At 63.1% G+C, this 57,671-nt stretch carries 47 protein-coding genes, 1 tRNA gene and 1 pseudogene (1 of these 49 running past the window's edge); 19 read left to right on the top strand and 30 right to left on the bottom strand.

Features of this window, described 5'->3' with window-relative positions; genetic code table 11:
* The 3 genes from FF124_RS20475 to dgcA form a co-directional block, all read left to right on the top strand.
* Positions 1–696, top strand: partial view of a mannose-1-phosphate guanylyltransferase/mannose-6-phosphate isomerase gene (locus FF124_RS20475; RefSeq protein ID WP_187326753.1) — the 3' end only. It extends 738 nt beyond the left edge of the window; only the last 696 of its 1,434 coding nucleotides appear in the window; its start codon lies off the left edge, out of view; it ends in the stop codon at positions 694–696.
* Between the two features lie 243 nt (positions 697–939).
* Positions 940–1,941, top strand: coding sequence for an N-acetyltransferase DgcN (dgcN, locus tag FF124_RS00240; RefSeq protein ID WP_138746478.1), 1,002 nt, complete (start codon positions 940–942; stop codon positions 1,939–1,941).
* Positions 1,938–2,924 (top strand): N-acetyl-D-Glu racemase DgcA, encoded by a 987-nt coding sequence (dgcA, locus tag FF124_RS00235; RefSeq protein ID WP_138746477.1) that lies wholly within the window; start codon positions 1,938–1,940, stop codon positions 2,922–2,924. The genes dgcN and dgcA overlap by 4 nt, the downstream gene beginning before the upstream one ends.
* Positions 2,925–2,933: 9 nt before the next feature.
* Here dgcA and FF124_RS00230 read toward each other — a convergent pair whose 3' ends face one another.
* The 4 genes from FF124_RS00230 to FF124_RS00215 form a co-directional block, all read right to left on the bottom strand.
* Complete coding sequence (locus tag FF124_RS00230) at positions 2,934–4,145, bottom strand: GTP-binding protein (protein WP_138746476.1); 1,212 nt, start codon at positions 4,143–4,145, stop codon at positions 2,934–2,936.
* Between the two features lie 473 nt (positions 4,146–4,618).
* Positions 4,619–5,287, bottom strand: a complete 669-nt coding sequence (locus FF124_RS00225) for a GntR family transcriptional regulator (protein WP_138746475.1) — start codon at positions 5,285–5,287, stop codon at positions 4,619–4,621.
* Positions 5,284–6,441, bottom strand: a complete 1,158-nt coding sequence (gene argE / locus FF124_RS00220) for an acetylornithine deacetylase (protein ID WP_138746474.1) — start codon at positions 6,439–6,441, stop codon at positions 5,284–5,286. The genes FF124_RS00225 and argE overlap by 4 nt, the downstream gene beginning before the upstream one ends.
* Before the next feature lie 8 nt (positions 6,442–6,449).
* Positions 6,450–7,628: a M24 family metallopeptidase gene (locus tag FF124_RS00215; protein WP_138746473.1), complete on the bottom strand. Its 1,179-nt coding sequence runs from the start codon at positions 7,626–7,628 to the stop codon at positions 6,450–6,452.
* Positions 7,629–7,847: 219 nt separating this feature from the next.
* Here FF124_RS00215 and FF124_RS00210 point away from each other — a divergent pair, with 219 nt between their 5' ends.
* Entirely contained in the window at positions 7,848–9,218 is a 1,371-nt protein-coding gene (locus FF124_RS00210; protein WP_138746951.1) for an aspartate aminotransferase family protein, read from the top strand.
* Positions 9,219–9,749: 531 nt separating this feature from the next.
* Positions 9,750–10,313, top strand: a complete 564-nt coding sequence (locus FF124_RS00205; protein WP_138746472.1) for a DUF6101 family protein — start codon at positions 9,750–9,752, stop codon at positions 10,311–10,313.
* 8 nt (positions 10,314–10,321) lie between these two features.
* On the opposite strand, the gene ubiA is transcribed toward FF124_RS00205, so the two are convergent.
* Both ubiA and FF124_RS00195 read right to left on the bottom strand, forming a co-directional pair.
* Entirely contained in the window at positions 10,322–11,275 is a 954-nt protein-coding gene (ubiA, locus tag FF124_RS00200; RefSeq protein ID WP_138746471.1) for a 4-hydroxybenzoate octaprenyltransferase, read from the bottom strand.
* Positions 11,276–11,357: 82 nt separating this feature from the next.
* The gene (locus FF124_RS00195) at positions 11,358–12,620 is read right to left on the bottom strand and encodes a cyclopropane fatty acid synthase (RefSeq protein WP_138746470.1); all 1,263 of its coding nucleotides are present in this window, start codon (positions 12,618–12,620) and stop codon (positions 11,358–11,360) included.
* A 226-nt stretch (positions 12,621–12,846) separates the two neighbouring features.
* On the opposite strand from FF124_RS00195, the gene FF124_RS00190 reads away from it, so the two are divergent.
* Positions 12,847–13,710, top strand: a complete 864-nt coding sequence (locus FF124_RS00190; protein ID WP_138746469.1) for a hypothetical protein — start codon at positions 12,847–12,849, stop codon at positions 13,708–13,710.
* Between the two features lie 3 nt (positions 13,711–13,713).
* On the opposite strand, the gene FF124_RS00185 is transcribed toward FF124_RS00190, so the two are convergent.
* From FF124_RS00185 to rplU, 5 genes are all read right to left on the bottom strand, one after another.
* Entirely contained in the window at positions 13,714–16,011 is a 2,298-nt protein-coding gene (locus FF124_RS00185) for a Tex family protein (RefSeq protein WP_138746468.1), read from the bottom strand.
* Positions 16,012–16,173: 162 nt separating this feature from the next.
* A complete protein-coding gene (locus FF124_RS00180; RefSeq protein WP_187326752.1) occupies positions 16,174–16,740 on the bottom strand; it encodes a GNAT family N-acetyltransferase in 567 nt (188 codons plus the stop codon).
* Positions 16,737–17,375, bottom strand: a complete 639-nt coding sequence (locus FF124_RS00175) for a GNAT family N-acetyltransferase (protein ID WP_138746466.1) — start codon at positions 17,373–17,375, stop codon at positions 16,737–16,739. Before FF124_RS00175 ends, FF124_RS00180 begins: the two co-directional genes overlap by 4 nt.
* Positions 17,376–17,520: 145 nt before the next feature.
* The gene (gene rpmA / locus FF124_RS00170; RefSeq protein ID WP_138746465.1) at positions 17,521–17,793 is read right to left on the bottom strand and encodes a 50S ribosomal protein L27; all 273 of its coding nucleotides are present in this window, start codon (positions 17,791–17,793) and stop codon (positions 17,521–17,523) included.
* 40 nt (positions 17,794–17,833) lie between these two features.
* Complete coding sequence (gene rplU, locus FF124_RS00165; RefSeq protein WP_138746464.1) at positions 17,834–18,148, bottom strand: 50S ribosomal protein L21; 315 nt, start codon at positions 18,146–18,148, stop codon at positions 17,834–17,836.
* A gap of 308 nt (positions 18,149–18,456) precedes the next feature.
* Between rplU and FF124_RS00160 the strand changes: the two genes are divergently transcribed.
* A tRNA-Ser gene (locus tag FF124_RS00160) sits at positions 18,457–18,546 on the top strand.
* A gap of 222 nt (positions 18,547–18,768) precedes the next feature.
* On the opposite strand, the pseudogene FF124_RS00155 reads toward FF124_RS00160, so the two are convergent.
* The 10 genes and pseudogenes from FF124_RS00155 to FF124_RS00110 all read right to left on the bottom strand — a co-directional run.
* Positions 18,769–19,113 (bottom strand): annotated as a pseudogene (locus tag FF124_RS00155) (tyrosine-type recombinase/integrase); the annotation flags it as partial.
* 55 nt (positions 19,114–19,168) lie between these two features.
* On the bottom strand, positions 19,169–21,478 hold the full coding sequence (locus FF124_RS00150; protein ID WP_138746463.1) for a DUF3604 domain-containing protein: 2,310 nt from the start codon (positions 21,476–21,478) through the stop codon (positions 19,169–19,171).
* An 18-nt stretch (positions 21,479–21,496) separates the two neighbouring features.
* On the bottom strand, positions 21,497–22,768 hold the full coding sequence (locus FF124_RS00145) for a TRAP transporter large permease (protein WP_138746462.1): 1,272 nt from the start codon (positions 22,766–22,768) through the stop codon (positions 21,497–21,499).
* Between the two features lie 37 nt (positions 22,769–22,805).
* Positions 22,806–23,306 carry a TRAP transporter small permease gene (locus FF124_RS00140; protein WP_138746461.1) on the bottom strand — a complete coding sequence of 167 codons (501 nt, stop codon included), beginning with the start codon at positions 23,304–23,306 and terminating at the stop codon, positions 22,806–22,808.
* Positions 23,307–23,334: 28 nt separating this feature from the next.
* Positions 23,335–24,378, bottom strand: coding sequence for a TRAP transporter substrate-binding protein (locus FF124_RS00135; RefSeq protein ID WP_138746460.1), 1,044 nt, complete (start codon positions 24,376–24,378; stop codon positions 23,335–23,337).
* Between the two features lie 72 nt (positions 24,379–24,450).
* Positions 24,451–25,224 carry a GntR family transcriptional regulator gene (locus FF124_RS00130; RefSeq protein ID WP_138746459.1) on the bottom strand — a complete coding sequence of 258 codons (774 nt, stop codon included), beginning with the start codon at positions 25,222–25,224 and terminating at the stop codon, positions 24,451–24,453.
* A 240-nt stretch (positions 25,225–25,464) separates the two neighbouring features.
* Positions 25,465–26,487, bottom strand: a complete 1,023-nt coding sequence (locus tag FF124_RS00125) for an AbrB family transcriptional regulator (RefSeq protein WP_187326751.1) — start codon at positions 26,485–26,487, stop codon at positions 25,465–25,467.
* Between the two features lie 32 nt (positions 26,488–26,519).
* Positions 26,520–27,911 carry an amidase gene (locus FF124_RS00120; protein WP_138746457.1) on the bottom strand — a complete coding sequence of 464 codons (1,392 nt, stop codon included), beginning with the start codon at positions 27,909–27,911 and terminating at the stop codon, positions 26,520–26,522.
* Complete coding sequence (locus FF124_RS00115) at positions 27,898–28,092, bottom strand: hypothetical protein (protein WP_138746456.1); 195 nt, start codon at positions 28,090–28,092, stop codon at positions 27,898–27,900. Before FF124_RS00115 ends, FF124_RS00120 begins: the two co-directional genes overlap by 14 nt.
* 5 nt (positions 28,093–28,097) lie before the next feature.
* A complete protein-coding gene (locus FF124_RS00110) occupies positions 28,098–28,994 on the bottom strand; it encodes a polysaccharide deacetylase family protein (protein ID WP_138746455.1) in 897 nt (298 codons plus the stop codon).
* Positions 28,995–29,221: 227 nt separating this feature from the next.
* On the opposite strand from FF124_RS00110, the gene FF124_RS00105 reads away from it, so the two are divergent.
* The 5 genes from FF124_RS00105 (at position 29,222) to FF124_RS00085 (ending at position 33,961) form a co-directional block, all read left to right on the top strand.
* The gene (locus tag FF124_RS00105) at positions 29,222–30,166 is read left to right on the top strand and encodes a LysR family transcriptional regulator (protein ID WP_138746454.1); all 945 of its coding nucleotides are present in this window, start codon (positions 29,222–29,224) and stop codon (positions 30,164–30,166) included.
* Positions 30,167–30,429: 263 nt separating this feature from the next.
* The gene (locus FF124_RS00100; protein WP_138746453.1) at positions 30,430–31,422 is read left to right on the top strand and encodes an ABC transporter substrate-binding protein; all 993 of its coding nucleotides are present in this window, start codon (positions 30,430–30,432) and stop codon (positions 31,420–31,422) included.
* A gap of 92 nt (positions 31,423–31,514) precedes the next feature.
* A complete protein-coding gene (locus FF124_RS00095) occupies positions 31,515–32,393 on the top strand; it encodes an ABC transporter permease (RefSeq protein ID WP_246072129.1) in 879 nt (292 codons plus the stop codon).
* Positions 32,394–32,404: 11 nt separating this feature from the next.
* A complete protein-coding gene (locus FF124_RS00090; protein ID WP_138746452.1) occupies positions 32,405–33,196 on the top strand; it encodes an ABC transporter ATP-binding protein in 792 nt (263 codons plus the stop codon).
* Complete coding sequence (locus FF124_RS00085; protein ID WP_138746451.1) at positions 33,197–33,961, top strand: short-chain dehydrogenase/reductase; 765 nt, start codon at positions 33,197–33,199, stop codon at positions 33,959–33,961.
* 15 nt (positions 33,962–33,976) lie between these two features.
* Here FF124_RS00085 and FF124_RS00080 read toward each other — a convergent pair whose 3' ends face one another.
* Genes FF124_RS00080 through wecB form a run of 5 tightly spaced genes read right to left on the bottom strand, consistent with a single transcriptional unit; the run spans position 33,977 to position 43,450 of the window.
* Positions 33,977–34,858 carry an alpha-amylase family protein gene (locus tag FF124_RS00080; RefSeq protein ID WP_138746450.1) on the bottom strand — a complete coding sequence of 294 codons (882 nt, stop codon included), beginning with the start codon at positions 34,856–34,858 and terminating at the stop codon, positions 33,977–33,979.
* Positions 34,855–37,821, bottom strand: coding sequence for an NfrA family protein (locus tag FF124_RS00075; protein WP_138746449.1), 2,967 nt, complete (start codon positions 37,819–37,821; stop codon positions 34,855–34,857). Before FF124_RS00075 ends, FF124_RS00080 begins: the two co-directional genes overlap by 4 nt.
* Positions 37,818–40,001, bottom strand: a complete 2,184-nt coding sequence (locus tag FF124_RS00070; RefSeq protein WP_138746448.1) for a glycosyl transferase family protein — start codon at positions 39,999–40,001, stop codon at positions 37,818–37,820. Before FF124_RS00070 ends, FF124_RS00075 begins: the two co-directional genes overlap by 4 nt.
* 17 nt (positions 40,002–40,018) lie before the next feature.
* Positions 40,019–42,265, bottom strand: coding sequence for a hypothetical protein (locus FF124_RS00065; protein ID WP_138746447.1), 2,247 nt, complete (start codon positions 42,263–42,265; stop codon positions 40,019–40,021).
* A 39-nt stretch (positions 42,266–42,304) separates the two neighbouring features.
* Entirely contained in the window at positions 42,305–43,450 is a 1,146-nt protein-coding gene (wecB, locus tag FF124_RS00060) for a non-hydrolyzing UDP-N-acetylglucosamine 2-epimerase (protein WP_138746446.1), read from the bottom strand.
* A 443-nt stretch (positions 43,451–43,893) separates the two neighbouring features.
* On the opposite strand from wecB, the gene FF124_RS00055 reads away from it, so the two are divergent.
* On the top strand, positions 43,894–44,712 hold the full coding sequence (locus FF124_RS00055; RefSeq protein ID WP_187326750.1) for a phosphatase PAP2 family protein: 819 nt from the start codon (positions 43,894–43,896) through the stop codon (positions 44,710–44,712).
* 266 nt (positions 44,713–44,978) lie between these two features.
* Entirely contained in the window at positions 44,979–46,010 is a 1,032-nt protein-coding gene (locus tag FF124_RS00050; protein ID WP_138746444.1) for an aspartate-semialdehyde dehydrogenase, read from the top strand.
* A gap of 63 nt (positions 46,011–46,073) precedes the next feature.
* Here FF124_RS00050 and FF124_RS00045 read toward each other — a convergent pair whose 3' ends face one another.
* Positions 46,074–47,102, bottom strand: coding sequence for an Ldh family oxidoreductase (locus tag FF124_RS00045; protein WP_138746949.1), 1,029 nt, complete (start codon positions 47,100–47,102; stop codon positions 46,074–46,076).
* 418 nt (positions 47,103–47,520) lie between these two features.
* Between FF124_RS00045 and FF124_RS00040 the strand changes: the two genes are divergently transcribed.
* Positions 47,521–48,048, top strand: coding sequence for an RNHCP domain-containing protein (locus FF124_RS00040; RefSeq protein ID WP_138746443.1), 528 nt, complete (start codon positions 47,521–47,523; stop codon positions 48,046–48,048).
* Between the two features lie 195 nt (positions 48,049–48,243).
* On the opposite strand, the gene FF124_RS00035 is transcribed toward FF124_RS00040, so the two are convergent.
* The 3 genes from FF124_RS00035 to FF124_RS00025 are packed head-to-tail and all read right to left on the bottom strand — an operon-like array spanning position 48,244 to position 51,878.
* Positions 48,244–50,307, bottom strand: coding sequence for a 3-hydroxyacyl-CoA dehydrogenase NAD-binding domain-containing protein (locus tag FF124_RS00035; RefSeq protein ID WP_138746442.1), 2,064 nt, complete (start codon positions 50,305–50,307; stop codon positions 48,244–48,246).
* Positions 50,308–50,322: 15 nt separating this feature from the next.
* Positions 50,323–51,474, bottom strand: a complete 1,152-nt coding sequence (locus tag FF124_RS00030; RefSeq protein ID WP_138746441.1) for an acetyl-CoA acetyltransferase — start codon at positions 51,472–51,474, stop codon at positions 50,323–50,325.
* Positions 51,471–51,878 carry a Zn-ribbon domain-containing OB-fold protein gene (locus tag FF124_RS00025; protein ID WP_138746440.1) on the bottom strand — a complete coding sequence of 136 codons (408 nt, stop codon included), beginning with the start codon at positions 51,876–51,878 and terminating at the stop codon, positions 51,471–51,473. The genes FF124_RS00030 and FF124_RS00025 overlap by 4 nt, the downstream gene beginning before the upstream one ends.
* Before the next feature lie 203 nt (positions 51,879–52,081).
* On the opposite strand from FF124_RS00025, the gene FF124_RS00020 reads away from it, so the two are divergent.
* The 4 genes from FF124_RS00020 to FF124_RS00005 all read left to right on the top strand — a co-directional run bounded on the left by FF124_RS00020 (position 52,082) and on the right by FF124_RS00005 (position 57,431).
* Entirely contained in the window at positions 52,082–52,885 is an 804-nt protein-coding gene (locus FF124_RS00020; protein WP_138746439.1) for an IclR family transcriptional regulator, read from the top strand.
* 103 nt (positions 52,886–52,988) lie between these two features.
* Positions 52,989–55,178: an acetate--CoA ligase family protein gene (locus FF124_RS00015; RefSeq protein WP_138746438.1), complete on the top strand. Its 2,190-nt coding sequence runs from the start codon at positions 52,989–52,991 to the stop codon at positions 55,176–55,178.
* On the top strand, positions 55,175–56,332 hold the full coding sequence (locus FF124_RS00010) for an acyl-CoA dehydrogenase family protein (protein ID WP_138746437.1): 1,158 nt from the start codon (positions 55,175–55,177) through the stop codon (positions 56,330–56,332). Before FF124_RS00015 ends, FF124_RS00010 begins: the two co-directional genes overlap by 4 nt.
* 13 nt (positions 56,333–56,345) lie before the next feature.
* Positions 56,346–57,431 (top strand): acyl-CoA dehydrogenase family protein, encoded by a 1,086-nt coding sequence (locus tag FF124_RS00005; RefSeq protein ID WP_187326749.1) that lies wholly within the window; start codon positions 56,346–56,348, stop codon positions 57,429–57,431.
* The last annotated feature ends 240 nt before the right edge of the window (positions 57,432–57,671 follow it).

Below are 57,671 nucleotides of genomic sequence, written 5' to 3'. Positions count from 1 at the left end.
GAAAAATGCCCGGATATCTCCATCGACTATGCGGTGATGGAAAAGACCGATGCCGCTGCCGTGGTCCCTTCGGCCTTCTCCTGGTCCGATCTCGGTTCGTGGGATGCGGTCTGGAAGGATGGCGAGCAGGACGCGGACGGCAATGTGATCGCCGCCGACGCGACGCTGGTCGACACGACGAATTCGCTGGTGATCTCGCGCGATCTGCATGTGGCCATGCAGGGGCTTGACGGCATGGCCGTGATCGCCTCGGAAGACGCCGTTTACGTCGGCAAGCTTTCCGACAGCCAGAATGTTGGCAATATCGTCAAGATGCTGAAGGCGAGCGCGGAGACCAGGGCGCTGGCCGAGGAGCATCCGACCTCCTACCGTCCGTGGGGCGGCTATACCTCCATCATCAAGGGCGAGCGCTTCCAGGCCAAGCGCATCTTCGTCACGCCCGGCAAGAAGCTGTCGTTGCAGAAGCACCATCACCGCGCCGAACACTGGATCGTGGTCAAGGGCACGGCCGAGGTGACGATCGACGAGGATGTGAAGATGCTGACGGAAAACCAGTCGGTCTATATCCCCCTCGGCGCCGTTCACCGGCTTTCCAATCCGGGCAAGATCACGCTGGAACTGATCGAGGTGCAGACCGGCTCCTATCTCGGCGAGGACGATATCATCCGTATCGTCGACGACTTCGGTCGCGGCTGAGGCTTGAAAGACGCGAAGCCCGCGCTGGCCGATGCCGGCGCGGCTTTTTTTGTGCAAAAATGATGATTAGCCGCCAAAACGTTCGTGTAAATTCCGCTTCATGCAAGTATAGGCGGCGGAGGCGGCGTTTGGCGCAATGTTGCTGCGGCGGCTCTTGACCGGCCTGCCCGACCCGCTATATCGTTGACTGGCGCAGCCCGAACGGGCGCGGGACCTCTTTTCAGCTTCGAAGGGCACGGCAACATGATCGAAACCCCTTATCTTCTGTTTCTCGGCGATGCGCCCGATGCGCTGGCCGCCAAGGTGGCCCAGGGCATCAAGGACTGGCGACCGGAATATGCCGTCGGCCAGCTCCGTCTCGAAGGCTGCAAGGCTGACATGAAGCTGCCGGACCTCACCATTGCCGAGGCGGCGGAAAAGGGCGTGAAGACGCTGGTCATCGGCGTTGCCAATCGCGGCGGGGTGATTTCACCGGCATGGAAGACGGTGCTGATCGAAGCGCTTGAAGCGGGCCTCGACCTCGCCTCCGGACTGCACAACCTGTTGCGCAACGAGCCCGACCTTGCCGCGAAGGCGAAGGAACTTGGCCGCACCCTGCATGATGTCCGCATTCCCGCCGTGCAATATCCGATCGCAAACGGCAAGAAGCGCACTGGCAAGCGCATGCTCGCCGTCGGCACGGATTGCTCGGTCGGCAAGATGTACACCGCGCTTTGCGTTGAGAAAGCGATGCGGGAAAAGGGTCTGAAGGCCAGTTTCCGCGCCACCGGCCAGACGGGTATCCTGATCACCGGCGAAGGCGTGCCGCTCGATGCGGTGATCGCGGATTTCATGGCCGGGTCGGTCGAATATCTGACGCCGGACAATGACGCCGACCACTGGGACCTGATCGAAGGGCAGGGCAGCCTGTTCCACGCATCCTATTCCGGCGTCACCATGGCGCTCGTTCATGGCGGTCAGCCGGACGCGCTGGTGCTCTGCCACGAACCGAACCGTCCGCATATGCGCGGCCTGCCCGACTACCAGTTGCCGAGCCTCGAGGCGCTGCAAGACCTCGCCCTGCAGGTCGCCCGCATCGTCAACCCGGCCTGCAAGGTTGTCGGCATTTCCGTCAACACCTCGGCGATGTCGGATGAGGAGGCGCTTGCCTATTGCCGCGAGACCGAGGCGCGCATGGGCCTGCCGACGGTTGACCCCTTCCGCCACGGCGCGGAGCGGCTCGCAGACGCGCTTGCCGCGCTATGACCGGCATTACGGTCACCGCGCGGGAGGACGTCTTTCCCGTCGCCGGCAGCTTCACCATCTCGCGCGGCTCGCGCACGGAAATCCGCGTCGTCACCGTTACGCTCAGTGACGGCGTGCATATGGGACGCGGCGAATCCGTACCCTATGCCCGCTATGGCGAAACGGTCGACGGCGTGATTTCCGATATTCTGGCGCTTGAAGGCGAGATTGCCGGCGGGCTCGACAGGATCGCGCTGCAGCAGAGGATGAAGCCGGGCGCGGCCCGCAACGCGCTTGATTGCGCCTTCTGGGATCTCGAGGCCAAGCGCGCCGGCAGGCCGGTCTGGCAGCTTGCAGGGCTTTCGAAGCCCGGGCCGCTCGTCACCGCCTACACGATCTCGCTCGGAACGCCGGAGAAGATGCAGGCGCAGGCGGCGGAAAATGCCCACCGGCCGCTGCTCAAGGTCAAGCTTGGCACGGATGATGACCGCGGGCGGATCGAGGCGGTGCGCGCCGGCGCGCCGGACGCGACGATTATTGTCGATGCCAATGAAGGCTGGACCGTCGAGGCCTATCAGAAGCTGGCACCCGAACTGGTGCGTCTCGGCGTGGCGCTCGTTGAACAGCCGCTGCCGGCCGGGGACGATGCGGCCCTTGCCGAGATCGACCGTCCGCTGCCGGTCTGCGCCGATGAAAGCTGTCATGCGCGCCCCTCGCTCGAAAGCCTCAAGGGCAAGTATGACGCGATCAATATCAAGATCGACAAGACCGGCGGGCTGACGGAAGCGCTCCTGTTGAAGACGGAAGCGATGGCGGCCGGCTTCCAGATCATGACCGGCTGCATGCTCGGCACCTCGCTTGCCATGGCGCCCGCCATGCTGGTCGCCGACGGCGCCCCCTTCGTCGATCTCGACGGCCCGCTTCTGCTGGCAAAGGACCGCGCCAATGCGATCGCCTTCAAGGGCTCGGTCATGCACCCGGCCGATCCGGCGCTGTGGGGGTAGGCCCCTGCCTCAACTTCGCGTCCAGGAGGGAAACGGATCGGCAATGCCTTCGAAAGCGCGCTCGTTGAAGACCGGGCCCGTGTCGATCAGGCAATCGTCAAGCGCCTCCCGGATCGCCGCCTTGTCCATGCCGGCGCCGATGAAGACGATTTTCTGGCGGCGGTCGCCATAGACCTCGTCCCAGCAATCATCAATCATCTGCCGAAGCTCCGGAGCGTTCGGCCAGCGGCTCTTCGGCACGGCCGCCCACCAGCGCCCCAGCGGACCGTTGCGCACGATCGCTCCGGCAAGCGAGAATTCTCCCGCGAAGTCCGGCCGCGTCGCCAGCCAGAAATGACCCTTGGCGCGGATCAGGCCGGGAAAATTCATCCGCGTGAAGGCATCGAATTTCAAAGGGTCGAATGGCGCGCGCGCCCGGTAGACGAAGCTCGAAATGCCGTATTCCTCGGTTTCCGGCACATGGTCGGCAAAGCCGTAGAGTTCCTTGGCCCAGAGCGGATGCTGGCTGGCCTTGTCCTCGCTGAAAAGGCCGGTGTCGAGCAGTTCATCGAGATCGACGCGGCTGAAATCCGTCTCGATGATCTTCGCGTCGGCGTTCAGCGCCCGCACGATCTTGACCACATTTTCACGTTCCTTAGGCGTGACATCAGAGACCTTGTTGACGACGACGACATCGGCGAATTCGATCTGTTCGACATGGAGATCGACCAGCGTGCGTTCGTCCGCCGTGCCAGCCACTTCGCCGCGATCCCTCAGGAATTCGTGGCCGCCATATTCGCGAAGAAGGTTCACCGCGTCGACCACGCTCACCATGGTGTCGAGCCGAGCGAGATCGGACAGGCTCTCGCCGCGCTCGTCACGCCATGAAAAGGTCGCGGCCACCGGCAGCGGTTCGGCGATACCGGTTCCTTCGATGAGGAGATAGTCGAAACGTTTTTCCTCAGCCAACCGCCGTACCTCGGTCAGAAGGTCGTCGCGCAACGTGCAGCAGATGCACCCATTGGTCATCTCGACCATGGTTTCCTCGGTCCGCGACAGATCGGCGCCGCCCTCGCGCACGAGGTCGGCGTCGATGTTCACCTCGCTCATGTCGTTGACGATCACCGCGACCCGCCGTCCCTCGCGATTGTTGAGAATATGGTTGAGCAGGGTCGTCTTGCCGGCGCCGAGAAAGCCTGAAAGCACGGTGACGGGAAGACGGGTATCGTTGGTTTGGAGCATGACGTTATGTCCTGGTGGTGAGAGACGATGCCAATCGAGCAGTCCTCGCTTGACCTGTAAACGTTATAACGTAACGTCAGTAATCAAAAACCGGGCGGGCGTCAACTCGTGGCGGCAGGGCAAACAGAGACAGACCTTGCAGGTGCGGTTCGGGGCTGGTTGCGCATCCTTCGGTCGAATAAGAGGCGTTACCGCATGGCCCCCAAATCTTCGCGCCCCGGAGGCAAGAGATGTCGCGATAGCGACAGTGAGGGGAGAGTCTATCCGCTCCGACGCCCTCACGTTTGGAAATGCCGCATCACCCTCACTGCCCCTGTCGGGGCATCTCTCCCGCAGGCGGGAGAGAGTATTTGGAGCACGCCGCGGGGCCATATACGATCGCCCTGCGGTCGAGAGTGAGGATGCCGCAAGATATGGACGCACAAAGGGCGCTCAAACGCGGACAGGCGGTCGGTGCGTTCGGTCGCGCCTGCTCATCGCATCCGCGCGAGACTCATCGAGATATGGGCGCGGCGCATGTGGCCGACGGCGTCGAGGTTGCCGTTTTCGAGCGCGGTCAGGATATCGGCGGTTTCGCGGCAGTAGATCTCCGCCTCGTGTTCCAGATCGATGTCGGAGGCGGTGATCGCCTGCAGCCAGATGCGGGCCGTGCGGAAATAAAGCCGCTCGCTTGCCTCCCTCAGCGCCATGTTCTCCGTCAGCTGAAGCAATTGCAGCAGCATGTCGCGGTCGAGCACGGCAAAGTCACGGGGCGACGGGTTGCGCCTGAGCGCCTCGGCGCGGGCATTCATCACCCGGAAGGCATCGATCAGTTGCGGCGTCAGTTCTGCCGGGTCGAGGCGCGTCGTCAGCACCATCAGTTCCATGCGCAGGCGATAGACCTGGGCGAGTTCATCGAGGTCGACAACGGTGACGATGGTGCCGACGCCATGGACCGACTGCAACAGGCCCTCATCCTCCAGCCGCGCCAGTACGCGGCGCAGCGGCGTGCGCGACATGCCGAATTCTTCCGCCAAAGCCGTCTCGGACAGCTTTTCGCCGGGCGGATAGTCGAGCATGCAGATGCGCTCGCGGATGATGTCGTGGATCTGCTCCAGCCGGTCGCGGCCGGTCGGCGCCTCGATGATGTCCTCCTCGCTCATGTCCAGCGCTCCGCCAGCCGGTCGAGCATGGCAAGGCATTGCGAAAGCTGCTCGGCGCTGATGAACTCATCCGGCTTGTGCGCCTGATCGATCGAGCCTGGCCCGCAGACCACGACGTCCATGCCGATCTCCTGAAAGAAGCCGGCTTCCGTGCCGAAGGGCACGACGTCGGCCCGGTTTTCGCCGGTGAGCGCAAAGGCAAGGTCGCGGGCGCTGTTGGCGTTTTTCGGAAAGAGCGCCGCCGCCTCACCGATCACCTCGGTTTCGATGCCCGCCTCCGGCGTGTGCCGGCGCATTTCCGGCAGAAGCTTCGTGCGGCAGTATTCTGCGATCTCCTGCTTCACATAGCCGAGATCCTCGGCCACCACCGGCCGCGTTTCCCATTTCAGCACCGCGCGCGGGGCAATCACATTATGCGACATGCCGCCCTCCAGTCCGCCGACATTGAGCGTCGCATAGGGCGGTTCGTAGCGCGAGCCGACGGGCGCGCGCGCGATCAACCCGTCGCGCAGTTCCAGAAGACGGGCGATGTAGCGGGCGGCATATTCCACGGCATTGACCCCGGCATCCGGCGCGGAGGAGTGGCCGGAGCGGCCGGTAAAGGTCACGGTATATTCGCAGCAGCCCTTGTGGCCCTCGACCACCCGCATCAGCGTCGGTTCGCCGACGATGGCAAGACCCGGGCGGATGTCGCGGTCCTTTAGGTGTTCGACAAGGTTTTTCGCGCCGATGCAGCCGACTTCTTCATCATGGGTGAAGGCGAAGTGGATCGGTCTCTTCTCGGCGGCCGTCGCCAGTTCTTCGCGGCGGGCGAGGCAACAGGCGATGAAGCCCTTCATATCCGCCGTGCCGCGTCCGTAGAGCCGGCCATCGCGCTCGGCGAGCTCGAAGGGGTCGCTCGTCCACATGTGTTCGTCGACCGGCACCACGTCCGTATGGCCGGAAAGCATCAGCCCGCCGGCTTTTTCGGGGCCGAGCGAGGCGAAGAGATTGGCCTTTGTGCCCGTCTCGTCGGTGAAGATCTCCACCCGGGCTCCGACATCCGCCAGCCTGTCGGCGATATAGGCAATCACCGGCAGGTTGCTTTCCGACGAGACCGAGGGGAAGGCGATGAGATCGGCCAGAATGTCGCGGCAGGCGGCAAGTTCGGACATATGGACCTTCAGCCTTTCACGAACAGCTTGCGTTCGATATTGCAGAGCGCCTCGGCCGGGCCGTCCTGCTTGATGAGGATGGTCTCGGTGATTTCCAGCCCCCAGTCGTCCATCCACAGGCCTGGCATGAAATGCAGCGTCATGCCCGGCTTCAAAAGCGTGTCATCGCTGGTGCGGATGGAGACCGTGTGCTCGCCCCAGTCGGGCGGATAGGCAAGGCCGGTGGCATAGCCGCAGCGGTTCGGCCGCTCGATGCCGACCTTCCAGAGTTCCCGTTCCATGGCGGCGGCGATATCGCCGGCGCGGTTTCCGGCCTTGGCCGCCTCGATGCCCGCATTGAGCCCGGCAACGGCGGCATCGGCGGCGGCCTTCATGTGGTCCGGCGGCGCGCCGAAGAAGATCGTGCGCGACAGCGGAGCATGGTAACGGCGATAGCAGCCCGCCTGCTCGATGAAGGTCGCCTCGCCCATGCGGAATTCATCGCTGTTCCAGGTGAGGTGGGGGGCGGAGGCATCGGCGCCGGAGGGCAGAAGCGGCATGATGGAGGGATAGTCGCCCCAGGCGTCATCAACGCCGTCGATTGCCGCCTTCATCAGTTCGCCGACGAAGCGGTTTTTCTTCATGCCCGGCTCGGCGATCTCCATGGCATGCGACATCACCTTGTCGGAGATCCTCGCCGCCTTGCGCATGAAGGCGATTTCTTCGTCCGACTTGACCACGCGCTGCCAGTCGACAAGGCCGGAAGCGTCAATGATCGTCGCGTCGGGAAGTCCTGCGACGAGCGCCTTGTGACCGGCCGCTGAATAGTAATAGGCGGTCATCTCCACGCCGATGCGGTTTTTGCCATGATCGAGTTCCCGGATCTTGTCGGCAAGGTCGTCCATCGGGTGGCAGTCGGCGGCCTGCACATAGCGGTCGGCATAATAGATGATATGGTCTTCATCGATATAGGAGGTGCGGCGCGCGCCGTTGGCATCCATCAGCCTGCCCCACCAGAACGGCATGCCGGTGGGGGTCACCAGAACGGCCTGGTCGACGTAAAAGGACCAGCCGTCATAGCCGGTCAGCCAGTTCATGCCGGCAGGGGCGGTGACAACCAGCACATCGAGGCCCGCGGCTTCCATGGCCTTGCGGGTCAGCGCCAGGCGGCGGTCATATTCGGATCTGGAAAAAGGCAGCGCTGGCATGGTTCCCTCATATTATTTGTGCACAACAGACGCAGGTGATCGGAAATAAGCGTAAAAAGAAACAAAAATCGACAAATTTAAACCGGATTCCGGGTTGACTTTCATGTCTTGTCGCCGTGTTGTATACAACACGTTTTCCGTGTCCGGTGCAATAGGTTTCAAACGTCAAAAACACCCGGACGATGCAGTTCTTCAAACACCCGCACCGCGAGGATAATGATGCTCACCAACGACCAGCTCGACCGTTTCGACCGCGAGAACTTCTTCCACCCTTCGACCCATCTCGCCCAGCATGCGCGCGGCGAAAGCCCCAGCCGTATCGTCAAGACGGGCAAGGGCGTGTTCATCGAGGATCGCGACGGCAAGAAGCTGCTGGACGCCTTTGGCGGGCTTTACTGCGTCAATGTCGGCTATGGACAGGAGAGCATTATCGAGGCGATCGCCGAGCAGGCGAAGGAGCTTGCCTACTATCACGCCTATGCCGGCCACGGCACGGAAGCGGCGATCAATCTGGCCAAGATGGTGATCGACCGCGCGCCGGAGCACATGTCCAAGGTCTATTTCGGCCTGTCAGGCTCGGATGCCAACGAGACCAACATCAAGCTCGTCTGGTACTACAACAATATTCTCGGCCGTCCGGAAAAGAAGAAGATCATCTCCCGCTGGCGCGGCTATCACGGCTCCGGGCTGATGACCGGCTCGCTGACCGGCCTTCCCGGCTTCCAGAGAAAATTCGACCTGCCGCTGGAACGCGTGTTCCACACCGAAGCGCCCTATTATTACCGCCGCAAGGATCTCGCCATGAGCGAGTCCGATTTCGTGGCCTATTGCGTGGCCGAACTCGAACATCGGATCGAACGCGAGGGCGCCGATACGATCGCGGCCTTCATCGGCGAGCCGGTGCTGGGCACGGGCGGCCTCGTGCCCCCGCCCGAAGGCTATTGGGAGGCGATTTCCGCCGTTCTGGAAAAGCACGACATCCTGCTGATCGCCGATGAGGTCGTCACCGGCTTCGGCCGTCTCGGCTCGATGTTCGGCTCGGCGCATTTCGGCCTGAAACCCGATCTCATCACCATCGCCAAGGGGCTGACGTCCGCCTATGCGCCGCTGTCCGGATCCATCGTCTCGGAGAAGATGTGGAAGGTTCTGGAACAGGGCACCGACGAGAACGGCCCGATCGGCCATGGCTGGACCTATTCCGCCCACCCGCTCGGGGCTGCCGCCGGCGTTGCCAATCTGAAGCTGATCGACGAATTGGGCCTGGTGAAGAACGCCGGTGAGACCGGCGCCTATTTCCGCGCCGCGATGCAGGATGCGCTCGGCGACCATGCCCATGTCGGCGATGTGCGGGGCGAAGGCATGCTGCTGGCCGTCGAATTCGTCAAGGATCGCGAGAGCCGCACCTTCTTCGACCCGGAGGAAAAGATCGGCTACAAACTGGCGGCCGCGCTCCTGTCGGAAGGCGTCATCGCCCGCGCCATGCCGGAGGGCGATATCCTTGGCTACGCCCCACCGCTCTGCCTGACGCGCGAGGAAGCCGACCAAATCGTCGCGGCGACGAAGAAGGCGGTGACGACGGTTCTCGGCTGAGGGAAAGGGGTAGAGGGCTCTGGTTTCGATGCTCGCCAAGCTCTCTTTTTGAGAGGGCGATGTTCGTCTTGCTGGTGGGGCAGAAACACATCGTCTTCTGCCCCTCGAAATCCTTGCCTCCCAACAATCTCCCCCAAAAAGGGGGGAGATCGACTGCGGACGGACATTCGGAGCAAATGAGTATCTGGGGAATGCGGCGCGCCTTGCGGGCACTGACCTGCAATCGTTTCTTTCGATCTCACCCAAGCATAAGCCAGAGAGGTGTGGCCAACCCGAGCGCTGGCGCAGAAGCAGGTTGCCCGGACTGTGACCAAACCGTCGCGGCGGTGCGGTTAACGTATCCTCACCCATCCGTTCACGCTCTCTCAACCCTCACGGATCGGATTTTGATAACCATTCATCCGGGTTGGATTTTCTTAACCCTGCTTGTTAAGGCGGCTGGTAAGAACCTCGCCTATGATGGCTCTCAGACGGACGGAAAGTCCGCGAGAAAAAAGCCGGCTACCGGCGACAGAGCCAAAGGGTGATCAGATGACGAATTCGCAGGTCAAGAGGGGGAATGAGGAACCGGTTCTGAGGATAGATCCGGCGCACTTCCCGCAGAAATTCTCCTATGTCGCCAAGGGGGCCGAAACCCGCATCGGCGTCAAGCTCGATCAACGGGGCGCGGTGGTCCGCCGCAACCTGCCCTCAAGCAACCTTCCCTTTTCCATCGCGCTTCCGGGCCGGGCCTTCAAGGGCGTTGCCGCCCGCGCCGTTGCCCATGCCGATGGTGGCATCACGGTAACGCTGGAACTGCATCACGCCGATCCGGAACTCTGCATTCCGCTGCTTGTCGCCCATGATCTGAGCGAAATTGTGGCCGACTGGCAGGACTGGGCGCTGCTCTACGATATTCCGATGATGATGGTCGAGGCCGACGGCATTGCCCGTCCGGTGGATTTCAAGCCGCACCAGGCCGTTGCCGCCAATGATGATGCGGCAGGTCCCGCTCGCCGCGCTGCCGCCCGCAGCATCAAGCGCCTGGCCATGCGGCTCAGCGATTGCCCGATCGGCGTGAAGATGACGGTCAAGGGCCGCGCGGTCGCTGCCTGAGCAGCGGCTCAGCCGATGAAGATTGCGGCCACAAGGCCGAGAAAGACGACCAGCCCGACGCGGCTGTTGAACTTGAACAGTTTGAGGCATTGCGCGCCGTCATCGATATCGAGCACGGCGATCTGGTAGAACAGCATGACACCCGCCGCCAGAAGGCCGGCGAACGCGGCCCAGCCGAGACCGGCGACAAGACAGGCGGCGACAAGCAGGGCCAGCATGGCGGCGTAGAAGAGGACGAGCCAGGGCTTCGTCTTCTCCCCAAAGAGAAGCGCGGTGGACCGCACCCCGATGAGCGCGTCATCCTCCTTGTCCTGATGGGCATAGATCGTGTCGTAGCCGATGGTCCAGACGATCGCGGCGAGATAGACCAGCATGGCCGGCAGTGACAGCGAGCCGAACACGGCCGCCCAGCCGACAAGCCCGCCCCAGGAAAAGGCCAACCCCAGGAAAAGCTGCGGCCAGTCGGTGAACCGCTTGGCAAACGGGTAGATCGCCACGAAGGCGAGCGATGCGAAGCCGAGCAGAATCGTAAAGACGTTAAACGACAACAGCACGGCAAGCCCGGTCAACGCCTGTGCCAAGATGAAGATCTTTGCCTGACGCCGGGTGACGCGGCCGGAAGGCAGAGGGCGGGAGCGCGTGCGCGCCACCTGATTGTCGATGTCGTGGTCGACGAGATCGTTATAGGTGCAGCCGGCCCCGCGCATGGCAACGGCGCCGATGAAGAACAGCAGGAGATGGGCGATGAACTGGCCCGGCCGAAAGGCATTGGCCTCGGCCGTCACGGCTGCCGCCATCGCCGCAGACCAGAAACAGGGCCACATCAGCAATTGCCAGCCGATCGGCCGGTCCCAGCGGGCGAGTTGGGCATAGGGCCAGAGCCAGCGGGGCAGGAGGCTGTAGACGAAATTGTCCGACGGGGCGTCGAAAACGCGGCCGTTATCTTCAGTGGTCGTGCCCATAAATCCTCGGTGCATCAAAGCGTCTGATCTGCCGACCGGTCAGCCGTCGACTTCAAGCCTTGATACCCGAAAAAGGCAGGCTTCAGTCGAACTCGACCGGCTCAAGAGGCGCCCGGGTCGCTTCCGCGGCCTTCAGCTTCTCCTCGGCCTCGAACATATAGCGTCGGTTGTTCGGCGTGGCAAACTGGCTCTTGGAGAGCTGCATCTGGAACACGAACATCTTGTCCCATTCGAAGGCCATTTCCGAACCGGCGAGATAGAATTCCCACATGCGGAAGAACTGCTCGTCATAAAGCCTGATCGCCTCTTCCTTACGGGCGACGAAGCGTTCGCGCCAGGCGCGCAGCGTATAGGCATAGTGCATCTGCAGGATTTCGACGTCGCGCACCAGAAGGCCGGATTTTTCCACCGCCGGCAGGACCTCGGCAAGCGAGGGGATATAGCCGCCGGGAAAGATGTACTTCTCGATGAAGGGGTTGGTGTGGCCGTGGCCGGCGATATCGCGGCCGATCGAATGAAGCACCATGACGCCGTCATCGTCCAGAAGCTCGAAACACTTGTCGAAGAAGTTCCTGTAGCGGCCGATGCCCACATGTTCGAACATGCCGACGGAGACGATCCGGTCGAAGGGCTTGGCCTTCATCGTCCGATAGTCCTGGAGCTGAAAGCGCACCCTGTCGGAAAGCCCGCGCTTTGCCGCGCGGTCCTCGGAAATGTCGTGCTGCTCATGGGAAAGCGTGATGCCGGTGCAGTCGACGCCGGCCATTTCGGCGAGATACATGCTGAGCCCGCCCCAGCCGGAACCGATTTCCAACACCCGCTGACCTTCGCTGAGACGCAGTTTCGCCGCGATATGGCGCTTCTTGGCGAGCTGCGCCTCATCGAGCGAAATGTCCGGCGGATCGAAATAGGCGCAGGAATACTGCCAGTCCTCGTCCAGAAACAGGCTGAAGAGCGGCGGCGTCAGGTCGTAATGATGCGAGACATTCTTGCGGTTCCTGTTGATCGGCAGTCGGGTGCCAACCTGCGCCAGGCCGATGCGCCAGAAAACTCTTGCCGCCATCAAGGGGCTGAAGACGATATCGAGCGTGTTGCGCCGGACAAGCGAGAGAAAATCGTAGATATCGCCTTCTTCCATCAAGAAGCGGCCCTGCATATACATCTCGCCGAGGGTGAGCGCCGGGTCCTTGGCGACGAGGTCCTGTGCCTGCCGATCGGTAAAGCGAATGGCCACCGGGTCGCCCGTGCCGTCCCCGAATGTGGTAACCTCGCCCGTCTCCGTCTTGACCTTGAGTGTTCCGGTTTTAATGATCTTCTCGATCAGGTCGAACAGCGGTGAAGCCATCTCAATCCCCTGAATGCCTGCTAATGTCACATATTATTTAGCGTACAATATTCGTTTTAATACAAGAAACAAGGCGGTTCGGCCATCTCCCGTGCCTTGGCTTTCGGGTATGAATTCAAAGGCCTGCAGAAGGTGCAATTTTTGATTGCGACATGCAATCCCGTCTGAAAGGGTGGAAACGAAACATGGGGACAGTATCTGATTCGGGCGCTGGGGGGCGTGAACGATGACATTTGGCGGACGCCTGAAGGCGGTCATGGGCGGATCGCTGGGTCTGCTCTTCTCAAACATCGTGGTCGCGCTGAGAATCGCCTGGCCCTGGGTGCTGCTGGCCTTTCTCGTCAGCCTGTTCGCGCCGGCGGAGCCGGTGCGCTACGAGATGAGCCAACTCAGCTCCGGTCAGATACTGTTGGCTGTTCTGGGTTCACTCGCCATCGGCGTGGTCTATATCATCGCCTTTTGCTCCGTCGCTGTCGCCTGGCATCGGCATGGGCTCCTCGGCGAGATGCCGAAGCCGTTTCCGATCCGTTTTGCGCGGCGCGAACTGCGCTTCCTCGGCAAGAGCATTCTTGTTGGGCTTATGATGGCGCTGATCATGGTGCCGCTATTTGCCGTCGTGCTGCTGCTGGGAGCACTTTCGAGCAATGGAGACTGGTTCTCCCTACTTCTACTCGCGTTCTTTGGCATTGCCGGCTATTTTGCCGTCGTCGCGCTGGCAATGCGCTATTCGCTGGTGCTGCCGGCGACGGCGGTTGACCGCGATTTCGGGGTTATGGACGCCTTTCGGCATGGCGAAGGCTTCGGTCTTGCCATGGCAATCACGAACGTCGTCATCGCTCTTCTGGTTGCGCTGTTGTCGCTTGCACTGCAGTTCGGGCTTGCAGCGCTGGCCGCGCTTTATCTGACTGTGGCACCGGCAGCGCTGGCACCGACGGTGGGTGCCTTTGTCACGGTCGTTGCCGTGTTCTTCAGCACGGTGACGACCTTCTTCACCATCTTCTCCGGTCTTGCCGTAGTGACTACCGGCTACCGGATTGCCGGTGAAAGCCGGGGTTACGACATCTTCGGCAATCGGCTCGACTCAGACTGAGCGCTACTTCCGGCGCATGGCATCGGCCAGCGCCGCGCCGAAGGCGCCCTGGCTTGCCCGGTCATCTCGTTTGCTGTCGCGCTTGTTGTCACGCTGCGGCTTGCGGTCGCCGCCGCGCGGACCTCTGGCGGCAGGCGCGCCGTCATCCTTCTTCATCGACAGGCCGATGCGCTTGCGTTTCACATCGACATCGACGACACGCACCTTCACCACGTCGCCGGCCTTGACCACCTCGTGCGGGTCCTTGACGAAACGGTCGGCAAGCTGGGAGACGTGGACAAGCCCGTCCTGATGCACGCCGATATCGACGAAGGCGCCGAAGGCGGCGACGTTCGTCACGGTGCCTTCCAGCATCATGCCCGGCTTCAGGTCCGAGATCTCGTCAATGCCATCGGCAAAGCTTGCGGTCCTGAATTCCGGGCGCGGGTCGCGGCCGGGCTTTTCCAGCTCCGCCAGAATGTCGCGCACCGTCGGCAGGCCGAAGCGTTCGTCGACGAAGGCGCGCGGATCGACAGATTTCAGCGCCGCGCTGTCGCCCATCAGGGATCTGAGATCGCGACCGCAGGCGGCGACGATCTTCTTGGCAACGTCATAGGCTTCCGGGTGCACGGCGGAGGCATCGAGCGGCTCCTTGCCGTCACGGATGCGCAGGAAGCCGGCGCATTGCTCGAAGGCGCGCGGACCGAGGCGGGCGACCTTCAGCAGTTCCTTGCGGCTCTGGAATGCGCCATTGGCGTCGCGATGGACCACGATCGCCTCGGCAATCGCGGGGCCGAGGCCGGAGACGCGCGCCAGAAGCGGGGCGGAGGCCGTGTTGAGATCAACGCCGACGCCGTTCACCGCGTCTTCGACCACGGCATCGAGCGAGCGCGACAGCTTGATCTGGTCGACATCGTGCTGGTACTGGCCGACGCCGATCGACTTCGGCTCGATCTTCACCAGTTCGGCGAGCGGGTCCTGCAGGCGCCGCGCAATCGACACCGCGCCGCGCAGCGAGACATCGAGGCCGGGGAATTCCTTCGCCGCCGTCTCGCAAGCCGAATAGACCGAGGCGCCGGCTTCCGAGACGATCACCTTGACCGGTTTCGGCTCGGGGATTTCCTTCAGAAGATCGGCTACGAGCTTTTCCGTCTCGCGGCTTGCCGTGCCGTTGCCGATGGCGATCAGCGACACCTTGTGACGGGCAATCAGCGCCTTCAGCACGGCCATTGATCCCTGAACGTCATTGCGCGGCTGGAAAGGGTAGATCGTGGCCGTGTCCAGAAGCTTGCCGGTGCCGTCGACGGCAGCAACCTTGACGCCGGTGCGGATGCCCGGATCAAGGCCGAGCGTGACGCGGGAGCCGGCGGGGGCTGCCAGCAGCAGGTCCTTGAGGTTGCGGGCGAACACATGGATCGCCTCGTCTTCCGCCCGCTCGCGCATCTCGCGCATCAGATCGAGCGAGAGCGAGGTGGACAGCTTCACCCGCCAACACCAGCCGGCAACCTGCATCAGGAATTCATCCGCCTTGCCTTTGCTGCCGATATCGAAGAAGCGGGCGATCATCTGCTGGGCGGGCTTGACGGGCGAGGGATTGTCGCGGTCGGCCTCGATCGCCACCGTCAGCACCTCCTCGTTCCAGCCGCGCAGCATGGCAAGCACGCGGTGGCCCGGCGCGGTGGCGAATTTTTCGGAATGTTCGAAATAGTCGGAAAATTTCGCGCCGGCCTCTTCCTTGCCATCCACCACCTTGGCGTAGAGCACGGCATTGTCGCGCATATATTGGCGCAGACGGCCGACGAGTTCGGCGTTTTCGGCAAACTGTTCGGAGAGAATGTCGCGTGCGCCGTCAAGGGCGGCGCGGATATCGCCGACATTCTCGTTGAGATAGGCGGCCGCGAGGCTTTCCGGATCGGCCGCACGGTCTTCGAAGATCGCGTCTGCCAGCGGCTGCAACCCGTTCTCGCGGGCGATCATCGCCCTTGTGCGGCGTTTGGGCTTAAAGGGGAGGTAAAGGTCCTCCAGCTCGGATTTGGTGGTGACGGCGGCGATCTTGCCCGCCAGTTCCTCCGTCATCTTGCCCTGGCTTGCGATCGATTCCGTGATCGTCGTCCGCCGCGCCTCGAGCTCGCGCAGATAGGTCACCCGCTCCGACAATTGCCTCAGCTGCGTATCGTCCAGCCCGCCGGTTGCCTCCTTGCGGTAGCGCGCCACGAAGGGCACGGTCGCGCCGCCGTCCAGCAGTTCGAGCGCCGCGTTCACCTGGTCGGGCCGGGCCTTGATTTCATCGGCGACGATGCGGGCAATTTTGGTGTCACTCATGGGGCAGGTCTGTCCGGTTCATTGTCTCTGGTCGCGGAAGGTAGCGATGCGGGCGCCAATGACAACCAAAATTCATGTCGGAACCATGGCCATCCCCATGGATGTGCGCCGGGTTTCACAAAGAAAAGGCCGGGCCGCTTTTGCTGGCCCGGCCCTTGATCATCAGCCGAAGTGATAGGGGCGGAAATAGTCCGGCGTCAGCGCCGTCGTCACCTCCTGGACCATTGCGCCGCGGCTTGCGGCATAGATGTCCCTGAGGCCCGTGACCTGGAAGCCGAGACGTTGCTGCACCTTCAGCGAAGCGCCGTTTTCGGCAAAGGCGCCGGAATTGAGCGTGACCGCGCCCTTTTCGGCGAAGAAACGGGCGAGAAGGGCGGAGGCCGCCTCGCTCATGAAGCCGCGACCCCAGTAGTAGCGGCTGAGCCAGTAGCCGAGGTGATAGCCGCCCTGCCTGAGTTCGATGGTGACGACGCCGATCAGCACCCGGTCTTCCGGTTGGGTGATGGCGAAGGACCATTCCCGGTCTTTGCTGTCCTGCAGCGCATCCAGCCAGTCTTCCGCATCATCGGCGGTGAACGGGTAGGGCGGCCGCGCGAGCATGCCGGTGACTGCAAAATCGGAGAGTGCGGCGGCAATGGCCTCCGCATCCCCCTGTCTCAGCGCCCTGAGGCTTAGCCTTTCGGTGTCGATGGTCGCGCTCTTCTGCCGCTCTTTGAGGTCAAGGCTCATCTCTGGCCTCCCCAGCTCTTCAGCGACATCCAGTTGCGCCGCTCCAGCCGGTACCATTCGACCGCGACCGAGCCGCCGATGGCGAGCGACTGGACCATGCCGGGCCCCTGGAACTGGAAGCCGCACTTGTGCAGCACGCGCCGCGAGCGCGGGTTGACGACCCGGCAGCGCGCATCGATATGGTCGACCTCGTTCCTCGTGCGGAAGACCATGTCGATCAGAACCTGGGCGGCTTCCGTGGTGTAGCCCTTGCCCCAATAGGGTTCGCCCAGCCAGTAGCCGATCTCGACCACGCTGTCGTCATCGGGTATGTTCTCGATACCGCAGCAACCGATGAACTCGCCGTTTTCCGCTTTCGTGATGGCATAAACGCAATTGCCGATCGCGCCCTCTTTGGTTCGCTCCACGAACTTGGCGGCATCTGCTGTCGTATAGGGATGCGGCATGCGCGACACCATGGTCGCGATCTTGTCGTTGTTGGCGAGATGGGCAATGGCGTCAATGTCATCTTCGTGCGGGGCGCGCAGGACGAGCCGTTGCGACAGAAGAACGGGGCAATCCCGCCTTTGCAAATCCGGCCTCAGCCGTTCCCGGGATAGCCGCGACTGGCTTTCCCTGTTTAGATCCCTTTGCATTTTCTCAGTCCTTTCCTGGGTTTGAAACGAAAGAAGGGAAGATGGTGGCGTCCCATCTTCCCTTCTTTTTCAAATTCCAGGTCCGGTAACCTGATATTTAAAAGCCGGGTCGATGTGACGCCGGCTTTTAATTGAGCGGTCCGGCTTATTCCGCTGCTTCTGCCTGTTTCGGCGCCACGGACACGTACATGCGGCCATTGGCGCGCGCACGGAACGTCACATTGCCTTCAATCTTGGCAAAAATCGTGTGGTCCTTGCCCATGCCGACATTGTCGCCGGGGTGCCACTTGGTGCCGCGCTGACGAATGATGATGTTGCCCGGAACGACGTTCTCGCCGCCGAACTTCTTCACGCCAAGGCGCTTGGACTCAGAATCGCGACCGTTGCGCGACGAACCGCCAGCTTTTTTATGTGCCATTGGAGTTCTCCTTTAAACCTTCGAAACTTCTGCTTTCAGATCAGCCGGCGACGATGTCGGTGATCTTCACGACCGTGACGTGCTGGCGATGACCGCGCGAACGCTTGGAGTTCTGCCGACGACGCTTCTTGAACGCGATAACCTTGCGGTTACGGGTCTGCTCGACAACTTCCGCCTTGACGACGGCGCCCTTGACGAAGGGCGCGCCGATCTTGGCGTCAGCGCCTTCGCCGACAACGAGAACGTCAGAGAACTCGACCGTGGAGCCTGCTTCGGCATCGAGCTTTTCGATGCGCAGCGTGTCCTCGGCGTTGACGCGGTACTGCTTACCGCCGGTCTTGATGACTGCGAACATTTTTTATCCTTTCATGTTCTAAGTCCGGCTCTGCCCCCTAAAGGCGGAAGCGGCCGTCTTTTTGTCAGCCTGGTTAAAGCAGGGAGTTGCAAAGAAAAAATCTTGTCAAACCCGGTCTGCCGGTGAAGTCTCCCTTGCGGGAGAGTTAGGCGCATGTCGGAAGACATACGCGTCCAGCAGGGTGCTTACGATGACGGAGCCGCAAAGTCAATAAATCGCGGCAAAAAAGCTTGATCAACGCTCTTGCAAGACCGGCCTTTGCCAGCTAAGAGACACCCCGCGCCAAGCGCGCAGACCACGTGGTTCCTGGAGAGGTGGCAGAGTGGTCGAATGCACCGCACTCGAAATGCGGCATACGGGCAACCGTATCGGGGGTTCGAATCCCCCCCTCTCCGCCATCTCCGCTGCGCTTTGTCACTCGCCAACCCAAAGCGCGTTGGCTCCGAGTTCGAACTTCGTCCTTCACTCGCCGCTACGTTTTCTGTAGTCAATTGATTTTCCATATTATTTACCTCTTTCCTGTCCAACTTCGGCGGATGGTTGGACAATTTTCGTTCTTTTTTCTTCCCGATGATCGCTTTCGTACCCTTATGCGAAAGGGACGCTTGATTGGCAGCGGCGGTGTAGATGGAAACCTGCTTCAGCTCGGTATGGCCCGTGACGGCTTTGATTGTGTCAGCGCTCATCCCGTTTGCAGCCATGCGGCGGGCGGCAGCTTTGCGTAGCCCGTGAGCCGAGCATTCTTGAAGGCCCGCCGCTCTGCATTGCTCACGAAACCAGTTTCCGAAACCGGCAGGCGTGAAGGGCTTCCCCTGCCCGGTAATCAGGAAGGTTGGCTGTTCTCGCGGTATATCGGCTATCGCCTCATTGAGTTCCGGCTGGATAAATAACCTTAGCTCTGTCCCTGTTTTGGTTTGGATAAGGTGAAGGTACCGCCCTTGAATGTCACCCCAGCCAAACCTCACGACATCACTGCACGCGCTCCCTCAAGACGGGGCGTTGGACCATACGGAACCGGCTTCACTCCCGGAAGAGATAGACCGGGCTGGTCCAGGCCGTGGTGCCGTCTTCCAATTCCACGCGGATATACCAGGCATTGTCGCCGCTTTTCCGGACGGCGAGGTCGCGCGTAAAGGCGATGTCGGTCGCAATGCCGGCATCGGGCAGGCGCGTCACCGAGAGGATGCGCGGCAATTCTCCGGATTTGTCAAAGGACACGCCTTCAAATCCGATTTCCGCAACGGACAGTTCGGCCTCGACCAGCGGCGTCCTGACCGAGAGTGTTCCTTCGCTGCCGTTTTCCAGCACCAGATCGACGCCGCCGAAATTGCCGGTTGTCTGGGCCTTCCATTCAACGTCCCGTGGCCCCGCCAATGCAACGGTCTTGTCGTGGTTGAAGAAGTTGAGCGGCGAGGCCGAGACGATGCTGTTCTCAAAGACGCTGGCCTTTCCGTCCCAGGTGACCTGGCGGAAGCGGCCGCGATATTCCGCGCCCTCCCACCTGATCCGGATGCGATTGCCGAGGTCTTCGCGCTTGTAGTTACGGATCGTCTCGACATGTTCGAGGCCGTTGAAGAGACCGACCTTCAGGACCGGCGCGCGCGCCAAGACGCTGACGGAAAGCCGGGCCTTTCCTTCCGGCAGGTGAACGATATCGCCCATCATCGCGCTCGTCGTCGCAATCCCCTCCGCCGGCCCGAGCTTCGGATCGTCATGATAGAGCGTGCCCGGTCGGTCGAAGGCAACGGCGAGATCGATGGCCATGCGGCCGCTGTGGCCGCCGCTGGTGCCGTAGTGATGGCGCTTGCGCATGGCGTCCAGCAAAGCCGCGCGACTCAGTTCCGTCGTCAGGAAACAGGTGAGCCCGCCGATCGCGCCGAATTTTCCAGCGCCCGGATAGCTTGCGCCCGGCCGGCCCTTGTGGCCGTCGGAATTGGCGACGACGCCGACCCGGTAGCCGAGCCTCAAGGCATCAGCCAGCAACCATTCGAACGTGCCCCAGGACGAGTGGACCTCGACTGATTTTTCAAACCGGCCGTCATGGGCGACCGCGATATCGGCATAGCGTCCGCCGCAATGGGCATAGCAGACGACATCGAATTCGCGGTTTTCCGCAAACGCCTCGAAAAGGTCGTTGGCGGTGGTGCAATCGGTATCCGCGCCGCCCTCGATCAGGGCCTTGGACGAACGGCGGATAATGCGGTTTTCATCCGGGAAGAAGACATTGCGGTCGCCGCCAAGAGCGGTGTTGCCGGACCATTCATAGCCGGGCATCGCCACGAACCGGCCGGGGGCGTCAAAGCGGGCGGTGATGGCATTCAGCTCTTCCCAGAAGGCGTCGGTGATCTGGAAATCATTGCCCTGATGGCCGCAGGCATCGACAAAGGCCCGGTCGCGGGCGAAGGCGAAATAGTCCTCCGCCGAGCCGGTGCCAATGGTCTCTCCGGACTGGCCGTGCATGTCGCCCCAGAAATGCATCAGCGGCCGGTCCTCGATGATCAGCGGATTGGATCGGGCCGCGACATTGCCCCTTTCGTCCTTGAGCGTGATCGCCACCCTGCCGGGTTCGGGAGAGACGAGGTCGTCGATCTCGAAGGCATAGGGGCCCTCGCTCAGCGTCAGGGTTTGCGGCAGGCCCTCGATCCTGCCCTCGGCTTCCACGGTGAAGATCGCGTTGCAGCGGTTGGAGGGATTGTCCCACTTGTCCTCGCCTCTCACCTTCAGCGCGAAACGCTCGCCGGGGCGCTTGAGCGTCGGCAGAACGGCGACGAAGCGTTCCGGCCTGCCGGGCACGATCGCAATCGACGGCTGGACGGGAAGCGTCTGAAAATTGAAGGTGGCGATCGGGTCGACCAGGACGCGGAACTCGAAATTCTCCTCGCAGAAGGTCTGGAGCCGCATGCCGGGGCCGCCATGATCGGTGACGCCGAAGCGGATGGTGATGCGGTCGCCCTCCTGGAGATAGCCCTTCGCCACCTTGATCCAGATCGTCCGGTCCCACGGGCGGACATTGCCCTTGGGATCGAAACGGACCTGCAGCACGGCGCCGTTGGAGGCTTCCACCGTGCAGTAATTGGCGCCCTTCGGATCGTCGAACTGCGGGCTGCTCTGGTCCGAGGCAAAGCGGAAACAGACCCTCAGACTGCCCGAATCGTCAATGCCGAACGTGCCCGCCGTATAGGTGAGCGTGAATGACGCATAGGAGCCCGCCTCGAATGCGCCGGAGGGGTCGATGACGGCATGTCCGAGATGCTCGGCCCCGATCGGCGCGCGGATGACGCCGCTGTTGATTGCGGTCCAGGGTTTCTCGGTCTTGGCGGAATGGTTCATGGTCGGTGGATCCGGATATCAGGAAAAGGCGCGGACGAGGACGGTCGAGAGCGGCGGAAAGAAGGTGATGATGAGGAGGTCGATGAGCAGCACCAGGATATAGGGCCAGATGGCCGCGACGATGCGCTCCATCGAGACCTTGGTGATGGCGGAAGCGATGAACAGGTCGACGCCGAGCGGCGGCGTGACCGTGCCGATCGACAGGTTCACCGACACGATGATGCCGAAGAGCACCGGATCGATGCTGAAGCTCATGGCCGCCGGATAAAGGATCGATGTGAAGATGACGATCGCGGCGGCCGCGTTCATCAGGCAGCCGACAAAGAGCAGGAAGACATTGACCAGAAGCAGATAGACGATCTGCGAGCCCGCGATTTCGGAGAGCCAGAGCGAGATGCTCTGCGGGATCTGGTTGATGGTGATCGTCCAGGCGAAGATGCCAGCGGCATTCATGATGAACATCACGACGGCGGAAGACAGCACCGCGCGGCGGAAGGCGGTGTAGAGCGCGGCAAGCGTCAGTTCGCGGTAGATCAGACCGACGACGAGGCCATAGAGTACGGCAACGATCGCCGCTTCGGTCGGCGTGAAAACGCCGCCGTAAATGCCCGACAGGATGATCACCGGCATCATCAGCGGCAGGAAGGCGGAGCGGAATTGCCGCGCGATCTCGCCAACGCCTCCATAGGGCTGCAACGCGATGTTCTCCTTGACCGCCAGGAAGCGGTTGAGAATGAGCAGGCTGATACAGATCACGATACCCGGCATCAGCCCCGCCAGGAACAGGTCGGAAATGGAGACGCCGGTAACCACGCCGTAGAGAATGAGCAGGATGCTCGGCGGAATGATCATGCCGGTGACGCCGGCTGCCGCGATCGTTGCCGCGGTGAAGGACGGGCGATAGCCCTTTTCCGCCATCGGCTGGTTCAGCACGCCGCCGATGGCGGCGACCGTTGCCGCGTTCGAGCCGGAAAGCGCCGCAAAGAAGCTGGAGCCGAGAATGGCAACCGCGCCGAGCCCGCCGGTCAGGTGGCCGACCAGCGCGTTGGCGAAGGCGACAAGGCGGCGCGACATGCCGCCGATGGACATGATCTCGCCGGCGAGAATGAAGAAGGGAATGGCGAGGAGCGGGAAGGAATTATTGGTCGACAGCATCCGCTGCACCACCATTTCCAGGCTGATATCGCTCATGAGAAGAGCGACGACGCTCGAGAGCCCGAGCGCCACGGCGATCGGCGCGCGCAGCAGCATCAGGACGAGCAGGCAGATGAAGATCGCTGCGGTAACCATCAGCGGCTATCCTTGCAAACGGAAAAACGAAAAGGCATCAGGCGCTCTGGGCGGTCAGCTCGTCGGCGGGCGCATGCATCTGGCGGACGAAAAGTTCGACCGCATAGACCGCCAGGAAAGCCATGCCGACGGGGATCGCGGCATAGACCCAGGCCATGGATATCTCGAGCGCCGGGGAAATCTGCGGCCTCACCCTGAGCATCAGATGCAGGCCGTACCAGAAGACCAGCACGAAGAAGACGAGGCTGCAGCCCGCTGAAAACAACAGGCTGGTCCTCTTCAGGCCCACGGGAAACCGCTCAATGACCACGCCGATGGCGGCATGCATGTTGCGCCTGAAGGCAACCGCCGAGCCAAGTGCGATCATCCAGACGAACAGATAGCGGATCAGTTCGTCCGGAAAGGCGAGCGAGCTTTCGATGATGAAGCGGAAGACCACCGTCGCGATGCCAAGCACGAACATCGCGATGAAGGCAGTCACGCAGAGCACCGTCAGGAGACGTTCCGACAGGTCCAGCGACTTCACAAGATTGGGCATAACCGCCTCCTGACCGCGATGCGCCGGTTCACTGGGTGGAAACGACTGCGTCGATGCGCTGCTCGCCGATCTTCGGCCCGTATTCGGCCCAGACCGGCTCCATGGCCTCCTGGAAGGCCGATGCCTGCTCGGGCGTCAGCACGGTCACCGTCATGCCGTCGGCCGCCATTTCGTCGAGATATTGCTGCTCGACCTTCTGCAGTTCGGCGCGCTCCCATGTCTGCGTTTCAAGAGCGGTTTCGGCAAACAGCGTCTGAAGATCTTCCGGCAGGTCTTCCCACATCTTGTCATCGGCCAGGAACATGATGCCGGCCCATTGGTGGTTGGAGAGCGTGATATAGTCCTGGACCTTGTCGAAGCCGAAGGCCTTGACGTTGCCGACCGGGTTGTCCTGTCCCTCGACCGTGCCCTGCTGCAGACCGGTGAAGACCTCCGAAAGCGGCATTGGCGTCGGGTTTGCGCCGAGCGCCTTGAAGGTGGCGACGTTCAGCGGATTGTTGACGACGCGGAATTTCACGCCCTGCATGTCTTCCGGCGCCTCGATCTTCTTGTCGGATGTGGTGATCGTGCGGAAGCCGCTTTCATACATGCCGAGCGTGCGGATGCCTGTTTCCGCCAGAAGGCCCGCATAGAGTTCTTCCCCGACCGGGCCGTCGGAGACGGCATAGGCATGATCGCTGTCGCGGAACAGGAAGGGCAGGTAGAAGATGTCGAGCGGCGGATAGAAGCTCGCGACATTGGTGGTCGGCACCAGCGCGAAATCCACGACGCCGATCTGCATGCTTTCCACCAGTTCTCGCGCATCGCCGATCGTCGAGTTGGGGAAGACCTCGATATCGACATTGCCGCCGGTCTTCTCCGAGATGATATCGGAAAACATCTGGGCGCCCTGGGCAAGCGGATGGCTCTCATTGTAGGGATGACCGAATTTGAGCGTCATCTCGGGGTAGTCCTGCGCGAGCGCGGAGGTGGAAAGGGCGGCGATGGTGAGGCTGGCGCCGATGGCCGCTGCCTTTGCCCTAAGGGTCAGTCCGGTCGCAAGATGCGACAAGTCCATGCTGAATGCGTTCATTGCTGTTCTCCTGGTTATATGGGTCGTTGATGCGGATCTTTGCCCGCTTGTGTCGCCGCGTCTTTATGACGGTCAGGCGGAATTCTTGTTGCTGTTGGCGTTCTTGGGCGAGAACGAACCGATCTCGATGACGCGGTCGCTCGGCGGCACGAAAATGCGCTGCCAGGTGATCGGCGCGTCGCGATAGCTCATGCCGCAAATGGTCCAAACAAGCCCGTACTGGCCGGCCGGCACGGCAAGCCTGCGGGCGACGCGCGGCGGCAGGGGCTGGCACGACATGGTCTGGCGGGTGTTGAGCGTCGGCGCGTTGAACCGCTCGGCCAGAAGGTCGCGGAAGGAGACGCCGTTCAGCGTCTTCTCGCTCATGCGCGCAATATCGGCGAAGCGCCCGGCCGGTAGATAGATCTCGCTGTAGACCTCGAATTCGTCGTTGACCGACACAATCCGGCTGATGTGCAGGAAATTGGGATCGTCCTCATCGAGGAAATGGCTCCAGGGGCCCGTCTCCGAGGTCTCCTCGACGCTGATGATCTTGAAATAGACCGGCAGCAGCTTGTCGCTGCCTTCGGCGTGGAAGCGGAAATGCTGAAGCTGTTCCTCAAGCGCGCGGGCGCCGGAAACGAAGGTGCCGCGGCCGTGATGGCGTTCGACAACGCCCATCTGCACCAGCGAGCGCAGCGCCCGCTGCACCGTGCCGAGACTGGCATTCATCTCGCTGGCAAGCTGATCCTCGGAGGGCAGTTGATCGCCGGGAAGCCAGCGGCCGTTTTCCACATCGGTCAGAATCTGTTCCGAGATCCGGCGATGGAGCGCCATGTTGGAGCGGGATGGCATACCAGAGGGCATGAGGATGTCCTTCGCAGGTTTTTCTGCATAAATTAACGCATATGTTTAAAAAATTGGCAAGTCCTATATAGGACATTGTTGAAATGAGCGGGCTGGCTGATGAGACGCGCGCTTCTGCATGAAAAATCAAAGGCATGCTCGAGGCCGCTTCAGGCGCGGAATCGCATGGCGGCCAACCGCGGCTCTGCTCTTGGAAAAGACGATTTTGAGACGCGCGCCCTCGGTCCGTTGCGCGTCTGCCTATCCGTCCCGCTCTTTCGGCAGGAAAATCCGCCGCAGGAGGACGGCAAGCGACAGCACCATCACCACCCGGACCAGATGGAAGGCGACGACAAGCACGGTATCCGCGCCGATCTGGCCGGAGACCAGCGACATCTCGGCAATCCCGCCCGGCGCCAGCGCCAGGACGAGCGAGATCGTGTCGATGTCGAAGGCGCGGCCGATGATGAAGGCGAGAGCCGTGGAGAAGGCCACGAGCGTGGCGGTTCCGGCGAGGTTGGCCGGCAGAAAGCGGTATCCGTCGCGGAAGACGGCACGGGTGCAGCGCGCGCCGAGCGAGATGCCGATGAAGATCTGCGCCAGTTCCAGTCCTTCCAACGGCACGGCCGTATGCCACTCGAACAGCGCCGCCCCCGCGCCGGCGATGATGCCGGAAAGCAGCCAGGCATTGGGGACGCGCTTTCCGCTCAAGAGCCGCGCCAGAACGATAGCCGCGATGCACAGGACGATCAGCGGCAGCCACAGGACCTCCGCATGGGGGGCGGGTACTTCCGGCTGCACCGCGCCGTCGCGCCCGAAGGCGAAGACGATTTGCGGAATGGTGAGCGTGACGAACAGGATGCGCAGGAACTGGCCGATCGAGACCAGTCCGGGCACGCCGCCGTAGCGCTCGGAAAGCACGGCCATTTCGGCGATACCGCCGGGCAGGCTCATGAAAAAGGCAGTGTCCGGGTCAAGCCGGGTGAGGCGGTTGATGGCGAGCGATATCAGGCAGGCCGCCAGGATGAGGGCGAAGGCCGAGGCCAGCATCACCGGGAAGAGGCCGGCCAGGCGCTCGGCGACATCTGGCGTCAGGCGAAGGCCGGCGCCGATGCCGATCAGCCCCTGCGCCGCCTGCCGGCTGTTGGGCACCACGGCAACGGGCAGGTTGAAGAGCGAAAGGGCCGCCGTCGCGAACATCGCGCCGATCAGAAAGCCGAGCGGAATGCCGGCGGCATTTGCGACGCCGCCGCCGATTGCGGCGGCAATCGCGGTTGCGGCCATGCGCCCTGCATCGAAGAGCAACCGGTCCAGCGTCATAGGGCAGGCGGCGTCATCGGCAGACCGCGCGCGGCTTCGAACGCGCGGGCAACGGCAATCAGCTTCGGTTCTTCGAAAGCGCGGCCCGCGAACTGGACGCCGATCGGCAGGCCATCATCGGAAAGCCCCGCCATGACGCTTAAGGCCGGATGACCGGTGACGCTGAAGGGCGTGCGGGCCTGTCGCGTATAGGTGCGGGCCGTCTCCGCCGGATCATCGAGCCTTGCGGCGGCCTCCATTGAGCTCGCCGATACCAGTATGTCGTAGCGGGAGAAAGCATCATTGACTGCCTCGACGAGGCGTTTGCGCTGCTTCTGCGCCCGCACATAATCTTCCGCCGTCAGGAACGCGCCTGCCAGAAGTGCCCGTCGCGTCAACCGTCCGTAATCCTCGTGCCGGGTGCGCAGGTGATCGGCGTGGACAGCAAAACCTTCCGCCGAGAGAAGGATGCGGTTGACCGCGAAGAAGGAGGAAAGCGGCGGCAGGCGCACGTCTTCGACCTCTGCGGCGAGCTCGGCAAGGGTTGCGGCGGCGCCGTCGATCAGCTGCGCCGTACCGTCGGGCGCGACAAGATCCTCGGTGTGAAACTGCCGGATATAGCCGATTTTCAGACCCGTGAGAGAGGCCTTGTCGCCTTCCGCGCAGGTCTTCCACGGCATGGCGATCGTGGATAGTTCTCTCGCATCGACGCCGGCAATGGCATCGATCAGCAGCGCGGCATCCGTGCTGGTGCGGGCCAGCGCGCCGATACAGTCGAGCGTCTGGGCGAGCGGAAACACGCCGCGCCGCGACACCGCGCCATAGGTGGGCTTGAAGCCGACAATCCCGCAGGCGCTTGCCGGGTGACGCACGGAACCGCCTGTATCCGTTCCCAAGGCCAGCGGAAACAGGCCGGCGGCAACGCCCGCGCCGGAGCCGGACGAGGAGCCGCCGGGGTGATGATCCGGGTTCCACGGATTGCGCGCCGGGGGAACCGGCAGGTCGAAGCTTGGTCGCCCGCAAGCGAACTCATGCGTATTGGTCTTGCCGAAAATGATCGCGCCGGCCCGTCGCAGAAGGGCAACGACATGGGAATCGTCCGCCGCAATCGCGTCCTGTCGCGTGTGCGAGGCGCAGGTGGTGGCAACGCCTTCCACGTCGATAATGTCCTTGATGGCGACGGGGATGCCGTGAAGCGGCCCGCGCAGTCTTCCGGCGGCAAGCTCGTCCGTCAGGACGGAAGCCTGCCTTGCAGCATCATCGGCATCGAAATGGATGAAGGCGTTGAGTTTCGGGTCCAGCGCGGCAATGCGGCTGGAAAGGGTCGTGACATATTCGGCAGGGGAAAGCTTGTGGCTGCGGTAAAGTGCGCCGATTTCAGACGCGGAGGCGAATTCAAGGGCGGTCATTTCGCCTCCCGGCGGTCATCGGCGGCCAGGGCTCGTCGGCAGGCGTGTCCTTCTCCGTCAGCGCTGCGCGAAAGGCGCGGGCGCTTGCCGCCGCACTCAGAATGTCGTCCTCGTCCATCTCCACGATCCGGCCAAGGCCGGCCGCCTCGGCGATCACGCGCGCTTTTTCATCCTCGTCCATGGGCTTCAGGCCATCTTTCGCTTTGCAGTTTCGTCGCAAAGGCCCTCGAACCAATGAGCGACTTCGCCCGGCTGAGCGAATGTCACCTGCGGATGCGCCATCAGCACTTCGGTCATCTCGACAAGCTCGGTGATGCGGTGAGGCACGCCCATGAGATGGGGGTGAAGCGCAACGGTCATGATCACGGTGCCGCTTTCCTCCTCGCGTTCATAGGCCGCCAGCGTGCGCCTGACGCGGTTCAGGAACTCGCCGGTCCGGTGTTTCTCGACGGCGTAGACCGTGCTGTCGTTCAGTTCCAGCGTATAGGGCACGGAAAGGAGCGGACCCTTTTTCGTCTCCATCCAGCAGGGGCGGTCATCCAGCACCCAGTCGAGCAGATATTCGATGCCGAGGCTTTTCAGGATATCCGGCGTCTTCTCGCTTTCGCCAAGACCCGGACCGAGCCAGCCGCGCGTCTTGACGCCGGTATAGGCCTTCAGCCGCTCAAGGCTTCTTTCTATGATCTCCGTTTCGTTCGGTTCCGTATGGACGGCCTGCTGATAAAGCCCGTGGCCGATGAACTCCCAGCCGAGCGCAACGGATTGCTCCGCGCATTCGGGATAGACGTCGATGACATTGGCGTTGAGGCTGGCGGATGCCGGCAGACCGGTCGCGCGGAAGAGATCGAAGAAGCGCTTCATGCCGACGCGCATGCCATATTCGGCCCAGGCGAAATTCGGGATATCGGGAACGGCGGCGCGGCCCTGCGGCGGCGTGGAGATGCCGCGCGGCATCGGGTGGTCGAAGCGCCAGTGCTCCATATTCACGACGAACTGCACAACGATGCGCCGGTTGTTGAAAGCGGGCAGGGCATCACGGTCATCGGCCAATCGATATGGAATGCGCGGATTGGAGGCGATCATGAGCTCTTCCCTTCTGGCAAAAGGCCTGCGGGCCAGCCGCTTCGCCATGGTGCGAAACGATGCCGCGCGAAGCGGGGCGTCTGGCGCAAAACTTGCATAGTGTTCCTTCAGCGACGGGCGCCGGATCATCCGACCGGTCCGTCGGCGACGAACTTATTATGGGCAAGCGGGATTGTGAGCCGATCTCACCGGTCTAACAGCTATGCCCGAAGGAGCAATCACGCATCATGGAAATGAAGCAGCTTGAATATTTCTGCGCCGTTGCGCGGGCGGGCAGTTTTTCCAGGGCGTCGTCGGAGCTGATGGTCGTGCAGCCGGCGCTCAGCCGGCAGGTCGGTCGGCTTGAAAGCGAGTTGTCGACCAAGCTGTTCTACCGCAACGGGCGCGGCGTGGCGTTGACGGATGCCGGCAAGCGTTTCCTCGCCGTGGCAGACAGCGTGCTCGGCGAATTGGAAAACATTCGCGCCGAACTGGCCGAGGATCGCGATGCGCCCTCCGGTACGGTCACGGTCGGCATGCCGCCGTCGGTCAGCGCCATGATCGCGACCTCGCTTCTGTTGAGCATTCGCCGGCAGTTTCCCGACATCAAGCTACACATCATCGACGGGCTCTCCGGCCATATCTGCGAGTGGATGACCGCCGGCAAGATCGATATCGGCATCGTCCACGAGTCGCGCCAGTCCTCCGGTCTCCTGCTAGAACCGCTGATGTCCGAGCCGCTCTATCTGGTCGGGCGACCGTCCGCGACGGATATCCTGGCGGACCCGCAAGGCGCTATCGGAACCGTTTCCTTCGATACTGTCGCCAATTTGCCGCTGATCCTGCAGGGCGACAGCCATGGTCTCAGGCGGCTGATCGACCGCACCGCGCGGGAGATGAACGTCGCGCTTGATATCGAGATCGAGATCGACGCGATCGCCGCCATCACCAAACTCGTCCAGGTCGAGCCGTTCTTCAGCATTTTGCCGATCGGCTGCGTCAACCGTCAGCTTTCCGACCGGGAGTTCTCGGCCTGGCGCATCACCAGCCCGGAACTCCTCAATGTCATGCTGATGGCGAGCGTTCCCAACAAGCCGTTCACCTCCGCCATGCGCGAGGTTCGCCGCGCCATCCAGCTGCAGATTGCCGCTGCCTCTGCAGTCGATGAACCGGCGGAAAGCGAAATCGTCTGAGGACAAGCTGTGGCATCGTCCCTTTCCTGTCGATCATGCCCGGACCATTGATCGTGCGTTGCGGCATAGCTGCTAGAGCACGTGCGTCATGGACGGCGTTGCCCGTGTCAATGTTTAGTCTTCACGGCGCTTTTGCTCATGCGCTTCCGCACAAATGTGCAGAGAGCGGCTGCCCGAAAGCCTGCTGTCGCGAGGCTACCGCTCTTTCTCGTGCTGCAGGGGTAACAGCGCCGGACAAAAACAAACAACTCCAGAGGTGATTGATGAGAAATCTGTCGAATGCATTCGCGATAGCCGCCGTTTCGGCAGGCCTGATCGCGACCCCTGCAATCACGGCGCATGCGGAAGAGCCAGCGCCGCTTGAGAGTGAAACCACGCTGACCGTCGGCTATCAAAAGGTCGGCCATCTGGCGCCGCTGCAGCTCGTCCAGGAGATGCTGGATCCGCTTAATGTCGAGATCGAAATGGTCGAATTCTCGCGCTATGCCGACACGCGCACGGCGCTTCTCGCCGGTTCGCTTGATATTGCAACCGTTGGCCCGGCGGATCTTCCGATCGCGCTCGCTCAGGGCTCGGATGCGGTCTACGGCATCATGGGCGTCGGCTCCTCTGCCAAGTATCCCGTCGTGCGCAACGGCGTTGAAATGGAAAGCTGGGACGACCTTGCCGGCAAGAAGGTCGGCATTGCGCCTGGCTCGGCCGTCTGGTTCCAGTTCGCCGCGACGCTGATCGAGAACGATATTCCCTATGACAGCTTCGAGGCCGTGAACATTCAGGGCGGCGGAGCCGCCTTCGACCAGGCGCTGCAGCGCGGCGATGTCGATGCGATCATCACCTGGGAGCCCTTCGAATCCATCCCGGTTCTGGAAGGCTACGGCCATTTCGCCACCAATCTCGACTATTCGACGTCTGAATCTGTTGGCGACGAGCTTGGCATGATGGTCGCCTCCAAGGATGCTCTGGAAGAAAAGCGCGATGCCGTGGTGCGGTTCGTCTGGGCCTATCTTGCGGCGCAGCAGGCGCTCGCCGATGATGCGGAGGCCTTTGCCGAGGCCTATGCGGCCCATACCGGCCTTGATCTCGAGCTTTCCAAACAGGCCTCCAAGGCAATCACGCTCGGTTCCGTCGTCACGCCCGAGCAGGCCGCCGCCCAGGCCAAGGCCTTCGCCGAACTCGGCGTCATTCAGGAAGATGTCTCCGGCGAAATTCCCGATCACTGGGACGAGACCATCGTCGAGGAAGCAAAGTCCTATTGAGTTTTTGACCCAGGCAACCGGCAGGCGCTCTGGCTGCGCCTGCCGAACGCCAATTGAAACGCGGCTGAAGCCTGCCGCTGGAAAAGAACAGAATGGAACAGACAAGCGCAGCGCCCGGCACGGCGGGCTCGATGACCGCAAGACGGGCGAGCGGGCTCTGGACAGCCGTTCGCGGTTTCAATCTCCGACGCACATTGGTCGCGCTGATCCTGCCGATTGCCGTTCTGGTTATCTGGCAGGCAAGCGGCACGAACGGCTCGCTTTTCGGCGGCGTCCTGCCGACGCCCGATCGCGTCTGGAAAGGCTGGCAGACCTGGGCGTTCGGCGCCTCCGGCATGGGGCTTAATCCCTATAGCGGCACCTGGTGGGACAGTCTGAGCTTTTCGACCATCCGCGTCGCCCAGGGTTTCGCGCTCGCCATCGTCGTCGCCATCCCGACCGGCATCTTCATCGGCTGGAGCCGGCTTGCCGCCGAAGCCGTCGATCCGACCATCCAGCTTCTGCGCCCGGTCCCGATCACCGCATGGCTGCCGTTTTCGATCGCCGTCTTCGGTATTTCCAGCTTCGGCGCCATCTTCCTGATCGCGCTCGGCGCATTCTATCCGATCGTCATCAACACCACCCAGGGCGCGCGCAATGTCGAGAAGAACCTGGTCCGGGCCGCCCGCATGCTGGGCGCCAACCGTCGCGACGTGCTGCTGAAAGTGGTCGTGCCGTCTGCCCTGCCATCGATCTTTACCGGCCTTCGCATCGGTCTCGGCATCGGCTGGACGGCGGTGATCGTCGCCGAGATGGTCGCCGTCAAATCCGGCCTCGGCTATGTGCTGTGGGATGCCTATTATGTCGGCCGCATGGATGTGGTGATCGCCGACATGGCGACGATCGGCCTGATGGGCCTTCTGAGCGACCGGATCATTCTCATCATCGAGCATCGCCTTCTTGCCTGGCAGGCTGCCGGCGGGACGCGGTGAAGGACAAGATCATGGCCAATATCGAAATCACCAACGTCGCCAAGACCTATCCCGGAAACCCGCCGGTGCGCGCGCTGGACAATGTCGACCTTTCCATCCGCGAGGGAGAATTCGTCGCGTTGCTCGGCCCCTCCGGCTGCGGCAAGTCGACGCTCTTGAACATTCTCGCAGGCTTCGAGGCGAATACGGAAGGCGAGGTTCGTTTCGACGGCGGGCCGATCACCAAGCCCGCGCCCGAGCGCGCCGTCGTCTTTCAGGAGGCGGCCCTTTTTCCCTGGCTCACCGTGTTCCACAACGTCAATTTCGGCCGCAGGCTGCAGGGCTCGACCCGCATGAACTACGAGCCCGAGGTCAATGCCATGCTGGACATGGTCGGGCTGACCGATTTCAGGCATGCCTATCCCTCGCAGCTTTCCGGCGGCATGCGCCAGCGCGTCGGCATTGCCCGTGCACTGGTGATGCAGCCGCGCGCATTGTTGATGGACGAACCCTTCGGCGCGCTTGATGCCCAGACGCGGCTGACCATGCAGGAACTTCTGCTGTCGATCTGGCAGAAGCACAAGACGACGGTGGTGTTCGTCACCCATGACATCGACGAGGCGGTGCTTCTGGCGGACCGCATCTGCGTCATGTCGGCGCGTCCGGCTCATATCGCCCGCGAGATTGACATCAAACTTGCCCGCCCGCGCAGCATTGACGACCTGACCTCGCCGGAATTCGTCGCCTACAAGGCGGAGATCATGCATGAAATGCGCCATGCCCATGCCAAGGCGGCGGCCGTCACTAAAGAGGCGGCCGTCTGAATGGATCTGAAACTCGAAGGCAAGACCGTCCTGATCACCGGCGGCTCGAAAGGCATCGGCTTCGCGGCGGCCAGGGCCTTTGCCGGGGAAGGCTGCTCGCTCATTCTGGCCGCGCGCTCCGGGGAAGCGCTGGAAAAGGCGCAAGCCGCGCTTTCAGGCTTTGATGTCCGCATCATCGCCGCCGATCTCTCGCTGGCAGACGAGCGCGAAAGGCTGGTGAAGGAGGCAGGCCCGGTCGATATCCTTGTCAACAATGCCGGCGCCATTCCTGGCGGCGATATCCTGAACCTTCCCTTTGCCGAGCTTGAGAAGGCCTGGCAGCTGAAGGTCTTCGGCTATATCCACCTGACCCAGCTCGTGGTCGAGGCGATGAAGGCGCGCCGGGACGGGACGGTGATCAACATCATCGGCGATCTCGGCCGCGCGCCGCGCTTCGATTATGTCGCCGGCAGCGCCGCGAATGCGGGGCTGATCGCCTTTACCGAGGCCGTCGGGTCGCGCTCGACCGACTGGAATGTCAGGGTCTTCGGCATCAATCCGGCCGGAACGGGGACCGAGCGGGTGGAAAAGGTGGCGCGCGGCCGGGCCAAAAGCCTGTATGGCGATGAGGAGCGCTGGCGCGATGTCTTGCAGAACCTTCCCTTCGACCGCCTCGCCGAGCCGGACGAAGTTGCCCGGCTGATCGTGTCGCTGGCCTCGCCGGTTCTCGGCTACATCTCCGGCAATGTCGTCGACTTCGACGGCGGGCTGAGAAACCGCCGCTGACGGGCCTCTTTCCTCTCATTCATGCGCGTCAAAAGCCTTCACAAGCGCATCGACGAGCTTGTCGTCGAGGTAATGCGGGCCGTCGAAGAGGTAGAGGTCATAGCCCTGCATGAGGGTGATTTGGGGCATGAGTTCCTCGACCGTCGCCGGCCGGAAGCCGCCGTTGGGCAGAGGGCGGAAGGCTTCGGTGATGATGCGCAGGCGATCCTTGCCGAGGCTTGCGGCAAGCGCGTCGGCATAGTCGCGCGCCGTCTGCGGGGAACGCGCCGTAACGCCGGCGCCGTCCTGGAAGAAGACGCCGACATCTGCCGGCAGCCAGGTCGATAGCCAGTCGGCAAGGGCCTCGCCGCCGATATTGCTGTTGTCGTAGACGCTGATCCAGAGCGGGCGCGGCAGAAGGGCAAGCGCCTTCGGCATCACCTCTGCCGCTTCCTTCCAGGTCGGATCGACCTCAACGGGGAAATAATAGCCTTCAATCTCGAGCGGCGGTTTCCTGCCTGCAAGGGCGGCCGAAGTCTTTGCCAGCTGCAACACATTTGCCCGCGCTTTCTTCTCGTCGAAATCGCCGGCAAGGCCGAGGGTGACGTGCCGGGCCCAGGGTTCTTTGGCAATGCGCCGCCAGTCGGGCATCTGGGTTGGCGCCTTCCCGCCGGTGCCGCGGGCAAAACCGATATCGTCGACAACGATCCACTGGATGAGAAGATGGTCCGCGCCGAGGCGCTGCCATTCGCCCTCGGGTTTTGCGGTCGCGTCATCGACCTGCCAGACGATGCCGGTGACCGGCCCGTCGACAGGCGCCGCGCGGTGGCCGGGCGACAGGATGAGGAAGCGCCCCAGAAGAAAGGCGCCGCCCAGCAAGAGCACGGCCGGCAGGACCCTGAGCAGGCGGCGGGTCATATCATGAGGTTGAGGGAAGCGAACCATCCGCGCGCCCTGTCATCGCCGCCGAGCCTTGCCCGGTACTGGCCGTTGATATCGATATGCGACATCGGCGCTTCGTACGTCGTCTGGCGGAACCAGTAGCGCAGGTTGATCCCCGGTCCCGCGCCCAGCGCGAACTCCGTCGCATAGGTGTCGTTGTAGTCGGCCGCGATGCCGATATAGGGCGTCACGATAAGGGTCCCGTCGTCGTTGAGCGAGAAGCTGCGACCAAGGCTCGCATTCGCCAGGGCAAAATCCTCGTCGCTGTCGAAATAGCGTCCCGCCTCGCCATAATACCAGCCCGTCCACCAGGCATCCGAGCCGGGCATCAGGTCGGTGTTGAACCCGTCCGATATGGCGGCCCGCACCAGCGTGTCGTCGCGGCTGTAGCGCCCGACCTTGAAATAGCGCGCGGCCTCCAGCGCCAGGTTGAGATTGGTAAACGGCTTGACGCGCACGCCCGCCGCGCCTTGCATGGTCGATAACCCGACCGCGCCGCCGAGCGAATCGTAAACCGTGGTGAACTGGCGGACAAAGAGATCGACCGTGCGTCCGTCCCGGTAGCCGATGACCGGCGGCCGCCAGAAGATTTCCGAGCCGAGTTGCATGCTGCGCCCGGCAGAAGCCGGCGGCGTGATGTAGCCGTCGGAAATGCCGGTGCTGCCATAAAACAGACCGATATTGGCGCCCCAGCGCCGGGAGATATCCGAGACCTCGCGCCTGAGGCCGAAAAGCCCTTCCGGCGACAGGGAGAGCCTGCCGGCATCCACTTCGTCGATCGCCTGTTTCAGCCAGGAGACCGCATCCTCGTTGTGGTAATCCCGCCTTGCGGCATAGGCCGCATCAATCAGCTGGTTGCCGTCAAGGGAGCCTGCCTGATAGGCCTCGCTGAAGGCGTCATAGGCAAGCGCGCGGTCGCCGAGGCGGGCGGCAAGATAGGCCGTTTCCGTCGGGCCGATCGGCGCGAGAACGCCGTCCTCGGCGGCGGCGTGCAGGCCCGTGCGGGCGCGCCGGCTTTCGCCTTCGGCCATCAGCAGGTCGAGCCCGGCAATGGCGACATCCGCCTGTTGCCTCTCGCCCTTTGCCAGCCTCTCCGCCTGCTCAAGCGCGGTCGCGGCGGCGGTGAAGGTCTCCATGGCGGTCAACGCTTTTGCCCGCGCCAGCCAGACGGCGGCATCCGGGCTGTCGCCGAGGGGCATGAGCGCCTGATAGGCGGTTTCGGGCGCATCCGTCGCCATGGCCGCCGCGGCAAGGTTGAGGCGTAGATCGGTCTCATCCGCAGTTTCGCCCGGCAAAGCGAGCGCCTGTTGAAAATCGGCGAGCGCGCCGGTCTGGTCGCCGAGCGCCTGCCGGATGACGCCGCGCTGGCTGAGCAGGGTGCGGTTCGGACCGAAGCGGGCAATCGCCGCATCGACGACGCGCAGCGCGTCCTCCCGGTCGCCGTTGCGATTGAGGACATCGACCAGCAGCACCTGGTAGGAGCGATTGTCGGGCGCGTGGCGCGCGGCCTGCCATGCGGGCCCAAGTGCTGCTTGCGGATCATCGCGCCTCAGCGCCGCATAGGCCTTTTCGGCGGCTCTTGCCGCCGGCGAGGCGGCGGCCGTTTTCGCTTTCATCTCCGCCAGGGCCTTTTCGGCATTGTCTAGAAGCGCTCGATAGTCGTCATTGTCGGGCGCAAGCCGGACGGCGTCTCCGGCATTGATGACGGCCTTGCGGTATTCGCCTTGCTCATAGGCGCGGTAGGCGGCATCCGCGGCCTTGTAGGCGGGGTCCTCGGTTGCGGGGAGAGTTTCGGCAGGAGGCGCTTCCGCCGCCGCCGCGACAGGGCTTTCCGTCGCCGGCTCCGTCTGCCCGTCCCGCTCCTGCCTGATGCCGGCAGCGCGCGCGGAAAGGCGGCGGATGGCCTCGGCGTCGAGGCCCGGTTCGCCGGTCGGTTCCGGCGGTGCGGGTTCAGCCGCTTTGGCTTCTTCAGCGGCGGCCGCCTGTCGTGCCCGCTCCTCGGCAAGGGCGGTTCTCGCATTGTCGAGCAGGGTTCGGTAGTCATCAATCCGGGGCGCCAGCCTGACAGCCTCTTCGGCGGCGGCAACGGCCTGGGCATACTGGCCGCGCTCGAAGGCGCGATAGGCCGTATCGGCGGCCTTGTAGGCGGGGTCGTCGGTGGAAAGGGGCGCGTCCTGGGCGTCCTCCGCCGCGATCTCGCCGGCGTCTTCGTCCGCTTCCTCTTGCGCGCGGCCTTCCCGGATGGCGGCGGCCCGTTCGGCGAGGAGGCGAATGGCATCGTCGTCAAGCTCGGGATCGATTGTCGCCTCGGAGGCTGCCGCCGCGTCTTCAGCCGTCTGTTCCTCGGCCGCTTCCCGGGCAATCTCCGCATCGCGCGCGGCCACTGCATTTTCGAAAAGGCTCTGGTAGTCGCCATTGTCGGGTGCGCGCTCCAAAGCGCGTTCGGCAAGCGCAACCGCTGCGCTAAAATCCCCGCGCTCATAGGCGCGGTAGGCAGCGTCGGCGGACTGATAGGCCTCAATGGCAGGGTCAGGCGTTGCGGCAACGGGTTCCTCTTCGATCGCGGCGGCCTCGGCGGCAAGCTGACGACGGGTTTCGGCGTCGACATCCGGATCGGTGGCGGCAAGAAGTGCCGCTTCCCGCGCTTCGCCGTCACGGCCTGCGGCGAGGAGCGCCTCCACAAGCGCCAGTCTGAGTTCGCCGGCATCCGGCCTTTGCCGGATCGCTTCCCTCAGGTCCGCGATCGCCCGTTCGGCATTGCCGTCGGCCAGCGCCTGCCTGGCGTTGCGGTAGAGAAGAAGCGGCGGGCCGGAGAGCGGCAGATATTCGATCCTGACGGTGGCGGCGCCTGCTGTCGCCTCCTGCGCCGCAACGGGTGCTGCGGACTGCACGATCATGACCGCGGCAATCAGCAAGGGGAAGGGCCGGAAAGCCTTCATGACCGGGCCTCCTCTTCGCTTTCGGTCACGTCCGGCCTGGCGTCCTGTCGTTCCCGCGCCCGGGCAATGCGTGCGCGCTGCTCCTCGAGCGCGTTTTCGATTGCCTCCCTGAAGACGACGTCCCGGTCGACGAGATAGGAACCGATCAGCCCGTCACGCTCGGGTTGATAGTCGACAAGCGCCTTCTGCAGCGCGTCATTGGAGACCGCGCCGTTTTCAACCAGAATTTCGCCAAGCAGGGGAATATTGGCCTCGATACGTTCCTCTCTTGAGGGCTCCCTGTCGCGGCCTTTCGCTGCAAGCAGGCGCAGGCCCCCGGCAAGCACCCGGTCGCGCACGACAAAATAGCGCGGCTCGTAGCCGAGGCGTCTGGCGATTGCCGCGAGCGCATCCTCGGCAAGCGGAAAGGACGTGGCGAGCGCCAGCCTGTCGCTCTCCTCGTCGATCACCGGCAGAACCCGGTAGGCAAACAGGAAATCCGGCCTGAACCGGTCGCGCGCGGCGACCAGTTCCTCTTCCGTCACGGTGATCAGGTCGAGGCCGGACTGGAAGGCGACGGCTTCCGCCAGTACGTCCTCCTCGAGCCAGCCCTCGTCCAGCAGAATGCGGCCGAGCGGCACGCGCCGGGCTTTCTGCGCCGCAAGCGATGTTTCCAGCTGGGAGGCGTTGATGGCGTGCCAGGAGACCAGAAGGTCGCCCAGTTTCGTCTTCCGGTCCACCAGCCCGTCGCCGGTCGGGAAGTCATGCATGGTCTTGTCCCAGACCAGACGTTTACCGGTGAAGAGGTGGTTGAGATACTGGTTCCATGCCCGCGCCATCGCCATGAAGTTCACGAAATTGCCGACGATGATGCGCGGGATGGACAGGAGGCCGTGTTCCCAGCCGAATGTGCGCGCGGTGAAATAGAAGCGTTGCGAGATGCGCAGGAAGAGGGCCACGGCGTTCAGGATCAGGACAAGCCCGACCCAGCCTTCGACGGCAAGGAGCGGCGGATAGCCGCCCGGAAGAAGTCCGAAGGTGAAGCCGAGCTGGAACAGGATATATTGAAGCGCGAGAACATAGGCGAAAACGGTCACGAAGGTGGTGACCATGCCCTTGCGGTCGCGCAGCATGAAATAGCGGTCGATGAGCGAACCGTGCCAGCCGAAATAGGCCCAGCCCTGAAAGCAGATGCCGAGCGACCAGCGCGCCTTCTGGCGGTATGAGGTGCGGAAGGTATTGGGAAAATATTCCTGAACGCACAGCGCCATCCGCACGGTCATGTCCTTTTCGGGACCGAAGCCGAACCAGGTCTTGCGCTTGACCTGGTAGTCGACCGGAAAGCGGGCGAGGATGGAGCGCATGCCGTGTTCGGCAAGCCGCATGCCGATATCGTAGTCCTCGGTCAGCGTCTGGGTGTTGAAGGTCTGGTTGCTGTCTTCGGCCGCAAGCGTCAGCAGCGCCTTGCGCGAAAAACAGGTGCCGACGCCGGCCGACGGCACCATGCCGGAGAGCGCCTCGCGCACGACGATATCCTTGCCGTGCCACTCGGCGAATTCATCCATGTAGACGCCGGCGACGAGATCGGACCAGTGGCGCTCCAGCGAGTTGACCGGGATCTGGATGAGGTCGATGCGCGGCAGGAGATAATTGAAGAAACGCAGCTCGAGCGGGTGCAGCACATCCTCGCTGTCATGCAGGATGACGCCGGCGAAGGAAATGCCGTGCCGCTCCTCATGGGCAAAGATCGCCTGAACCACCCAGTTCAGGCAGTCGGCCTTGCAGGTTGGCCCGTCATGCGGCACCTCGACGCGCACAAGCTGGCGATAGCGCCGCCGCATGCGCTCCACCTCGTTGATGGTCGCCGCATCATTGCGATAGGTGCCGACAAAGACCGTGTAATGGCGGTAGTCGAGCGTGCCGACCATGCCCTCGATCATCGCCGCGATCACGTCGCTTTCGAGCCATGCCGGCACCATGATGGCGATATGCTGTTCGGGACGACCGGAAAGCTGGTCCGGCGTCAGCGGCTTGTAGCGACGCTCGACGGTCAGGCGCCGCTTGATGGCGCGCAGGTAGAAGACGGCGTCGATGAACAGGTCGTCGACGCAGGAGACGAGAATGATGACGGCGACGGCGGCCGTCAGATATTCCAGCACCCGGTAGTAGTCGGCGATCAGATAGGGCCAGTAGAGCTCCATGGTTCCTCCCGGCCCGGTCAGCTCTTGCCGTCTCGCTTGCGCCGCTTGGCCAGGCGGGCAAGCAGCATGAGCAGGACGAAGCCGCCGAGAATGAGCGCCGTCATCAGGACGGGTAGCTGGCGGAACCAGAAATCGGTATCGGTGAGCAGACGCCAGGAGAAGCTGAACGGCTTTTTGGTCAGGCGATCGGGCTCGGTATTGCTCGGCAGCGGCCGACCGCTGGTCCGGACCTCGGCCAGAACGCCCTCCGACCCGATGACGGCGACATCGCCATGCCTGAGCCGGAGCGGCTTTTCGATCAGCGGCCCGACGCCGTCCGCCGAATAGGTAAGGCCCGGCTCGTCTCCGCCGGTTTCCGCCTGCAACAGGGCGATGTCCGACAGGCCGGTAGCATCGAACAGCGTCGTGCCCTTCGCGGTCGTGATCTGAACGGTATTGCCGTCGACGCTCGCGCGCTTGCGCACGCCCTCCACCGCCACGTCGAAGAGGAGGAAAGGCTTGTCCGGCTCCGGATAGGTGGCGCGGTCGGCCACGCTGAAGTCGGCGCGCTCTGGCGCAATGCCGCTGGCATCGGCCAGCACGATCACGTTCGGCAGCGTCGTAAGTGCGTCTTCGAGCCAGCTCTTGTTGACGACGACGAGACTGTCGCCGGCAAGCCTGGCGGAGACGCTCGAGAAATCGACCGCTTCCGGGGCGGGCGCGAGTTCGACATAGCTGTCGGGCGAGATCGAAACGGGGTAGCCCTGCGGCAATTCCTGGCAATCGCCGGGCGCCGGCTGGCGCTGGACCCGCACGACGATCGTATTGCTCGGCAGCAGCGTATAGGCGGGAACGGGAACGGAAATCGCTTCCGGCATGCCATCGGCCTCAAGCTGTTTGGCGCCGAGAAGCATGTCGTTGAGGAAGACCGATGCCACCGGTCGCGTTGCGGTGGCGCCGGGCGCGGCGGAAACGAAGACATGAATGACCGACGGCACCATGCCGGGCGGAATATCGCCGCCGAGATCGGCTGTCGTCGACCATTCGCCGAGGCCGACGACGCTGAAATTGCTGTCGGAATCCCCCGGCGGAAGCAGCGCCATCGCGTCTCCGTCGGCCATTGGCAACCGCGCCGCGCGGATAACCATGTCGCCGCTGGTCGCCGTGCGTCGCCACCACGTGCTGAAAAGGCCGGCGGCCTCCCTGGCTCCGTCCGGCTGCACGGCGAGCACCGGCTCACCGCCGACAAGGCGCACGCTGTAGGAGCCCGCCTCGACGGGAAGCGACAATGTCTCGCGCGCCGCGACAAGCGCCTTGAATGCCTCTGCCGCATCCGGATCGGCAGACGAGAGTTCCGCACCGATCGCCTTCAACGCGGCGTCGATTTCCGCCGAAAGGCTTGTCCCGGCAATGGCGATGTCCGCCTGCATGTCGGTTGCGCCGAGAACGAGAAGCGCGCCGATCTGTGCCGGGGCATCGATCTCGACCAGACCGCCCTTGGAGAAGGCGGCAAAGCCCGGGACGCTTGCAAGCGCCGCGGGCACGGTGATGGCGGAGGCGTCGACCGTATCGCCGCGCGCCGGCAGCGCCCTCAGTTGCAGGGTCTTGCCCGCTCTTTGCAGCGCCACGCCCAGCCGCCAGGCCGCGTCATAGCTGTCGCTGTCAAGCACGTTGCCGGCGACCAGCAGCGTCACGGTCTGCTTGAACGCGGCAAATGCGCTGGAGACGGTTTTGAGGTCGGCGGCGTTGTAGCTGTATTCCAGATAGGTATCGGGATGAACGAGGAGCCGGTTGCTGTTCGGACCGGTGCCGTAGCAGTAGAACTGCCCGACCAGCGGTTGCCAGGCAATGCCGAGGCGCACGAATCCGTCCTCGCGCGCCGACCCGTCAACGCCGATGTCGAACTGCGTCTTTCCCCTTTCGCCCTCCGGCGAGCGGGCGGCAACGGCATAGCCGTCGAGCGAGAGGATATAGGTCGTCTTGCCGCCGTCGCCTCTCAGATGGGTGCCGTCAAAGAAGAGTTTCGGCTCGATCAGCGGCACGCCGGCCGGCACGGGGATGAAGATTTCGCGGTTGACCCTGTTGGCCGAGAAGGCGAGCGGTTCCGTGATGCCGAGGTCGGTCAGCGAGACCTTGCGGGTGACGACATCGCTTTCGCCGAGCGCGCGGATCGCATCGGCCACGTCGCCGGCTTCGGTCGTCGTCTGGCCCGAAAGCAGCAAGAGGCTTCCGATGGCGACGCACAATGTGGCTTTGCGGCCTGCACTGTTTTTCCGGACGGTCATATTGTCAGCTCCCATCGGCGCTCTCGGCATATCGTTTCATCATCGAGCCGCCCTCGGGTCGAAGGGAGAGACCGGCCGTCCTGCAAGCGTATCGGCAATGCGCCCGGCGGCCTTGCCGTCGCCGTAGGGATTGATGGCGCGGGCAAAGCTCTGGTAGTGCGTTGCCTCGTCCAGAAGCCGCTCGGTTTCCGTGACGATCCGCTCGGGCTCCGTTCCCACCAGCATGACGGCGCCGGCGGCCACGGCCTCCGGCCTTTCCGTGACGTCGCGCATCACCAGAACCGGCTTGCCGAGAGAGGGCGCTTCTTCCTGAACGCCCCCGGAATCCGTCAGGATGATATCGGCCCGCGTCATCAGATAGACGAAATCGAGATAGGCCAGCGGATCGATGAGATGGACATTTTCGAGCGCGCCCAGCAGTTCATGCACAGGCCCCGAGACATTCGGGTTGAGGTGCACCGGATAGACGATCTCGATGTCGTCGCGTTCTGAAAGCCGTGCCAGCGCCTTGCAGATGTTGACGAAGCCGCCGCCAAAGCTTTCGCGCCGGTGCCCCGTGACCAGAACCAGCCTGCGGGCGGGATTGATGAAGGAAAACCGCTCTTCAAGCGTTTTGCGAAGGCTTGCGTCCTTGCCGATGCGGCCGGCCGTTTCCGTCAGCGCATCGATCACCGTGTTGCCGGTGACGATGATGCGGCCGCCGAGATGTTCGCGCTCGAGGTTCTCGGCGCTGGAAGCCGTTGGCGCGAAGGCGAGCGATGACACCACGTCGATCACCCGGCGGTTCATCTCCTCCGGCCAGGGCCTGGAAAGGTCGTAGGTCCTGAGCCCCGCCTCCACATGACCGATCTTTATCCCGCGGTGGAAAGCGGCAAGGCTCGCCGCCATGGCCGATGTCGTGTCGCCGTGAACCAGCACGCAATCGGGACGCACCTCCTCGAGAACCGCGTCGAGCCCGGTAATGACCCGGCTGGTAAGGCTGTTCAGCGTCTGGTTCGGCGCCATGACCGCAAGGTCGTAATCGGGTGTGATGTCGAAGAGATCGAGCACCTGGTCCAGCATTGCGCGGTGCTGGCCCGTGACGCAGGTTGCGCCCGTGATAGCGCTGTCGCGCGCAACCGCGTTGACAACCGGAGCCATCTTGATCGCTTCTGGTCTGGTACCGAATACGCAGAGGACTTTCACGACACGCTTTCCTTAAACACACAGCCCCAACCGAGCACCGTTTCCTGAATTCGGCACTGACGAAGCGCCTGGCTGACGATCGTCCCCCGGGACTGCCGGACGAACCGGCGCAGCAGAGAAATACTGATCATTTTCGATATGATTTTTAGTAGGTCATGGTTAATTATCGGTTACGCAAACAATGGCGAGACTGCACAAGCGCCTGTTTGGGCGTTACTGCGGGTGCAAGATAGATAACGACACGCTGGGGACGGGCGATATTCCGGAGACCTCGCGTCGGTTCGGCCGCCGCCGCAATTGCCTCGTCCGCGCGTCCTTGGTCGTCGGGTTCTCCGGCGGGAAGGTGAAGTCCCTGGCGGCGTTGAGTTCGCGGCGTTTTTCGGTTAGGTTTCCCCCGCATGGGTTCGGACGCAGGTCCGGGCAGGAGGATTTGCGGGGATTTGATGACAGTGCCTTATCGCTGGTTCGGCCAGCGGCGGAAAGTGAAAGACCGGAAGTGGCCGTGCAACCACTGGCGCGGCTTTGTCGTCGGGACGGCCGGGATGGTTCTGGTCGCCTTCGCGATCCTCGACTATCCGGTCGGGGTCATGAGCAAGCAGCTTGATCCGCTCCTGCACCGGTATGGCAACCTGCTGACCGATTTCGGCAAGTCGGACTGGGTCCTGATCGTCAGTTTCCTCGCCATCATCGTCGGTCTCGGCGCTGCCGGCACCGGCGACCGGCGCACCCGCGCCAAGGGCGTCTTCCTTGCCCAGGCTTCCAGTTTCGTCTTCGCGGCCATCGCCTTTTCCGGGATTGCCGTTGCCCTGATCAAGAACACGATCGGCCGGGCGCGCCCCAACATGCTCGCTCATGATCTCGGGCCGTTTTCCTTCAGCCCGATGCAGTTCGACGCCGATTTCGCCAGTTTTCCCTCCGGTCACTCGACCACGATCGCGGCGATCTTCACCTGCGCTGCCTTCTTCATGCCGCGCCACCGCGTTCTGTTCTTCAGTCTTGCCGTGGCGGTTGCCATGTGCCGCACCATTGTCGGCGCGCACTATCCGAGCGATGTGATCGCGGGCCTCGCCTTCGGCGCCTGGTGCACCTACCTGGTCGCGATCTTCTTTTCGCGCTACCGCATGGTCTTCAGGATCGATGACGGCGGCTGGCCGGTGCCGCGCAACAGCATCAGGGCGCTGAAACCGGAGTTCATGCGCCACCACCGGGCACCCGTTCCCAAGCAAACAGACCTTGACTTGGGGACGCAAAAAGGCCATTAGCCTTCGCGGTTAAAGGACACGAATTCATGCTGCAGCTCATGCGTCCCGGATCTGGTGATGTGTCGCTGGCGTCAAGCGCCGGCAGCAGGGTTCGTGCATCCGCTATTCTCACCAAAACGGCCAAGAAAACGACGACGAAAACCGTCTGACGTCTCTGGCCCTGCCGCTCTCTCCCCGGTCTGGCCGGGGACGGGAAGGCGCCTTTTTGAGGCCGCTCTTCCGCTCCCGCCCCCAAGAGGAGAGAAACGAAAGAGAGCTATATCACCATGGGTTTCAAGATTGCAGTCGCCGGCGCTACCGGCAATGTCGGGCGCGAAATGCTTTCCATCCTCGCAGAGCGCGGTTTTCCGGCCGATGAGGTCGTCGCGCTCGCTTCCAGCCGTTCCGTCGGCAAGGAAGTCTCCTTCGGCGACAAGACGCTGAAGGTGAAGAACCTTGAGAATTACGATTTCTCCGACACCGATATCTGCCTGATGTCGGCGGGCGGATCGATTTCACAGAAGTGGTCGCCGAAGATCGGCGCGCAGGGCTGCGTCGTGATCGACAATTCCTCGGCCTGGCGCTACGACGCCGATGTCCCGCTGATCGTGCCGGAGGTCAATCCGGATGCCATCGAGGGCTTCACCAAGCGCAATATCATCGCCAATCCGAACTGCTCGACCGCGCAGTTGGTTGTCGCGCTGAAGCCGCTGCATGATGCGGCGACCATCAAGCGCGTGGTCGTCTCCACCTACCAGTCGGTTTCCGGCGCCGGCAAGGACGGCATGGACGAGCTGTTCAACCAGACCCGCGCCGTCTTCGTTGCCGATCCGATCGAGAACAAGAAGTTCACCAAGCGCATTGCCTTCAACGTCATTCCCCATATCGACGTCTTCATGGAAGACGGCTACACCAAGGAGGAATGGAAGGTTCTGGCGGAAACCAAGAAGATGCTGGACCCGAAGATCAAGGTCACCTGCACCGCTGTGCGCGTGCCGGTCTTCATCGGCCATGGCGAGGCGGTGAACCTGGAGTTCGAAAAGGAAATCACGGCTGACGAAGCCCGCGAGATCCTGCGCGAAGCCCCCGGCTGCCTTGTCGTCGACAAGCACGAGGATGGCGGCTATGTCACCCCGGTCGAATGCGCCGGCGAGGACGTCACCTATATTTCCCGCATCCGTGAGGACGCGACCGTCGAAAACGGGCTGGCCATGTGGGTCGTCTCCGACAATCTGCGCAAGGGCGCGGCGCTGAATGCGGTTCAGATCGCCGAGCTTCTGGTCGAGCGCAATCTGGTCAAGCCGCGCGCCACGGCCTGATCGGGCCGGAGAACCCGAAATCTTGCAAAACGGCGTCGGGAAACCGGCGCCGTTTTTGTCGCTCTATCGTCGCAGCCGTTCGCGCAATGCCGCGATATCCTCCAGCACGGCGCGGCGCACGGGCATGGGTCTGTCCGCGTTGCGGCGGCGGGCGGCGTAACGCCTCGCCGATGGCAGGCGGGCCCCCGCGCCGGTTATCGCATCGAAGAGCCCCTCCGCCTGTGCGCTACTCTCGGCAACCGTGCCGCCGAGGAAGGAGGCGGGGTCAAACGCCAGGATCAGTTCGCCATGCATGGGGATCACGCCTGCGCCATCGTCATGGGCCAGCGACTGCGCGCTCGTCATGTCCCCGATCAGCGGCCCGGCGAGAAGCTCGATCATGGCCGAAAGGACAGAGCCCTTGTGCCCGCCAAATGTCAGCATCGCGCCGTTGATGGCCTCAAGCGGATCGGTGGTCGGCTTGCCTGCCGCATCGACGGCAACGCCTTCGGGCAGCGGCGTGCCGGACCGGCGGTGCAGTTCAAGATCGCCGCGTGCAATGGCCGAGGTGGCAAAATCGAAGACGAAGGGGTGCTTGCCGGGGCGCGGCCAGCCGAAGGCGATCGGATTGGTGCCGAAGGCGGGGCGCGTGCCGCCGGCAGGTGCCACCCAGGCATGACTGACGGTCATGGCAAGCGCCACCAGCCCCTTGTCCGTGATTGCTTCAATTTCCGGCCAGAGGGCGGAGAAATGATAGCAATTGTTGATCGCCAGCGCCGCCAGTCCCGCAGTCTTCGCTTTCTCGCAGAGCAATGGCAGGCCGGCTTCGAAAGACCTCAGCGAGATACCGCGACGCGCATCGACGCGCACGATCGCCGGCGCCCGGTCGTCAACCACCGGCGTTGCCTTCGGATCGACCTTGCCTTTTTCGGCGAGGGCTGCACAGGAAAGCAGACGGTAGAGCCCGTGGGAATGACATTCGTCGCCCTGGGCTCGCACCACGCAGGCAGTGATCGCGCGCGCGTGATCAGGCGCAAAACCCGCCAGGCGCATCACCTCTTCTCCCAATTCCGTCGCCGCCTCGCGCGTAATCGTCGTCTCGTCGCCGGACATCATGCTCCCTTTTCCGTTCTTGAGGCCGCAAGTCAGCCGCATTTGCAGCGGCTTGGCAATGGCGGCGTGGCGAAAATTCACTCCCAACGGCCGGACATGACGTCGCGGCCGAGAAGCATTTCGGCCAGAGATGGAAAAGGCTTGCCTTGCTCGCGCCAAAGGCGTAGTACCCTGCCGTCGAACCTATTTGAGGTGTTTTTTGTCATATCGCCAACGCATGGAAAATGTTGCCAGCGCCGCATCGGCCGTCCTCACGGAGCCTTTGCGGAACGGTCGTCCTGTGCGTTGATCAGCCGCCTTTGACAAAACGCCGCTGACAGCATCGGCCGATCTTGCTGGCAGCGAAATCTCCCTCAACAAGAATATCCGAGATTTCGGTCTGCCCTGTCTTCTCCCCGAAGATTTACGGCAAGACGAAATGCGTTACCACGACGATTATGACGGGCGGAAATCCTTCCGCACCGCGCACAAACGCGACAAGCACAAGAACAATCGATGGCATGCGGCGGATGGCGAATTCCGCTGTTCGAACTGCAGGCAGATGGTTTTCCCGACCCCTGAAATGGGGACGGCCCATCGCAACCACTGCCCGCACTGCCTCCATTCGCTCCATGTCGACACGAGGCCCGGCAACCGCGCCTCCGACTGCCATGCCCGCATGGCCCCGGTCGGCCTGACGTGGAAGAGGAACGGCGTCGACAAATATGGAAGGGAAAGGATCAGCGACCTGATGCTGGTCCACGCGTGCCTTGGATGCGGCACGATCAACATCAACCGCATTGCCGCGGATGACGACTGCGAGAAAATCCTCGCGGTGTTCGAAACGTCACTGGCGATGGAAGAGGGCAAGCGGCAAAGGATCGAATGCGCCGGCGTCGCGCTGCTGGAGGCCGATGATGTCGGCTTGCTGCACCGGTCCTTGTTTGGCGCCGTCATGACGAAGTGAAAGAGGATGGCCCGGCGGATATGTGTCTACCGGGCCATCGTTCAGGACCTTGAGGCAGCGTCGCTGCCGAGGAAGGTCTATTCATTGTTACGGATATAACGGGTGAATCCATCGCGTGCATTTCCAGCGCCACCGGGATCATGCAACGTGATCGGGACGTTGCGCCCGATCGCCGAACGAGGCGGTCGCAGTGACCTATCTGCTTCCCGGAGAAACGCCCGCTTCATCGAGCAGCAGCGCCGAAGGCGTCCAGTGCGGGCCGATCTCGGCGTGGTAGCGGATGATGTCGCGGGCGACCTGCTCCAGCCCGGTTTCGCGGGCAAAGCACATCGGGCCGCCACGCGTGCGGGGAAAGCCATAGCCGTTGACGAAGATGACATCGAGATCGCTGATGCGCTGGGCAATGCCCTCCTCGACGATCTGGTAGCCGGTATTGACCAGTTGCCACATGCATCGGCGCAGGATCTCGTCATCGCTGACCGCGCGCCGCGTGATGCCCTTTTCCTTCGAAACCGCCTTGATCAGTTCCTCGACCTCCGGGTCGGGCGTTCCGCGCCGCGCGCCCTCCTCGTAGAGATACCAGCCCTTGCCGGTTTTCTGGCCGAGCCGCCCGGCCTCGAAAAGACGGTCGGCGGTGGTGAAGGGGTAGGGGGTCTGGGGCCCGCGCGCCTGGCGGATATGATAGCCGATATCGAGGCCGGCGAGGTCCATCACCGCCAATGGCCCCATGGCCAGACCCCAGCGGGTCATGACCGCGTCGACCTGCCAGGGCAGGGCGCCCTCCTCGATCAAAATCTGGGCCTCGCGATTGAAGTTGATGAACATGCGATTGCCGGCAAAGCCGTCGCAGACGCCGACGAGGACGCTGTGCTTTCCAAGCCTCCGGCCGATCTCCATAGCCGTCGCGATCACGTCCGGCGCGGTCTTTTCCGCCCGCACGACCTCCAGCAGCTTCATGATATGGGCCGGGCTGAAGAAATGCAGGCCGATGACATCCTCAGGCCGCGCGGTTGCGGCCGCAATGCGGTTGACATCAAGCGTGGAGGTATTGGTGGCGAGGATCGCACCCGGCTTGCAGACCTTGTCGAGAGCGGTAAAGACTGAACATTTCACCTCCATGGATTCGAATACGGCCTCGATGGCGAGATCGACGGCGGCCAGGTCATCAAGCGCGATCGTGCCCGTGATCAACGCCATGCGCGCCGAGGCTTCCTCGGCGGAAATTCGACCCTTTTCGCGCGAGGCCTCATAGGTCTTGGCGATGGCGGCAAGGGCCGCATCCAGCCGGTCCTGCGCCTCCTCCACAAGAATGACGGGCAGGCCGGCATCGGCAAAGCACATGGCAATGCTGCGGCCCATCGTGCCGGCGCCAACAACGCCGACGGATGAAACGGAGCGTTGCGGCGTATCCTTCGGCAGGTCGGCAATCTTGCGCGCCTCGCGTTCGGCGAAGAACAGATGCCGCATGGCGCGCGCTTCCGGCGTGGCGTTGAGGATCTGGAACGTGTCGCGCTCCCAGGCAAGCGCCTCGTCGATGGGCGTGTCATAGGCCTTGCGCACAGCCTCAAGCGCCGTCTTTTCCGCCGGCGCGCCCCGGCTGCGGCGCAGATACCCTTCGGCAATGGCGTCAAGCTCATCCGGCGAGCCGCGCATGACGATGTCGCGGACCCGTCGGCGCGGCAGGCCGTCGGCGACCGCCTTTTCGAGACGCGCGAGTGCTGCCGCCTCGTCTGCGGCAACGGTTTCGGCAATGCCAAGCGTCACGGCGTCATCCGCCGTGATGGCCTTGCCGGTGAGAATAAGCTCCAGCGCCTTGGGTCCGCCGGCCAGTCGCGGCAGCTTTTGCGTGCCGCCTGCGCCTGGGATATTGCCGAGCTTGATTTCCGGAAAGGAGAACTTTGCGCCGGGCAGGGCGAAAATATAATCGCAGCCGAGCACCAGTTCGAAGCCGCCGCCGAAGGCGATGCCATTGACAATCGCAATGACGGGTTTTCTGCCCTCTTCCAGCATGGCGATCAGTTCGGTCAGATAGGGATGTTTGCGGCCCGTATTGAACTCGGTGATATCAGCGCCGCCGGAAAAGACGCGGCCCGATGCGGTGAGCACGGTAACGGCGATCTCCGGATCGGCCTCGAAGGCGGCATGCGCCTCGGCGATCTGGCTTCTGAGTTCATATCCGAGCGCGTTGACCGGCGGGCGGTTCATGCGGATGACGCCGAGCGCGCCGCGCTTTTCCTGTTCGACAAGCGTGTTGGTCATGGTCTTATCTCCGCGTCAAAGGGCCGCTTCCGTTCCGAAAATTGCCGTCGCCTGGTGCGACAGCGTGATCCCGTTGCCGTGGCAAAGCGCCGTTTCGGCCTCGGCGATCTGGCGTTCGCCGGCCGTGCCGCGCAACTGCCGCGTCGCCTCGATCAGCGTGAACACGCCGTACATGCCGGGATGGCAGAAGGAGAGCCCGCCGCCATTGGTATTGACCGGCAGCGGACCGCCGGGGGCGATGCGTCCGCCGGAAACGAATGACCCGCCTTCGCCCTTGGGGCAGAAGCCGAGGTCTTCCAGGAACAGGATGACGTTGATGGTGAAGGCGTCATAGAGCTGAAGCACATTCATGTCCTCCGGTTTCAGCCCGGCCATGGCAAAGGCGCGCGCTCCGGAATCGCGGGCGGCCGTCGTCGTCAGGTCCGGCATTTCGGAGACGGCCCTGTTATAGGAGGCGATACCGCCGCCGAGGAAATAGACCGGCTTGTTGGGCAGGTCACGGGCCCGGTCCGCGCGGGTCATCACCACGGCGCCGGCGCCATCGGTCAGAAGGCAGCAGTCACGCAGGCTGAGCGGCTCCATCACCATGCGCGAGGACAGCACGTCCTCAATGGTCAAGGGATCGCGCTCGAAGGCCTCGGGGTTCATCCGCGCCCAGGCGCGGGCGGCGACGGCCACCTCGGCAAGCTGTTCGCGGGTGGTGCCGAAGCGCGCCATATGGGTGGCCGCCGCCATGGCATAGGCGGTCATCGGATAGCGCGGCTTGTGGGGAATTTCATAGGTCGGCTGCTCGGCAGCGGGCGTCATGCGTCCGGCGCCCGAACGCAGGGTCGCGCCGTAGCAGATCAGCGCCACGTCGCACAGCCCGGCCTCGAGCGCCATGGTCGCAGACAGGGCATCGGCAACGAAGCTGGAGCCGCCGGTATTGGTGCCGTCGATCCAGCGGGGTTTCAGCCCAAGATATTCGATGGTCGAGATCGCCGGGAAGGTGTGGCTCATATTGGCCGTGAACAACCCGTCCACATCGCAGAGTTTCAGCCCGGCGTCTTCAAGCGCCTCGTGAACGGCGAGCGCCTGGATATCCATGGCGTTGAAACCGGGGGCTTCGCCGTGCCCGGCCGTTCCGACACCGACAATGGCGGCTTTGCCGCGTAAACGAGAGGTCATGCGCCTGCCTCCGCGTTGGGGTCGAACACAACGAAACGCGCGCCGGTTTCGCCTTCGATGCGCGCCTTCACGCGCATGCCAATAGTGATGTCATCGGGATCCGTACCGGGCAGGCGGCTCATCATCCGCGGTCCTTCGTCGAGGTCCACAAGGACGAGCGCGTGGCGCGAGGGCCGGGTGTCGCCGGGCTTGGGGCGGCCGTGGAGAACCGTGCGGGAGTAGACGGTTCCAAGCCCCGAGGCGGGATGCCAGGCAAGCCTGAGAGAACCGCAATGGGGGCAGATGATGCGGGGCATGAAGATCGTCGTTTGGCAGGCCGCGCAGGTTTGAAGCCAGAGCCGGCCATCCTCGACATGGGCCTGAAATTCAAGATCCGGCCCTGAAGCCGGCAATTGAGCCGTCATCGCTTTTCCTCCCTGAATGCGCCTGCCGCGATACGCTCTTCCCCGTGTCGCAAAAAATGCAGTAGTGTCTGCAATGCAGGCATATATTTTGAATTACAGTTAGCAAGCTTTCACTCTTCTGGCAAGACGAGGCGTGTCCGGCGGCTTGCGTGAGGGCGGGTTCGGGCCTAGAGCCTCTCGGGCCATGTAGAAAGGAAACGGAAATGACCGAGTTCGAGGCCGAGGGCGAGAATGCCGGAGATCGCCATTTCGTGACGTCGCTGCAGCGCGGTCTTCGGGTCATTACGGCCTATGGGCCGGATGACCGGGCGCTGAGCAATCAGGCGCTTGCCGAGCGGACCGGCCTGCCGCGTTCCACGGTCGCCCGGTTCACCCATACGCTCCACAAGCTGGGTTATCTCGTCCATCATGCGCGCGCCTCCGGCTACAGTCTGGCGCCGCGCGTCATCGAACTCAGCCGCGCGGCGCTGGTCAGTACCGGTATCGGCGAGCTGGCGCGGCCTTCCATGGAGGCGCTTTCCGAGCTTGGGCCCTTCTCCGTTGCACTGGGCGTGGCGAGCGACGGCGGCATCCGCTATCTGGAGCTTGCCCGGCGGCCCGAGGCGATCGTCCTCAACCTGGATGTCGGCGCCCTTGTGCCGGTGTTGCAGACGGCGATTGGCCGGGCCTATCTCTCCGCGCTTTCCGAGACGCGGCGCGCTGCATTGTTGCGGCGGCTAAAGGCGGAAGAGCCCGCGCTGTACGATGCGCAGGCGCCGCTTCTGGTCGCCGAGATGGAGCGGTATCAATCGGAGGGCTACGTGACTTCGTTTGGCTGCTGGTGGCCGGAACTCAATGCGGCGGCCACGACGATCCGTTTTGTCGAGGACGGCGATCCGCTTCTCCTATCGATTTCCGGGCTTTCATCTGTGCTCACGCCGGAAAAGGTGTGCGGCGAATACGCAGCGGCGCTGATGAACTCGGCGCGCGTGATCGAGGGGCGCATGCGGCGACGCTATTCCGAATAGAATTTCCTCATTGTCTGCAATGCAGGCAAGCATTCCAAAAATATGTTGACCCTTGGAAGCGTTTCGGGAATAGTCCTGCCGGACAGACCAAGGGAGGAATGGTATGTTGAAAAATGCTGCGTCCGGTTCGCCGACCGGTCAGGAGGTCGCAGCGGGCGAGGGCGTCTTCGCTCAGCTCTCGGGGCTGATGAACCCGAAAAGCGTTGCCGTTGTCGGCGCCAGCAACAGGAGCGACGGCTGGAGCGGCATGGCGGTCCCGGTCTTGCGCAGGCTCGGCTTTGCGGGGCGCATCTTCCCGGTCAATCCCAAATATGAAGAGCTGAACGATCTCAAATGCTACCCGTCCGTCTCGGCCATCCCCGAGCCTGTCGATGCCGTTCTCATCTTCGTGCCGCAGAAACTGTTGCCGGAAATTCTGGAGGATTGCGGCAGCAAGGGCGTGCGCGGCGCCGTCATTCTCGCATCGGGCTTTTCGGAGACCGGCGAGGAGGGGCGCGCCATGGAAGAGACGCTGCGCGAGATCGCCAACCGCAACCGGATCGCCATCTGCGGGCCGAACTGCCTTGGCCTTGCCAATCTCGACAGCGGCTTCATGGGGCTGACGGCAGCGACCTTCCCCGAGGATATGTCAGCCGGCCGTACGGCGCTGATTTCCCAGAGCGGCCAGCTGTTGATGGTGCTTCTGGCGCGCGCCCATGATCAGGGCGTGCGCATGCGCTATCTCGTCTCCACCGGCAATGAGCTCAACGTCGAAGCGGCGGACTATGCGAGCTGGGCCCTCGATGATCCGGAAATCGCCTCGGTCTGCATGAATCTTGAAGGGCTGCGTACGCCGTCGCGCTTCATGGCGCTGGCGGAAAAGGCGCAAGCCGTCGAAAAGCCGCTGATCGTGCTCAAGCTCGGCCGCAGCAAACGCGCCGCGCGCACGGCGCTTGCCCATACCGGCAAGATGGCCGGCGCGTTTCGCACCTATGAGGCCGTGTTCCGGCAAAACAACGTGGTCTCGGTCGATGACCCGATGGAGCTGGCCGAGGCGGCCGCTCTCTTCGAAAAATGTCCGCCGCCGCGCGGCGAGCGTATCGCGGTGGTGACCTTTTCCGGCGGCTGGAGCGGGGTCATGGCGGATCAGTGCGAGGCGCTGGACCTGCCGATGGCGGATTTTACCGAAAAGACCGTCGACGGCCTGCGTCCGCTTCTCGATTTCACACCGCCGGTCAACCCGCTTGATCTGTCAGGCAATGTCAACAACCACCCCGAACGCTGGGGCCAGAGCCTGAAGATCGCCCTGGATGACGAGAACACCGACATTCTCGTCGTGTTTATCCATCAGGTGCGCAAAAGCTGGCGCGGTCGGTTGATCGGCCCGGTGCTCGAACTGAGCGAGACGGCGGACAAGCCGATCATCGTCGTCTATGACGGCGGCAAGGTGGTGGAAGCAGGCTACGAGCAGCTTGCCCGCGACGGCCGCCTGCCGATCTATCGCGGTAGCCAGCAGATGCTGAAGGCGCTGAAACGCTTCACCGATTATCATAAGCGCGCGAAACGCCCGGTAGATGATGGCATGGGGCCGCAAATTCCGGCAGATGCGGGCGCGCGCGTCGATGCCTTGCTTGCCGGCGGCGGGCGGACGATGGCCGAGGATGTCGCCAAGCAGGCGCTTCTGGCCTATGGCCTGCCGATGGTCGGCGAAACCCTGGTCGGGAGCGAGGCGGACGCGCTGCGGGCCGCCGAGGCGATCGGTTACCCCGTCGTGCTCAAGGGGCTGGCCGACGGTATGGAGCACAAGAGCGATGCCGGTCTGGTGCACCTGAAGCTTGGCGATGGTGATGCCGTGTGCCGCGCATATGCCGATCTTGCCGAAAAGCTTGCCGGCCACACGCTGAACGGCAAGCCGGCACCCTGCCTGGTGCAAAAAATGGTCGACGGCGGTGTCGAGGCCATTCTCGGCATGCAGAATGATCCAGATTTCGGGCCGATGATCCTCGTCGGCGTCGGCGGCGTGATGACCGAGCTTTTGAACGACGTGGCGTTGCGTCGCGCGCCGCTCAGCCGCACGGACGTTGCCGAGATGATCGACGAAACCCGGCTTGGCCGGCTGCTTGCCGGTTATCGCGGGTCCCCTGTTGCCGATCGCGCGGCGCTGGAAGATGCGGTCCTGCGGCTTTCCGCCCTGTCTGTCGCCCATCAGGACGCCATCGAAAGCATCGACATCAACCCGGTTCTCGTCCTGCCCGAAGGCGAGGGCTGCGTTGCCGTCGATGCGCTGATTATCAAACCGGAGGATGAGGCGTGACCGATCTTCTCAACGCACCCGAGGACAGCGCGTTTCGCGCCGAGATCCGGGCTTTCGTCGAAGCAGAACTCGATCCCGCGACAAGAGCGAAAGTCTCGCGCGGCAGCCCGCTTGCGCGCGAGGATTTTCTGCGTTGGCATCAGAGCATGCACCGCAAGGGCTGGGTGGCGCCGGGCTGGCCGGCAGAACATGGCGGCCCCGGCTGGACGGCGCGGCAGCGGCTGATTGCCGATGAGGAGATGTTCCGGCTTAACACACCGCCGCTGCCGGGTTTTGGTTTGAAGATGATCGGCCCGATCCTCATCCGCTTCGGCAGTCGCGAACAGCAGCAGCGTTTCCTGCCGCGCATCCTGTCGTGCGAGGACTGGTGGTGCCAGGGGTTCAGCGAGCCGGGCGCCGGCTCCGATCTCGCCTCGCTGCGCACCCGCGCCGTCAGGACCGATGGCGGCTGGCTGGTCTCCGGCTCCAAGACATGGACCACCTATGCGCAATACGCCAACTGGATCTTCTGCCTCGTGCGAACCGATCCCGAGGTCAAGAAGCAACAGGGCATTTCGATGATGTTGATAGACATGTCCGCGACCGAGGTCTCACGTCGCCCGATCCGGCTGATGGATGGAACCGAGGAAGTCAACGAGATCTTCCTCGACAATGTCTTCGTGCCCGATGATCTGGTCGTCGGCGAGATCAACAAGGGCTGGACCTATGCCAAGGCGCTGCTGGAGCATGAGCGACTGGGGATCGGCGGCGTCGGGCGCTCGAAACATCTTCTGGCGCGCGTGCGGGAAATGACTGAAGCCGTCGGGATGGCCGATGATCCGGAGATTTCCGCGCGGCTTGCCGGATTCGAGATCGATATCATGGCGATCGAGGCGACGACGTTGCGCCTTCTGGCCGCTGCCGAGGCGGGCCGCGCGTTGGGCGCGGAAACCTCGCTGTTGAAGGTGAGGGGCACCGAGGTGCAGCAGGGGCTGACCGAACTGATGCTGGATATCGCCGGCCCCGCCGCGCTGCCGGAAAGCGCCAGCGACTGTGCCGACAACCTTCTTGCCCATGTCGCCTATCAGTTCCTGAACTGGCGCAAGCTTTCGATCTATGGCGGCAGCAACGAAATCCAGCGCAGCATCCTGGCCGGCCAGGTCTTGGGACTTTGAGGGGAAAAGCCGCATGATACGTTTTGAGCTTCCAACAGAAGAAGCGCTGCTGCTGAAGGATACGGCGGAGCGTTTCGTTGCCGACAATTACGCGCTGGAGCAGAGGGCAAAGGCCATTTCGGCCGCGCCGGGCGATGTGCCGAGGCACTGGGCCGAAATGGCGGAACTCGGCTGGCTGGTGGCCTGCGTGCCTGAGGAGGCCGGCGGCCTGGGGCTTACGCCGGCGCAGATCGTGCCGATGATGGAGGTTCTGGGCGCAGGCCTGATCCTGGAGCCGGTCGGCGCCGTCAGCCTCGGCTGCGCCGCCATGCTGGCCCGCGCGCTTTCCCCCGATGACGTGGCCGAAAGGCTTGCGCCGGTTCTTGCGGGCGAGGCGATCGAGGTCGTTGTCGCTGGGCGGGATGGCACGTCGATCGCGGCCCGCCGGGAGGGCGACACGCTCGTTTTCTCCGGCGCTTCTCCCGCCGTGATCGGCGCTGCCGCCGCGGCGGCTTTCTGGGTCGTCGCGGAACTGGACGGATCGCGAATGCTGGTGCGTATCCCTGCCGAAGATGCGGCAGTGACGCCATGCCGGCTGGTCGATGGTCAGGCCGCAGCGCAAGTGTCTCTCGATAATGTGACGGTGCCGGCAGCCGAGGCGATTTTCGATTGCGACGCGGCGCTGGAGTTTGGCGCCGATCTGGCGCTCGTGGGTGTGCTCGCCGAAACCTCAGGCGTCATCAACGCCCTTCACAAGGCAACGCTGGACTATGTTCAGATGCGCGAGCAATTCGGTCGCCCGATCGGCAAGTTCCAGGTGGTGCAGCACAAGATGGCCGACATGTTCATTGCTTGCGAGGAGGCCCGCTCCATGGTTCTGCTGGCTGCCGAGGCCATGGAAAGCGGCGATGCCGCGTTCCGCGCCAGACTGGTCTCTGCCGCGCGGGTGAAGATTTCGGATGCGGCGCGCGCGGTGCTCCGCGATGCCGTCCAGCTTCACGGCGGCATGGGCGTTTCCGATGAACTGGCCGTCGGCCACATGGTCAAGCGTCTTCTGGTCCTCACCCAGACGGGCGGCAACAGGGCAGCGCATCTGAAGCGTTTTGCCGAGGCGGCTTAGATCGTTTCCGCCTTTCATGGAAACGCGTAAACGATCAGTCTGTTTGTTTTGACGCATTTTCGCGGACGTCAGATGTTTCCATCTGACTGCGAAATGCTCCGGGCGACTGAAGGGCTCTAGGCGGTGTGGACGGATTGCCGCAGTTTGAAGAAATGGGATTCCCCGGCTGAGCGTTGTCTGATTCATGGGATGTCGACTGATTGGAGGTCGACATGAGCACGAAGATGACAGAGGACGACT

Origin of the sequence: Martelella lutilitoris, from assembly GCF_005924265.1 — a bacterium.
GTDB lineage: Bacteria > Pseudomonadota > Alphaproteobacteria > Rhizobiales > Rhizobiaceae > Martelella > Martelella lutilitoris.
Note: the sequence above shows the minus strand (reverse complement) of the source record. Positions and strands in the feature narration are given on the sequence as shown.

Coding starts and splice junctions, on each gene's coding strand:
- dgcN (WP_138746478.1), top strand. CDS start 940: ATGATCGAAACCCCTTATCTTCTGTTTCTCGGCGATGCGCCCGATGCG.
- dgcA (WP_138746477.1), top strand. CDS start 1,938: ATGACCGGCATTACGGTCACCGCGCGGGAGGACGTCTTTCCCGTCGCC.
- FF124_RS00230 (WP_138746476.1), bottom strand. CDS start 4,145: ATGCTCCAAACCAACGATACCCGTCTTCCCGTCACCGTGCTTTCAGGC.
- FF124_RS00225 (WP_138746475.1), bottom strand. CDS start 5,287: ATGAGCGAGGAGGACATCATCGAGGCGCCGACCGGCCGCGACCGGCTG.
- argE (WP_138746474.1), bottom strand. CDS start 6,441: ATGTCCGAACTTGCCGCCTGCCGCGACATTCTGGCCGATCTCATCGCC.
- FF124_RS00215 (WP_138746473.1), bottom strand. CDS start 7,628: ATGCCAGCGCTGCCTTTTTCCAGATCCGAATATGACCGCCGCCTGGCG.
- FF124_RS00210 (WP_138746951.1), top strand. CDS start 7,848: ATGCTCACCAACGACCAGCTCGACCGTTTCGACCGCGAGAACTTCTTC.
- FF124_RS00205 (WP_138746472.1), top strand. CDS start 9,750: ATGACGAATTCGCAGGTCAAGAGGGGGAATGAGGAACCGGTTCTGAGG.
- ubiA (WP_138746471.1), bottom strand. CDS start 11,275: ATGGGCACGACCACTGAAGATAACGGCCGCGTTTTCGACGCCCCGTCG.
- FF124_RS00195 (WP_138746470.1), bottom strand. CDS start 12,620: ATGGCTTCACCGCTGTTCGACCTGATCGAGAAGATCATTAAAACCGGA.
- FF124_RS00190 (WP_138746469.1), top strand. CDS start 12,847: ATGACATTTGGCGGACGCCTGAAGGCGGTCATGGGCGGATCGCTGGGT.
- FF124_RS00185 (WP_138746468.1), bottom strand. CDS start 16,011: ATGAGTGACACCAAAATTGCCCGCATCGTCGCCGATGAAATCAAGGCC.
- FF124_RS00180 (WP_187326752.1), bottom strand. CDS start 16,740: ATGAGCCTTGACCTCAAAGAGCGGCAGAAGAGCGCGACCATCGACACC.
- FF124_RS00175 (WP_138746466.1), bottom strand. CDS start 17,375: ATGCAAAGGGATCTAAACAGGGAAAGCCAGTCGCGGCTATCCCGGGAA.
- rpmA (WP_138746465.1), bottom strand. CDS start 17,793: ATGGCACATAAAAAAGCTGGCGGTTCGTCGCGCAACGGTCGCGATTCT.
- rplU (WP_138746464.1), bottom strand. CDS start 18,148: ATGTTCGCAGTCATCAAGACCGGCGGTAAGCAGTACCGCGTCAACGCC.
- FF124_RS00150 (WP_138746463.1), bottom strand. CDS start 21,478: ATGAACCATTCCGCCAAGACCGAGAAACCCTGGACCGCAATCAACAGC.
- FF124_RS00145 (WP_138746462.1), bottom strand. CDS start 22,768: ATGGTTACCGCAGCGATCTTCATCTGCCTGCTCGTCCTGATGCTGCTG.
- FF124_RS00140 (WP_138746461.1), bottom strand. CDS start 23,306: ATGCCCAATCTTGTGAAGTCGCTGGACCTGTCGGAACGTCTCCTGACG.
- FF124_RS00135 (WP_138746460.1), bottom strand. CDS start 24,378: ATGAACGCATTCAGCATGGACTTGTCGCATCTTGCGACCGGACTGACC.
- FF124_RS00130 (WP_138746459.1), bottom strand. CDS start 25,224: ATGCCCTCTGGTATGCCATCCCGCTCCAACATGGCGCTCCATCGCCGG.
- FF124_RS00125 (WP_187326751.1), bottom strand. CDS start 26,487: ATGGCCGCAACCGCGATTGCCGCCGCAATCGGCGGCGGCGTCGCAAAT.
- FF124_RS00120 (WP_138746457.1), bottom strand. CDS start 27,911: ATGACCGCCCTTGAATTCGCCTCCGCGTCTGAAATCGGCGCACTTTAC.
- FF124_RS00115 (WP_138746456.1), bottom strand. CDS start 28,092: ATGGACGAGGATGAAAAAGCGCGCGTGATCGCCGAGGCGGCCGGCCTT.
- FF124_RS00110 (WP_138746455.1), bottom strand. CDS start 28,994: ATGATCGCCTCCAATCCGCGCATTCCATATCGATTGGCCGATGACCGT.
- FF124_RS00105 (WP_138746454.1), top strand. CDS start 29,222: ATGGAAATGAAGCAGCTTGAATATTTCTGCGCCGTTGCGCGGGCGGGC.
- FF124_RS00100 (WP_138746453.1), top strand. CDS start 30,430: ATGAGAAATCTGTCGAATGCATTCGCGATAGCCGCCGTTTCGGCAGGC.
- FF124_RS00095 (WP_246072129.1), top strand. CDS start 31,515: ATGGAACAGACAAGCGCAGCGCCCGGCACGGCGGGCTCGATGACCGCA.
- FF124_RS00090 (WP_138746452.1), top strand. CDS start 32,405: ATGGCCAATATCGAAATCACCAACGTCGCCAAGACCTATCCCGGAAAC.
- FF124_RS00085 (WP_138746451.1), top strand. CDS start 33,197: ATGGATCTGAAACTCGAAGGCAAGACCGTCCTGATCACCGGCGGCTCG.
- FF124_RS00080 (WP_138746450.1), bottom strand. CDS start 34,858: ATGACCCGCCGCCTGCTCAGGGTCCTGCCGGCCGTGCTCTTGCTGGGC.
- FF124_RS00075 (WP_138746449.1), bottom strand. CDS start 37,821: ATGAAGGCTTTCCGGCCCTTCCCCTTGCTGATTGCCGCGGTCATGATC.
- FF124_RS00070 (WP_138746448.1), bottom strand. CDS start 40,001: ATGGAGCTCTACTGGCCCTATCTGATCGCCGACTACTACCGGGTGCTG.
- FF124_RS00065 (WP_138746447.1), bottom strand. CDS start 42,265: ATGACCGTCCGGAAAAACAGTGCAGGCCGCAAAGCCACATTGTGCGTC.
- FF124_RS00055 (WP_187326750.1), top strand. CDS start 43,894: ATGACAGTGCCTTATCGCTGGTTCGGCCAGCGGCGGAAAGTGAAAGAC.
- FF124_RS00050 (WP_138746444.1), top strand. CDS start 44,979: ATGGGTTTCAAGATTGCAGTCGCCGGCGCTACCGGCAATGTCGGGCGC.
- FF124_RS00045 (WP_138746949.1), bottom strand. CDS start 47,102: ATGTCCGGCGACGAGACGACGATTACGCGCGAGGCGGCGACGGAATTG.
- FF124_RS00040 (WP_138746443.1), top strand. CDS start 47,521: ATGCGTTACCACGACGATTATGACGGGCGGAAATCCTTCCGCACCGCG.
- FF124_RS00035 (WP_138746442.1), bottom strand. CDS start 50,307: ATGACCAACACGCTTGTCGAACAGGAAAAGCGCGGCGCGCTCGGCGTC.
- FF124_RS00030 (WP_138746441.1), bottom strand. CDS start 51,474: ATGACCTCTCGTTTACGCGGCAAAGCCGCCATTGTCGGTGTCGGAACG.
- FF124_RS00025 (WP_138746440.1), bottom strand. CDS start 51,878: ATGACGGCTCAATTGCCGGCTTCAGGGCCGGATCTTGAATTTCAGGCC.
- FF124_RS00020 (WP_138746439.1), top strand. CDS start 52,082: ATGACCGAGTTCGAGGCCGAGGGCGAGAATGCCGGAGATCGCCATTTC.
- FF124_RS00015 (WP_138746438.1), top strand. CDS start 52,989: ATGTTGAAAAATGCTGCGTCCGGTTCGCCGACCGGTCAGGAGGTCGCA.
- FF124_RS00005 (WP_187326749.1), top strand. CDS start 56,346: ATGATACGTTTTGAGCTTCCAACAGAAGAAGCGCTGCTGCTGAAGGAT.